General features: G+C 31.4%; 68 protein-coding genes, 1 tRNA gene and 1 riboswitch (1 of these 70 cut by a window edge). Of the genes, 44 read left to right on the top strand and 25 right to left on the bottom strand.

Annotation, left to right across the window (positions count from 1 at the left end):
• The 16 genes from Q0684_RS00345 to Q0684_RS00270 all read right to left on the bottom strand — a co-directional run.
• A protein-coding gene (locus tag Q0684_RS00345; RefSeq protein ID WP_299012054.1) for a four helix bundle protein crosses the window boundary here: on the bottom strand, positions 1-193 show its 5' portion. Its footprint begins 161 nt before the window's first position; the window shows 193 of its 354 coding nt (coding positions 1-193); the start codon lies at positions 191-193; its stop codon lies off the left edge, out of view.
• 63 nt (positions 194-256) lie between these two features.
• Complete coding sequence (locus tag Q0684_RS00340) at positions 257-1,252, bottom strand: homocysteine S-methyltransferase family protein (RefSeq protein WP_299012053.1); 996 nt, start codon at positions 1,250-1,252, stop codon at positions 257-259.
• Between the two features lie 47 nt (positions 1,253-1,299).
• Positions 1,300-1,484, bottom strand: a riboswitch (SAM riboswitch).
• 62 nt (positions 1,485-1,546) lie between these two features.
• Positions 1,547-2,434, bottom strand: coding sequence for a cysteine synthase CysM (gene cysM, locus Q0684_RS00335; protein WP_299012052.1), 888 nt, complete (start codon positions 2,432-2,434; stop codon positions 1,547-1,549).
• Positions 2,431-3,210 (bottom strand): serine O-acetyltransferase EpsC, encoded by a 780-nt coding sequence (gene epsC / locus Q0684_RS00330; RefSeq protein WP_299012051.1) that lies wholly within the window; start codon positions 3,208-3,210, stop codon positions 2,431-2,433. Before epsC ends, cysM begins: the two co-directional genes overlap by 4 nt.
• A 7-nt stretch (positions 3,211-3,217) precedes the next feature.
• A complete protein-coding gene (locus tag Q0684_RS00325; RefSeq protein WP_299012050.1) occupies positions 3,218-3,547 on the bottom strand; it encodes a 2Fe-2S iron-sulfur cluster-binding protein in 330 nt (109 codons plus the stop codon).
• A 206-nt stretch (positions 3,548-3,753) separates the two neighbouring features.
• Positions 3,754-4,809, bottom strand: coding sequence for an NAD(P)/FAD-dependent oxidoreductase (locus tag Q0684_RS00320; protein WP_299012049.1), 1,056 nt, complete (start codon positions 4,807-4,809; stop codon positions 3,754-3,756).
• A 38-nt stretch (positions 4,810-4,847) separates the two neighbouring features.
• Positions 4,848-5,423: a bifunctional precorrin-2 dehydrogenase/sirohydrochlorin ferrochelatase gene (locus Q0684_RS00315; RefSeq protein ID WP_299012048.1), complete on the bottom strand. Its 576-nt coding sequence runs from the start codon at positions 5,421-5,423 to the stop codon at positions 4,848-4,850.
• Positions 5,423-6,202 carry a uroporphyrinogen-III C-methyltransferase gene (gene cobA / locus Q0684_RS00310; RefSeq protein WP_299012047.1) on the bottom strand — a complete coding sequence of 260 codons (780 nt, stop codon included), beginning with the start codon at positions 6,200-6,202 and terminating at the stop codon, positions 5,423-5,425. Before cobA ends, Q0684_RS00315 begins: the two co-directional genes overlap by 1 nt.
• Before the next feature lie 5 nt (positions 6,203-6,207).
• Complete coding sequence (locus tag Q0684_RS00305; protein ID WP_299012046.1) at positions 6,208-8,310, bottom strand: HEPN domain-containing protein; 2,103 nt, start codon at positions 8,308-8,310, stop codon at positions 6,208-6,210.
• A gap of 82 nt (positions 8,311-8,392) precedes the next feature.
• Positions 8,393-9,640: a GTP-binding protein gene (locus tag Q0684_RS00300; protein ID WP_299012045.1), complete on the bottom strand. Its 1,248-nt coding sequence runs from the start codon at positions 9,638-9,640 to the stop codon at positions 8,393-8,395.
• A 114-nt stretch (positions 9,641-9,754) separates the two neighbouring features.
• Entirely contained in the window at positions 9,755-10,660 is a 906-nt protein-coding gene (gene cysD / locus Q0684_RS00295) for a sulfate adenylyltransferase subunit CysD (protein ID WP_299012044.1), read from the bottom strand.
• A 52-nt stretch (positions 10,661-10,712) separates the two neighbouring features.
• Entirely contained in the window at positions 10,713-11,327 is a 615-nt protein-coding gene (locus Q0684_RS00290) for a phosphoadenosine phosphosulfate reductase family protein (RefSeq protein ID WP_299012043.1), read from the bottom strand.
• Entirely contained in the window at positions 11,327-11,590 is a 264-nt protein-coding gene (locus Q0684_RS00285; RefSeq protein ID WP_299012042.1) for a DUF2061 domain-containing protein, read from the bottom strand. Before Q0684_RS00285 ends, Q0684_RS00290 begins: the two co-directional genes overlap by 1 nt.
• 207 nt (positions 11,591-11,797) lie before the next feature.
• Complete coding sequence (locus Q0684_RS00280) at positions 11,798-12,214, bottom strand: Rrf2 family transcriptional regulator (protein WP_299012041.1); 417 nt, start codon at positions 12,212-12,214, stop codon at positions 11,798-11,800.
• Between the two features lie 100 nt (positions 12,215-12,314).
• Positions 12,315-12,830 (bottom strand): nuclear transport factor 2 family protein, encoded by a 516-nt coding sequence (locus tag Q0684_RS00275; RefSeq protein WP_299012040.1) that lies wholly within the window; start codon positions 12,828-12,830, stop codon positions 12,315-12,317.
• Positions 12,831-12,840: 10 nt separating this feature from the next.
• Positions 12,841-13,365, bottom strand: a complete 525-nt coding sequence (locus tag Q0684_RS00270; protein ID WP_299012039.1) for a hypothetical protein — start codon at positions 13,363-13,365, stop codon at positions 12,841-12,843.
• Between the two features lie 275 nt (positions 13,366-13,640).
• Between Q0684_RS00270 and Q0684_RS00265 the strand changes: the two genes are divergently transcribed.
• Together Q0684_RS00265 and Q0684_RS00260 are read left to right on the top strand one after the other, a co-directional pair.
• On the top strand, positions 13,641-14,252 hold the full coding sequence (locus tag Q0684_RS00265) for a thioredoxin family protein (protein WP_299012038.1): 612 nt from the start codon (positions 13,641-13,643) through the stop codon (positions 14,250-14,252).
• Between the two features lie 86 nt (positions 14,253-14,338).
• On the top strand, positions 14,339-14,827 hold the full coding sequence (locus Q0684_RS00260; RefSeq protein ID WP_299012037.1) for an ABC transporter ATPase: 489 nt from the start codon (positions 14,339-14,341) through the stop codon (positions 14,825-14,827).
• Between the two features lie 279 nt (positions 14,828-15,106).
• Here the strand turns inward: Q0684_RS00260 and Q0684_RS00255 are convergent, their stop codons facing one another.
• From Q0684_RS00255 to Q0684_RS00240, 4 genes are read right to left on the bottom strand one after another with little or no spacing between them, the layout of a single operon-like run.
• Positions 15,107-15,259 carry a hypothetical protein gene (locus tag Q0684_RS00255; RefSeq protein ID WP_299012036.1) on the bottom strand — a complete coding sequence of 51 codons (153 nt, stop codon included), beginning with the start codon at positions 15,257-15,259 and terminating at the stop codon, positions 15,107-15,109.
• Positions 15,260-15,263: 4 nt separating this feature from the next.
• The gene (locus tag Q0684_RS00250; protein ID WP_299012035.1) at positions 15,264-15,431 is read right to left on the bottom strand and encodes a hypothetical protein; all 168 of its coding nucleotides are present in this window, start codon (positions 15,429-15,431) and stop codon (positions 15,264-15,266) included.
• Positions 15,432-15,439: 8 nt separating this feature from the next.
• Positions 15,440-15,832 carry a hypothetical protein gene (locus Q0684_RS00245; RefSeq protein WP_299012034.1) on the bottom strand — a complete coding sequence of 131 codons (393 nt, stop codon included), beginning with the start codon at positions 15,830-15,832 and terminating at the stop codon, positions 15,440-15,442.
• Positions 15,833-15,874: 42 nt separating this feature from the next.
• Positions 15,875-16,231, bottom strand: coding sequence for a hypothetical protein (locus tag Q0684_RS00240; protein WP_299012033.1), 357 nt, complete (start codon positions 16,229-16,231; stop codon positions 15,875-15,877).
• Between the two features lie 98 nt (positions 16,232-16,329).
• On the opposite strand from Q0684_RS00240, the gene Q0684_RS00235 reads away from it, so the two are divergent.
• The 42 genes from Q0684_RS00235 to Q0684_RS00030 all read left to right on the top strand — a co-directional run bounded on the left by Q0684_RS00235 (position 16,330) and on the right by Q0684_RS00030 (position 50,814).
• Positions 16,330-16,575 carry a hypothetical protein gene (locus Q0684_RS00235; protein WP_299012032.1) on the top strand — a complete coding sequence of 82 codons (246 nt, stop codon included), beginning with the start codon at positions 16,330-16,332 and terminating at the stop codon, positions 16,573-16,575.
• A 1-nt stretch (position 16,576) separates the two neighbouring features.
• Positions 16,577-16,756 carry a hypothetical protein gene (locus tag Q0684_RS00230; RefSeq protein ID WP_299012031.1) on the top strand — a complete coding sequence of 60 codons (180 nt, stop codon included), beginning with the start codon at positions 16,577-16,579 and terminating at the stop codon, positions 16,754-16,756.
• A gap of 30 nt (positions 16,757-16,786) precedes the next feature.
• Complete coding sequence (locus Q0684_RS00225) at positions 16,787-17,377, top strand: LuxR C-terminal-related transcriptional regulator (RefSeq protein WP_299012030.1); 591 nt, start codon at positions 16,787-16,789, stop codon at positions 17,375-17,377.
• Positions 17,377-17,604 (top strand): hypothetical protein, encoded by a 228-nt coding sequence (locus Q0684_RS00220; RefSeq protein ID WP_299012029.1) that lies wholly within the window; start codon positions 17,377-17,379, stop codon positions 17,602-17,604. The genes Q0684_RS00225 and Q0684_RS00220 overlap by 1 nt, the downstream gene beginning before the upstream one ends.
• Positions 17,604-17,972, top strand: a complete 369-nt coding sequence (locus tag Q0684_RS00215) for a hypothetical protein (protein ID WP_299012028.1) — start codon at positions 17,604-17,606, stop codon at positions 17,970-17,972. Before Q0684_RS00220 ends, Q0684_RS00215 begins: the two co-directional genes overlap by 1 nt.
• Positions 17,973-18,082: 110 nt before the next feature.
• Entirely contained in the window at positions 18,083-18,403 is a 321-nt protein-coding gene (locus tag Q0684_RS00210; protein ID WP_299012027.1) for a hypothetical protein, read from the top strand.
• A 3-nt stretch (positions 18,404-18,406) separates the two neighbouring features.
• On the top strand, positions 18,407-21,853 hold the full coding sequence (gene dnaG / locus Q0684_RS00205) for a DNA primase (protein ID WP_299012026.1): 3,447 nt from the start codon (positions 18,407-18,409) through the stop codon (positions 21,851-21,853).
• An 11-nt stretch (positions 21,854-21,864) separates the two neighbouring features.
• Entirely contained in the window at positions 21,865-22,155 is a 291-nt protein-coding gene (locus Q0684_RS00200; protein WP_299012025.1) for a hypothetical protein, read from the top strand.
• A gap of 138 nt (positions 22,156-22,293) precedes the next feature.
• Positions 22,294-22,548 carry a hypothetical protein gene (locus Q0684_RS00195; protein WP_299012024.1) on the top strand — a complete coding sequence of 85 codons (255 nt, stop codon included), beginning with the start codon at positions 22,294-22,296 and terminating at the stop codon, positions 22,546-22,548.
• Positions 22,549-22,672: 124 nt separating this feature from the next.
• Positions 22,673-22,969: a hypothetical protein gene (locus tag Q0684_RS00190; protein ID WP_299012023.1), complete on the top strand. Its 297-nt coding sequence runs from the start codon at positions 22,673-22,675 to the stop codon at positions 22,967-22,969.
• 200 nt (positions 22,970-23,169) lie between these two features.
• Positions 23,170-23,976: a tyrosine-type recombinase/integrase gene (locus tag Q0684_RS00185; protein ID WP_299012022.1), complete on the top strand. Its 807-nt coding sequence runs from the start codon at positions 23,170-23,172 to the stop codon at positions 23,974-23,976.
• Positions 23,977-24,563: 587 nt separating this feature from the next.
• Complete coding sequence (locus Q0684_RS00180; RefSeq protein WP_299012021.1) at positions 24,564-24,809, top strand: hypothetical protein; 246 nt, start codon at positions 24,564-24,566, stop codon at positions 24,807-24,809.
• A 39-nt stretch (positions 24,810-24,848) separates the two neighbouring features.
• On the top strand, positions 24,849-25,316 hold the full coding sequence (locus Q0684_RS00175; protein WP_299012020.1) for a hypothetical protein: 468 nt from the start codon (positions 24,849-24,851) through the stop codon (positions 25,314-25,316).
• Between the two features lie 103 nt (positions 25,317-25,419).
• Positions 25,420-25,893, top strand: a complete 474-nt coding sequence (locus Q0684_RS00170; protein WP_299012019.1) for a hypothetical protein — start codon at positions 25,420-25,422, stop codon at positions 25,891-25,893.
• Positions 25,894-25,969: 76 nt separating this feature from the next.
• Positions 25,970-27,292 (top strand): S49 family peptidase, encoded by a 1,323-nt coding sequence (locus Q0684_RS00165; RefSeq protein ID WP_299012018.1) that lies wholly within the window; start codon positions 25,970-25,972, stop codon positions 27,290-27,292.
• A gap of 18 nt (positions 27,293-27,310) precedes the next feature.
• Positions 27,311-28,258, top strand: coding sequence for a hypothetical protein (locus tag Q0684_RS00160; RefSeq protein ID WP_299012017.1), 948 nt, complete (start codon positions 27,311-27,313; stop codon positions 28,256-28,258).
• Positions 28,259-28,275: 17 nt separating this feature from the next.
• Positions 28,276-28,659 (top strand): hypothetical protein, encoded by a 384-nt coding sequence (locus Q0684_RS00155; RefSeq protein ID WP_299012016.1) that lies wholly within the window; start codon positions 28,276-28,278, stop codon positions 28,657-28,659.
• 3 nt (positions 28,660-28,662) lie between these two features.
• Positions 28,663-29,232, top strand: coding sequence for a hypothetical protein (locus Q0684_RS00150; RefSeq protein WP_299012015.1), 570 nt, complete (start codon positions 28,663-28,665; stop codon positions 29,230-29,232).
• Between the two features lie 197 nt (positions 29,233-29,429).
• Positions 29,430-30,071 (top strand): hypothetical protein, encoded by a 642-nt coding sequence (locus tag Q0684_RS00145; RefSeq protein WP_299012014.1) that lies wholly within the window; start codon positions 29,430-29,432, stop codon positions 30,069-30,071.
• 90 nt (positions 30,072-30,161) lie between these two features.
• A complete protein-coding gene (locus tag Q0684_RS00140; RefSeq protein ID WP_299012013.1) occupies positions 30,162-30,923 on the top strand; it encodes a hypothetical protein in 762 nt (253 codons plus the stop codon).
• Positions 30,916-31,536: a hypothetical protein gene (locus Q0684_RS00135; protein ID WP_299012012.1), complete on the top strand. Its 621-nt coding sequence runs from the start codon at positions 30,916-30,918 to the stop codon at positions 31,534-31,536. Before Q0684_RS00140 ends, Q0684_RS00135 begins: the two co-directional genes overlap by 8 nt.
• Positions 31,537-31,541: 5 nt before the next feature.
• Positions 31,542-32,822: a DNA modification methylase gene (locus Q0684_RS00130; RefSeq protein WP_299012011.1), complete on the top strand. Its 1,281-nt coding sequence runs from the start codon at positions 31,542-31,544 to the stop codon at positions 32,820-32,822.
• Positions 32,823-32,960: 138 nt separating this feature from the next.
• Positions 32,961-33,203 carry a hypothetical protein gene (locus tag Q0684_RS00125; RefSeq protein WP_299012010.1) on the top strand — a complete coding sequence of 81 codons (243 nt, stop codon included), beginning with the start codon at positions 32,961-32,963 and terminating at the stop codon, positions 33,201-33,203.
• 119 nt (positions 33,204-33,322) lie between these two features.
• Positions 33,323-33,898: a hypothetical protein gene (locus tag Q0684_RS00120; RefSeq protein WP_299012009.1), complete on the top strand. Its 576-nt coding sequence runs from the start codon at positions 33,323-33,325 to the stop codon at positions 33,896-33,898.
• Positions 33,885-35,405 (top strand): terminase family protein, encoded by a 1,521-nt coding sequence (locus tag Q0684_RS00115; RefSeq protein WP_299012008.1) that lies wholly within the window; start codon positions 33,885-33,887, stop codon positions 35,403-35,405. The genes Q0684_RS00120 and Q0684_RS00115 overlap by 14 nt, the downstream gene beginning before the upstream one ends.
• Positions 35,406-35,720: 315 nt before the next feature.
• Positions 35,721-36,062, top strand: coding sequence for a hypothetical protein (locus tag Q0684_RS00110; RefSeq protein ID WP_299012007.1), 342 nt, complete (start codon positions 35,721-35,723; stop codon positions 36,060-36,062).
• Entirely contained in the window at positions 36,062-37,408 is a 1,347-nt protein-coding gene (locus Q0684_RS00105; RefSeq protein ID WP_299012006.1) for a hypothetical protein, read from the top strand. Before Q0684_RS00110 ends, Q0684_RS00105 begins: the two co-directional genes overlap by 1 nt.
• Positions 37,405-38,349, top strand: coding sequence for a DUF6712 family protein (locus Q0684_RS00100; RefSeq protein ID WP_299012005.1), 945 nt, complete (start codon positions 37,405-37,407; stop codon positions 38,347-38,349). The genes Q0684_RS00105 and Q0684_RS00100 overlap by 4 nt, the downstream gene beginning before the upstream one ends.
• A gap of 163 nt (positions 38,350-38,512) precedes the next feature.
• Positions 38,513-39,394 (top strand): tail fiber domain-containing protein, encoded by an 882-nt coding sequence (locus Q0684_RS00095; protein WP_299012004.1) that lies wholly within the window; start codon positions 38,513-38,515, stop codon positions 39,392-39,394.
• Positions 39,391-39,852, top strand: coding sequence for a hypothetical protein (locus Q0684_RS00090; RefSeq protein WP_299012003.1), 462 nt, complete (start codon positions 39,391-39,393; stop codon positions 39,850-39,852). The genes Q0684_RS00095 and Q0684_RS00090 overlap by 4 nt, the downstream gene beginning before the upstream one ends.
• Positions 39,852-40,283: a DUF1353 domain-containing protein gene (locus tag Q0684_RS00085; RefSeq protein ID WP_299012002.1), complete on the top strand. Its 432-nt coding sequence runs from the start codon at positions 39,852-39,854 to the stop codon at positions 40,281-40,283. Before Q0684_RS00090 ends, Q0684_RS00085 begins: the two co-directional genes overlap by 1 nt.
• 1 nt (position 40,284) lies before the next feature.
• The gene (locus Q0684_RS00080) at positions 40,285-40,551 is read left to right on the top strand and encodes a hypothetical protein (RefSeq protein WP_299012001.1); all 267 of its coding nucleotides are present in this window, start codon (positions 40,285-40,287) and stop codon (positions 40,549-40,551) included.
• Positions 40,548-40,835, top strand: a complete 288-nt coding sequence (locus tag Q0684_RS00075; protein ID WP_299012000.1) for a hypothetical protein — start codon at positions 40,548-40,550, stop codon at positions 40,833-40,835. The genes Q0684_RS00080 and Q0684_RS00075 overlap by 4 nt, the downstream gene beginning before the upstream one ends.
• Complete coding sequence (locus tag Q0684_RS00070) at positions 40,835-41,260, top strand: DUF5675 family protein (RefSeq protein WP_299011999.1); 426 nt, start codon at positions 40,835-40,837, stop codon at positions 41,258-41,260. Before Q0684_RS00075 ends, Q0684_RS00070 begins: the two co-directional genes overlap by 1 nt.
• A complete protein-coding gene (locus Q0684_RS00065) occupies positions 41,257-41,613 on the top strand; it encodes a hypothetical protein (RefSeq protein WP_299011998.1) in 357 nt (118 codons plus the stop codon). Before Q0684_RS00070 ends, Q0684_RS00065 begins: the two co-directional genes overlap by 4 nt.
• Positions 41,537-41,905 carry a hypothetical protein gene (locus Q0684_RS00060; RefSeq protein WP_299011997.1) on the top strand — a complete coding sequence of 123 codons (369 nt, stop codon included), beginning with the start codon at positions 41,537-41,539 and terminating at the stop codon, positions 41,903-41,905. The genes Q0684_RS00065 and Q0684_RS00060 overlap by 77 nt, the downstream gene beginning before the upstream one ends.
• Positions 41,906-41,916: 11 nt before the next feature.
• Positions 41,917-42,657 carry a hypothetical protein gene (locus Q0684_RS00055; protein ID WP_299011996.1) on the top strand — a complete coding sequence of 247 codons (741 nt, stop codon included), beginning with the start codon at positions 41,917-41,919 and terminating at the stop codon, positions 42,655-42,657.
• Entirely contained in the window at positions 42,650-43,168 is a 519-nt protein-coding gene (locus Q0684_RS00050) for a hypothetical protein (RefSeq protein ID WP_299011995.1), read from the top strand. The genes Q0684_RS00055 and Q0684_RS00050 overlap by 8 nt, the downstream gene beginning before the upstream one ends.
• Before the next feature lie 206 nt (positions 43,169-43,374).
• The gene (locus Q0684_RS00045; protein ID WP_299011994.1) at positions 43,375-43,749 is read left to right on the top strand and encodes a hypothetical protein; all 375 of its coding nucleotides are present in this window, start codon (positions 43,375-43,377) and stop codon (positions 43,747-43,749) included.
• A gap of 2 nt (positions 43,750-43,751) precedes the next feature.
• Entirely contained in the window at positions 43,752-47,603 is a 3,852-nt protein-coding gene (locus Q0684_RS00040) for a phage tail tape measure protein (RefSeq protein WP_299011993.1), read from the top strand.
• A 3-nt stretch (positions 47,604-47,606) separates the two neighbouring features.
• Entirely contained in the window at positions 47,607-48,671 is a 1,065-nt protein-coding gene (locus Q0684_RS00035) for a hypothetical protein (RefSeq protein WP_299011992.1), read from the top strand.
• Positions 48,643-50,814 (top strand): hypothetical protein, encoded by a 2,172-nt coding sequence (locus Q0684_RS00030; RefSeq protein ID WP_299011991.1) that lies wholly within the window; start codon positions 48,643-48,645, stop codon positions 50,812-50,814. The genes Q0684_RS00035 and Q0684_RS00030 overlap by 29 nt, the downstream gene beginning before the upstream one ends.
• Here Q0684_RS00030 and Q0684_RS00025 read toward each other — a convergent pair.
• From Q0684_RS00025 to Q0684_RS00005, 5 genes are all read right to left on the bottom strand, one after another.
• Entirely contained in the window at positions 50,811-51,968 is a 1,158-nt protein-coding gene (locus Q0684_RS00025) for a site-specific integrase (protein WP_299011990.1), read from the bottom strand. The two genes, Q0684_RS00030 and Q0684_RS00025, sit on opposite strands and share 4 nt — an antisense overlap.
• Before the next feature lie 127 nt (positions 51,969-52,095).
• A tRNA-Met gene (locus Q0684_RS00020) sits at positions 52,096-52,168 on the bottom strand.
• Between the two features lie 304 nt (positions 52,169-52,472).
• Positions 52,473-54,386: an OmpA family protein gene (locus tag Q0684_RS00015; protein WP_299011989.1), complete on the bottom strand. Its 1,914-nt coding sequence runs from the start codon at positions 54,384-54,386 to the stop codon at positions 52,473-52,475.
• Between the two features lie 18 nt (positions 54,387-54,404).
• Positions 54,405-55,358, bottom strand: coding sequence for a type IX secretion system membrane protein PorP/SprF (locus tag Q0684_RS00010; RefSeq protein ID WP_299011988.1), 954 nt, complete (start codon positions 55,356-55,358; stop codon positions 54,405-54,407).
• A gap of 11 nt (positions 55,359-55,369) precedes the next feature.
• A partial coding sequence (locus Q0684_RS00005; RefSeq protein ID WP_299011987.1) for a gliding motility-associated C-terminal domain-containing protein occupies positions 55,370-57,223 on the bottom strand: 1,854 nt, incomplete at its 5' end.

Raw genomic sequence — 57,223 nt, 5'->3', positions numbered from 1 at the left:
AAAAATGTATTGTCTCTTTATTTGATTGTCTACCAATTCCTTCTGCAATATTAGATGGAACAGAAACTGCACATCTTCTTATTTGATTTGTTAATCCATAAATTTCCTCTTTTGGAAAAGACTGGGTTAACAGATAAACTATCTTAACCAATGCCCTTGAATATTTCCAAACATCTAATTCAGTATAATTCATTTTTTTATTTTTTGTTGATGGTTTTTGGTTGGTGGTTTTCGCCCGACCATAAACTAAAAACCATTAACCAGCAACCACTCTAGGTTTATAATTCTTTGCAATATTTGCAATTACCTTAATATGTTCTGGACTTGTACCACAACAACCACCAATAATATTGATTAAATTTTTCTTTAGATATTCTTCAATTTGCTCTCCCATTTCTTCTGGCGTTTCATCATACTCGCCAAAAGCATTTGGTAAACCTGCATTTGGATGTGCAGAAACTGCAAACTCTGTTTTATTAGCAATAGCCTCTAAATGCGGTTGCAATAAATTGGCACCTAAAGCACAATTAAACCCAACAGAAAGTAAAGGAATATGAGAAACCGAAATTAAAAAAGCTTCTGCTGTTTGCCCAGATAATGTTCTACCAGAAGCATCTGTTATGGTACCAGAAAGCATCACTGGAACTTCAATTTTTCTTTCATCTTTTACTTCTTCTATGGCAAATAAAGCCGCTTTTGCATTTAGCGTATCAAAAACTGTTTCTACCAATAGTATATCTGCACCACCATCTAACAAGGCTTCTATTTGTTGTTTGTATGCAATTCTTAATTCATCAAAAGTTACTGCTCTGTAACCAGGATCATTTACATCTGGAGACATGCTTGCAGTTCTGTTTGTTGGACCAATAGCGCCAGCTACAAAACGTGGTTTGTGTGGTTCTTTTGCTGTAAATTCGTTGGCTACTTCTTTGGCTATTTTTGCAGATTGATAATTTAGTTCATACACCAAATCTTCCATTTGATAATCTGCCATTGCAATGGTAGTTCCAGAAAATGTATTGGTTTCTATAATATCTGCACCAGCTTCAAAATACTTACCATGAATGGTTTTTATAGCTTCTGGCTGTGTAAGCGTTAGTAAATCGTTATTGCCTTGTAAAGGTGATGGATAGTCTTTAAAGCGTTCTCCTCTAAAATCTTCTTCTGTGAATTTATAGGCTTGTAGCATAGTACCCATTGCACCATCTAAAACCAAAATTCTTTCTTGTAAAGCTTTGTAAATATTTGACATATTTTATTTTTCTATTATATGTCATCAGGAAAAGTGAAATACTTTTGCTGTTATCTTTCGAATATAAAATCTATTTAGAAATTTCTAAAAGATACTGAAACAAATTCAGTATATATTCGTAGAATGTAGCACCTTCTTTTTCTTTAAAAATAATTTAAAGACTCTAAAACAATTAGAGCAAGGGTTGCCAAGGTTTCAACGGGTCTAATCCCTCTACCTTTCGTGATAACGTATTAATAAGTTTATGAACTAAATTCGAAACAAAGTAACGAACTTTTTTTTTGTTTTAATAATTTAATCAAAAATATCTGATGACAGATATCTATCTCCTCTATCGCAAATAATGGCTACTACTACACCTTTCTCTATTGAGTTTGCAATTTTAATTGCTGTAGTTACAGAACCACCACTACTCATTCCAGAAAAAATGCCTTCTTCTTGTGCCAAACGAATGGTCATTGCTTTTGCTTCCTCTTCACCAACCTCTAAAATCTGATCAATTTTATTGGCTCTAAATATTGCTGGTAAATACTCTTTTTTCCATTTTCTTATTCCAGGAATTCTTGCGCCATCTTTAGGTTGTGCACCAATAATTTGAATGTCTTTATTTTTACCTTTTAAGTAATCTGAAACTCCCGTAATAGTACCTGTTGTACCCATTGCAGATACAAAATGAGTAACTGTACCTTCTGTATCTCTCCAAATTTCTGGCCCTGTTGTATTAAAATGTGCTTTAGGATTGTCTAAATTATCAAACTGATTTAAACGAAAATATCCTTTTTTATATTTTAAATCTAATGCATGGTCTATAGCGCCTTCCATACCTTTATCTGCAGGTGTTAATATTACCTCTGCACCATAAGCACGCATTGTTTTTACCCTTTCTATAGTAGAGTTTTCTGGCATTGTAATTACCATATTTACTCCTAAAACTTTTGCCATTAAAGCCAAAGCAATACCAGTGTTACCACTTGTTGCTTCTACTAAAGTATCTCCTTTTTTTATATTTTTCTTTTTAATTGCTTCAGAAATCATATAATAAGCAGCTCTGTCTTTAACACTTCCACCAGGATTATTACCTTCTAATTTTAACAACAAGGTAACACCATCTTTCTTAAAGATATGTTGCGCTTCTACCAAAGGTGTATTTCCTACAAAATCTATGATACTTTTGGTTTTCATTTTTTCTTTCTTTTTGTAATAAAATTATTTGACTCTACAGTAGCTATAGAGTTTTCTGGTATCGATTCTGTAATGCATACATTGGCTCCAATTATAGAATTTGCTCCAATTACTACATCTCCTCCTAAAATGGTTGCGTTTGCATAAATTACCACTCCACTTTCTATTGTTGGGTGCCTTTTGGTTGATGCTAAACTCTTTTTAACCTGAATACCGCCTAAAGTAACTCCTTGAAAAATTTGCACATTATCTTTAATAGTAGTGGTTTCTCCTATTACGATTCCTGTGGCGTGGTCTATAAAAAAAGATTCTCCAATATTTGCTCCTGGATGAATATCTGTGCCTGTAACACCATGTGCAAACTCACTCATAACTCTTGGTAAAACAGGAATTTCTAATTGCAATAATTGATGACTTAATCTATAAACGGCTGTTGCGTAAAAACCAGGGTAAGCCAAATAAACCTCTTCTAAGCTTTTAGCTGCAGGATCATTTTTATAGGCAGCTTCTGCGTCTAAATCTAACTTTTTTCTTATTGTAGTAAAACAAGCTTCAAAATTGTTCCAAAGATTTTCACTATTTTCTACACCTAACCTTTCTAATATTTCTTTAAATTTTACTTTGGTTTCTTCACCACTATTTGTACAATGTTCTGCATCAAACAAATTATGAATCAATTGCTTTGTAAAAACGCCAACTGTGTCTTTTAAACACATTTTGTAATTTTTTACAGCCAATGATTTTTCTGCTTCCTTTACTTGTTCTCCTTGTTCCATTAAAGTTCTAACTTTCTGGTGCCAACTCTACTTCTAAACCATTTAGTTCTGGTGTCATTTGTATTTGACAACCTAGTCTACTATTATCTTCTACATCAAATGCTTCTGCTAACATGGCATCTTCATCATCACTCATTTCTGGTAATTGGTGATTTGATTTTACATAACATTGGCAAGAGGCACACATTGCCATACCACCACAAACGCCAATTGTACCTTCTGGAGCAAGTTCGTAAGAACGTACTACTTCCATTAAATTCATAGCCATGTCTGTTGGGGCAACAATATCATGTGTTACGCCATCTCTATCTGTTATTTTTATATTGATGTCTTGCATCTATTTTTCTTTTATTGATATTGTATGCAAATTTACATAAACCTTACACAGTAAATAAGCTATTTGCTAAAGAAATCAATTAATTTCAAACAAGTTTAGCCCAGATTGAAGCTTTGTTTGAGCTCTTTTTTGCCTTTTTAGGCAAAAAAAGCGAGTGCGTAAAGCTGGAACCTGCCTGCCGGCAGGCAGGATAGCTTCTAAAAAAACTATTGAATTGCTTTAACTACTGCTTTTGGTGCTTCTTTTTTAGTTCCATCAAAACCTTCTACACCGCCAACTGTGGTATATTTCATTACGTATTTTTTGTCTGGAAAAATTCTTTGAAATGCACTTTGACACATTAAGGTTGCCTCATGAAAACCACATAAAATCAGCTTTAATTTACCTGGGTATGTGTTTACATCTCCAATAGCGTAAACGCCTGGTATATTGGTTTGGTAGTCTAAAGCGTTGTTTACTTTTATGGCATTTTTTTCTATTTCTAAGCCCCAGTTTCCTAAAGGACCTAATTTTGGTGATAGCCCAAATAGAGGAATAAAATGATCTGTATCTATGGTAAATGCTTCTTGACCTTTCTTTTGAATAGTAAGACCTGTTACTTTGTCTTCGCCTAAAATACCTGTAATTTCTGCTGGTGTAATTAATGCTATTTTGTTGGCATCTTTTAATTCTTGCACTTTTTCTACAGAATCTAATGCGCCTCTAAACTCGTTACGTCTGTGCACTAATGTTACAGATTTCGCAACGTCTGATAGGAAAATTGACCAATCTAAGGCAGAATCTCCTCCACCAGCAATTACCACATTTTTATTTCTATAGAATTCTGGTTCTTTAATAATGTATTCTACACCCTTATCTTCAAACTTGGCAATATTATCTAGCTTTGGTTTTCTTGGTTCAAAAGAGCCTAAACCACCTGCTATTGCTACAACTTTTGCGTGGTGCTTTGTACCTTTGTTTGTGGTTACAATAAATGTACCATCGTCTTGTTTTTCTAAAGTATCTGCACGTTCACCTAAGGTAAAACCTGGTTCAAATTGTTTAATTTGTTCCATTAATTTATCGGTTAAATCTCCGGCTAAAATTTCTGGATATGCAGGAATATCATAAATTGGTTTTTTTGGATAAATTTCTGAACACTGCCCACCTGCTTGTGGCAAAGCATCTATTAAATGACACTTTAATTTTAATAAACCCGCTTCAAAAACTGTAAATAATCCTGTTGGTCCTGCTCCGATAATTAGAATGTCTGTTGTAATCATTTTTATTAATTTGCTTTAGCTATTTGCTTTTAGCCATTTTATTTTTCCACTAAACTTTTTGTGAATTCGTTTAACTTTTCCACTTTTTCTTCAAAGTTTCCTTTGATGGTTTTTCTATATTCGTTTAAGTTTTTAACTAAGTCGTCTACATTTTCTGGAATTACATCTTCAAAAAATTGTCTTAATCTTTTTGCTGTTGTTGGCGATTTTCCATTGGTAGAAATAGCTACTTTTACGTTTCCTTTGGTTACAATACCACCCATATAAAAATCGCAATATGGTGGATTATCTGCCACATTTACCAATTTTGCTTGTGCTCTGCAATCTGCCCAAACTTGTACATTTACCTCTGGAATATCTGTTGTTGCTACAACTATATGCCTGCCATCTAAATATCTTTTATGGTAAACATCTTTTACCAAAGTTACGCATCCTTTTTTTGCTAAAGCTACAGTACCTTCTCTAAACATAGGAGAAACCATAGTTACTTTTGCATCTGGACTTGACTTTAAAAGAAATGTTAATTTTTCTTCTGCCACAAAACCACCTCCTATAATTAGAAAATTTAGGTTTTTAGATTTTAAAAAAATTGGATATAAATTATTTCTTTCCATTATGAACTCAAATTTTCTACACTACTTGCATAAAGTGCTTGTAATTCTTTTAAGCTTTGACGATGTTCTACCACTTTACCTAACAAAATAATTGCGGGATTTTTCAATTCCTTTTCTGCAACAATAGTTTCTATTGTATCTACTGTTCCAACGCCTATTTTCTCATCAAATCTTGTACCATTTTGTATGATAGCAACTGGTAAATTATTTTTGCCTTCTGCTTGAAATAGTTTTACAATCTGAGGCAATTTACTCATTCCCATTAAAACTACAACTGTAGCATTTGATTTTGCTGCTAATTGAATGTCTTCTGAGATTTTATGTTCTTTTGTTGTACCTGTAATTACCCAAAAACTCTCTGCACTACCTCTTTTAGTTACAGGTATATTTTGACTGGCAGCTACTGCCATTGATGACGATATGCCAGGTACCATTGCAACTGCTACTCCAAAATTTGCAGCGTATGCCATTTCTTCTGCACCTCTGCCAAAAATAAAAGGATCGCCACCTTTTAAACGAACAACATGACCGTCCGTTTTTGCTCTGGCAACAATTAACTCGTTAATTTGCTCTTGTTGATATTTATAACAACCTCTGCGTTTACCTACAAAAATTTGTTCGGCCTTTGGGTTTATATATGCTAACAATTCTTCATTTACCAAAGCATCATACAAAACTACATTTGCAGTTTTTAATACTTTTATTGCTTTTACTGTGATAAGATCTACATCTCCAGGTCCTGCACCTACAACTGTTAATTTGGGAGTTTTTAAATTCATAATTTTTAAACTACGCTTTCTGCAGCTACATTAGACGATTCTCTAAAATTTTTAACTTTAATTAATAGCGCTTTAGAATCGTTAATATACTGTAAACAAAACTCTTTAGTTGGCGCGTTCTTGTTAATTTGATAAATTAACTCGCTAAAAGAAGTGCTTAACTCAATTTTACCAGAGGCAATAAACAACTCATCAAACTGTGCAATAATGCTTGCATGTGTATTTGTTTTCTTATTTTCTGCTAGTAACATTGCTTTAGCTGTATTTACTAAAGATTGGTATGCATAATATATAGCACCAGAATAAATTTTACTGTTGTATGCTTCTTCTGCATTGTCAATTTTTTCTTGACTTTCTAAAAACAAAGTCGCAATTAAATCGATTACAACACCTGCACATTCACCTACTCCAATTGCTTTTACGTATTTTTCTTCTTCTCCCCAATCGATAAAATCTTCTTGGGTTAAGTTGGTAACATCTTGTAAATCTTGTAAGAAATTGTAGAAATACTTTTCTCCTTTTTCTTTGTAATAATGTACAAATAATTGGCCGTTTGCATTTGCTTCGTAGTCATTAAAAATTCTACGCAATGCTTCTGGTCCTCTTCTACTTGGTACTTTTACTACTTTATCTGCAAAAACTGCATTACCATCACCTAAATTACCACCACCTAATAATACTTGTAAAGCTGGTGCTACTAATTTATCTTTGGTTCTTACAGTCATTCCTTGAAAACCAATGTTTGCCATGTTGTGTTGCCCACAAGCATTCATACAACCACTAATTTTAATAACTAAATCTTGGTTTTTTAAATACTGAGGATATTCTTTTGCAATAACGCGCTCTAATTCTTCTGCAATACCTGTACTACTTGCTATACCTAAGTTACAAGTGTCTGTACCTGGGCAAGCTGTAATATCTACTGCTTTATTATAACCTGCTTCTACAAAACCTAATTTTTCTAATTCTTGATAGAAAAAAGGTACTAATTCTGTTTTAACAAAAGGAATAACAATATTTTGACGTAAAGTTAAACGTACTTCTCCTGCAGCATACTTGTCTACCAAATCTGCTAATAAACGCGCTTTATCTGTGTAAAAATCTCCTAATAATACTTTTACCCCAATTGCAACATAGCCTTCTTGTTTTTGCGGAATTAAGTTTGTTGATTTCCACAAATCAAAAGCAGCTTGATTTTTAATACTAACTTCTGGTGCTGTTATTGAAACAGGCACTGATGCTACATAGCTTTCTGCATCAATTGGCACAGTTTTTAAATCAATTGCTTTTTGCTCTTGAGCAATTAAATCTTTAAAAGCCTCTAAACCAATATCTTTTAATAAGAATTTCATTCTTGCTTTGGCTCTACTTTTGCGCTCACCATATCTATCAAAAACTCTTAAAACACCTTCCATTACAGGAATAATTTGATCTGTTGGCAAAAAGTCATACAAAACATCTGCATGTCTTGGTTGTGAACCTAAACCACCTGCAACCATAACTTTAAAACCTCTTACACCATCTTGTATTTTAGCAATAAAACCTAAATCATGTAAGTAAGACAAACCTGTATCTTCATCTGTAGAAGAAAAAGAAACTTTAAACTTACGCCCCATTTCTTGACAAATAGGATTACGTAAAAAGAATTTATATAAAGCGTCTGCATAAGGAGAAACATCAAAAGGCTCATCTACATCTATACCTGCTGTTTCACTTGCTGTTACGTTTCTAACTACATTACCACAAGCTTCTCTTAACGTAACATCATCACGCTCTAACTCTGCCCATAATTCTGGAGTTCTATTTAAATCTACATAATGAATTTGAATATCTTGACGTGTTGTAATGTGCAATCTACCTCTAGAATATTCGTCTGAAACCTTAGAAATTCTGCGTAATTGGTTGCTTTTTAATTTACCATAAGGTATTTTAATACGAATCATTTGTACGCCTTCTTGACGCTGACCATAAACACCTCTTGCTAAACGTAAACTTCTAAATTTTTCTTCATCTAATTGCAAATTATTAAATGCTGCAATTTTATCTGCCAATTCAATAATATCTCTTTCTACTACTGGATTTTCTATTTCTGTCTCAAAACTTCTCATTTCCTCTTGTTTAAATGTTGAAAGTTTTTAAAGTTGTAAAAGCAGCACTTTTTAACTTTAAACTAACTGTCTTTTTACTTTATTATTTTATAAAACCTACGCCTACAGTATTGTTTGTTTTTGGATCGATTAAAATAAATGAGCCATTAGATTTATTTTTGCTGTATGCATCAAAAGCCAAAGGTTTACTTAATTTTAATTGAATATCTCCTATCTGATTTAAAACTAATGCTGATGGATTTTCTTCTACACCAGAAAAATCTGTTTTAATAATACTTTTTAATTGTGTAATTTTTGCTTGAGCATCATTTACACCATGTTTAATGTAATATTTTTGTGATGCTTGTAATGGCTCTTTATCCATCCAACAAATAGTTGCTTCTAATTGTTTTGCTATAGTTGGTTTTTCTGCTACTTTTACCAACATATCTCCTCTACTTACATTTACATTGTCTTCTAAAGTAATGCTTACAGAGCTACCTCTTTTTGCTACTTGATATTCTTTATCGAAAAAATTAATGCTTTTTATTTTAGATTTTGTTTCTGATGGCAACACTGCTACCTCATCTCCTACTGCAAAATCTCCTCCATAAATTTTACCTGCATAACCTCTATAATCATGATACTCTTCTGTTTTTGGTCTTATAACTGTTTGCACAGGAAAACGTGTTTGAGAAACATCATTAATATCTTCTGGCTCTAATCTTTCTAAATGGTGCATTAAGGTTTCCCCTTTATACCATTCCATATTATCAGACTTATCAACAACATTATCTCCTTTTAACGCAGATAATGGAATAAAGGTTAAATTCTGCCCCTTATATTCGCTTTTGCTTGCTAAATATTCAATTTCTCCTTTAATTGCGTTGAATTTTTCTTCAGAAAAATCTACTAAATCCATTTTATTAACAGCAATTACCACATCTTTAATACGCAATAAATTATTGATAAAAAAGTGTCTGTAAGTTTGTTCTACAACGCCATTTCTAGCATCAATTAAAACAATAGATGCTTGTGCTGTAGAAGCACCTGTAACCATGTTTCTGGTATATTCTATATGACCAGGAGTATCTGCAATAATGAAACTTTTAGATGGTGTAGAAAAATAGATATGTGCAACATCTATTGTAATTCCTTGTTCACGTTCTGCTACTAATCCATCTGTTGCCAAAGAAAAGTCTAAATAATCAAAACCTCTCTGACGGCTTTTTTCTTCTATTGCTTCTAATTTATCATCAGTTAGTGATTTTGTATCGTATAATATACGACCAATTAAGGTACTTTTACCATCATCTACACTTCCTGCTGTTGCTATTTTTAATACTTTCATTCTTTATTAGCTGTTTGCTATTAGCTTTTGCCCTTTAGCATTTTTGTGTTGCTTTCTTTATTTTCTAATGGCTAATAGCCAGAAGCTAATAGCAAAAATTTGTTTTACAAATTTTTAAAAATATCCTTGTTGTTTTCTTTTTTCCATTGCTGCTTCAGAACGTTTGTCATCTATTCTTGCACCTCTTTCTGAAATTGAAGAATCTCTAATTTCTTCTACCACTTTTACAATATCTACAGCGTCTGACAATACTGCTGCTGTACAACTCATATCTCCTACCGTTCTAAAACGCACCATTCTTTCTACAACTTCTTCCTCTTCATCTCTAAAAACAACATCGTCATCTGCAGACCAAATCATGCCATCTCTTACAAATATTTTTCTTTTATGCGCAAAATAGATTGATGGTATTTCAATATTTTCTTGCTCTATATAAGACCAAACGTCTAATTCTGTCCAATTAGAAATTGGAAAAACACGTACATTTTGCCCTAAATCTATTTTTCCGTTTAACATATCAAATACTTCTGGACGTTGATTTTTCTCATCCCATTGTCCAAAATCGTCTCTTACAGAAAAAATTCTTTCTTTAGCTCTTGCTTTTTCTTCATCTCTTCTTGCGCCTCCTATACATGCATCAAATCCAAATTCTTCTATGGCATCTAACAAAGTTTCGGTTTGCAACATATTTCTACTTGCATACCTACCTGTTTCTTCTTTTACTCTACCAGAATCTATATTGTCTTGTACATTTCTTACAATTAATTCAACGCCCAATTCTTTTGCTAATCTATCTCTAAATTCTATAGTTTCTGGAAAGTTATGTCCAGTATCTATATGCAATAAAGGAAAAGGAATTTTGGCCGGATAAAATGCTTTTTGCGCTAAACGCACTAAAGTTATACTGTCTTTTCCTCCAGAAAATAATAACACTGGCTTTTCAAACTGTGCTACTACTTCTCTAAAAATAAAAATTGCTTCACTTTCTAAAGCATCTACTTGTATTGTATTTTGACTCATTTTTTTTTGCTTTTGGCTTTACGCCTTTGGCTAATAGCAAACAGCTAATAGCTTACGAATGTAAACCACACTCGCGGTTACTTTCTACTTTTGTTGGATCGAAATATGTAAACTCGTTTGGCAATTCTTTCTCTGCTAAATAAGCATCTAATTGTGTATCTGACCAATTGTAAAACGGACTTACTTTAATAACACCATCTTTACTTTGCGAAACTATATTTATACTATTTCTAAATGCAGTTTGCCCTTTTCTTAAGTTTGTAAACCAAACATCTGGTTGATGTTCTGCCATTGCTCTAGAAAATGGTTCTAACTTTACTTGTTCTGTAAAAATTGCATGTTTTGGATCTTCTATTGATGGAACTCCCAACACTACATTTCTATGCGAAACCGTTTGTTTTGGAACATACAAATGAATATTCAAGTTTAATTTTTGAATAATTTCTTCTGCATGCTTATAGGTTTGTACTGTATTATAACCTGTATCACACCAAATTACTTTAATATCTTTTTTAACTTCTGTAACTGCGTTTAAAATAGCAACTTCATAAGGTCTAAAATTGGTTGTAATTACAGGGTTTTCTGACAAAGAAATAGCCCACGCAATAATTTCTGCCGGACTTTTATCTTGTAACTCTTTATTTACTGCTTCTAAATTTAGGTTCATTATTTTCCCCATTTTATTTTATTCCAAATTCTTTCATGAAAAAAATACAACAACAATTTAGTTAAAAAATCTACAGACGCTATTGAAGTTGCCAAAACTAACTCTCCTGTTAATAAATAAGAGACTACTAAAGTATCTAACGTTCCTATAACTCGCCAGCTTAATGCTTTTAATACACTTCGTAAAGGTTTTTCTGAGTTCTTGTCCTCATCAAAACCCTTACTCTGTGCTTTTTTACTAAAAATGACTTGGTTTAAAATCATAAAAAATTAATTCAAATATTACCCTAGTTAATTAATAGGGTATGCAAACATACACTAAATATATTACTCTAGTCGCATAAAAATCTAGAAAATTACTAAAACCCTATAGAATTAGTAGATTAATAAAAAAAAGGGTTCTTTATTAAAAAATTAAAGAAAATAAAAAGTATTGTTTACTAATAATGAAGCGCAAATAAAAGACACAATTTACTTATATCTGCATAAGTCTGCTAACGTAGTATTTTTAAAAATCTGTAAAGAACTGTCTCTTATCTGAATCATTAGATTGCGCACGGCACATACATTCTCATCAGGACAATCTGCACACTTTTCATAAAAATTCAAACTTACACAAGGCACCATAGAAATTGGCCCTTCTAAAACCCTATAAATGCTGGCCATTTTAATTTCACTAGGTTCTTTTAACAAGTAATAACCACCACCTTTGCCTTTTTTGGAACTTAAAAAACCATTTTTACGTAACGTTAATAAAATACTTTCTAAAAATTTTAGAGATATATTTTCGCTTTTAGATATGGTGGCAATTGACACAGGAGCATTATCTTCTTGCCTAGCCAAAAAGGTAAGTGCTTTAATGCCGTATTTTGTTTTTTTAGAAAGCATTTTGCTAAATTAAGAAATTAAAAAACAACTAATAATTTTTGATAAAAATGTTTCTTGAGAGTGCTTTTCATCTATCTTCATCACTAAAAATAAAAAACATTTAGTATTTGTAGTTCTTTAAAAATATGGAATCGTTTTTTTGTTTGGCTTTAATTACTGCTTGTATATCATTATTAGGAATAGTAACAGACAGTACATATTGCTTAATTACCCAATTATTGTTTACTTTTTCTAACACTCCAGAACCTCTGCAAGTACCCATCCAAGTATGCAGCAGTTCATTAAACCATACAAAATTCCCGATATTATTTACTTGAATATTTCTCTCTAACGTTTTAAAGTCCCATGCTTTTCCTTTATCAAAATACGGTTTACTAAACGCTGAAAAATCTTTCTTAGTCCATATTTCTTCGGCAGCTGTACCTATATAAAAAGAACTACTATCTAATGCATTAAAATAAGCATCAAAATTTGCATCAGATGCTGCTTTATGCCAATTTACTAAAAAAGTATCTACTTCTTTTTTAATTGCAACACTATCTGTTTGCCTATTTATAAGCATTTTCCCACAATTTGTAAACGTAAATAAAGCGATTAAAATTAGTGTAATCTTCATAATTATAACTTTACTGTACAGCATCCTTTTTATTTTCAAGCTTACCTTTTAACTTTTCGTTTTGTAATAAATCTATAGAATTTTTAGACACACTGTCTATTCTAGTAGAATCTAAACCAATATACTCTGAAGTAATATACAATTCATCTTCATATTTCTTTTTTAGCAACATCGTATTTATCTTAAGCTTTACAGAAGAAAAAGCATCAATAGTTTTAGCTACTTGCTCGTTAACTTCGGTTGCTTTTATAGCTTTAATATCAATTAAATCTGCCAAACGTAACGTTTCATTATACAAGATATTCACCCTAGTATTAAAAGAAGGCACCTCAAAAATTATTGGTTTTATAGTATCCTTTAGCTTTTTCACCAAATCCTTTAACTCTAATGCATTGCTTAAAGCTTCATTAGGAGATATTTTTTGATATTTTACAAAAAAGGAATCTACTAATTTTAAAGATTTCCAACCTTCTACCTCCTTTGCAAATTCTGTTTTTACACCAACCGTTTTTTTATGAGTTGTTATTACACTCATTTTTGGTTTTATTTGCGAGGCTATTTCCGTTTGTTGCTTTTTATCGCCGCAAGCGGAAAAAAAAACGATACTAATTAAAAAATATATGTATTTCACAGTTTTGTTTAAAACGTAAAAATAAGCAAAATAATAAATAGCATAATTCTCATTTTTAAGAAGTAATAAAAATTAAATGTTTTATGCTTATTGTAAGTTATTAATTTAAAAATCGTCTTATCTTGTATCTTAAATAAAAAAATTAACAACCAAATACCAGTACTTTAAGTACTTCTAATATGAAAGAAATTATAAAAAAAGGTTTAGAAAACGCAATTACCTACGTAGAATACAGAAATTTAGTAAGCAATTTACTAAAAGAAGATAAATCTACAGGCCCAAATCAGTCTGCTGATTTAACAAATTACAGCATGTTAAATGACAGAAGAATGAAAAGATTAGACAAAACCATAAAAATTACAGAAGAAACTGCTGCCGCTTTTGCCAAAATTACAAAACCACAAACATGGTTGGCAATTTCTGAAGGTTGGTGTGGAGATGCAGCTCAAAACTTACCTGTAATAAACAAAATAGCAGCATTAACAGATAAAATAGATTTTAAAGTAGTTTTAAGAGACGAGAATTTAGAATTAATGGATTTATTTTTAACTAACGGTGGTAGATCTATTCCTAAACTAGTTGCTTTAGATGAGCACAATAACGTTTTATATACCTGGGGACCAAGACCAAAAGTTGCTACTAAAATGGTTGCAGATTATAAAGAAAAGCATGGTGCAATAGATGCCGCTTTTAAACAAGATTTACAAGTTTGGTATAATAAAGACAAAGGGCAAAGTGTACAAGCAGATTTTATTGAACTTACGGAAAAAGCAGAATTTATAGAGGCTTAAATTTTAAAAAATATAATATAAAACCGCAAATAACAGTGTTATTTGCGGTTTTCTTTTTAGCTATATTTGTCAACTAAATATAAATTATGTTTGTTAATTTTGATACCATTTCAGACGATGCTAAAGTTTGGATTTACCCTTCTAGTAGAAAATTTTATAATTCAGAGATTGATGAAATTACGGAAAAAGTAAAGTCTTTTGTAGAGAATTGGAAAGCAGAAAACCCTGATTTTAAAGCATCTTATAAAATCTTACACAACAGGTTTATAATTTTAACTGCAGATGATGTTGCTACTCCTCTAAATAATAAAGATATAGATGCATCTGTTAGTTTTATTTTAGAACTGCAAGAGACTTATAAAATTGAACTGTTAGACAAAATGAATGTTTGCTTTAAACAAGGTGAATATGTACAATACAAAGATTTAAAAGATTTTAAAAAGCTTTTAAAAAACAAAGCATTAACCGGTAAAACTATAATTTTTGATAATCTACTTACTACAAAACAAGATTTCGAGAATTTTTGGGAAATACCAATTGAAGAAAGTTGGTATAGCCGATTTTTAAAGAAATAAACAAAAATCTATTTTAAAAATTAAAAAGCTTCACAAAAATTGTGAAGCTTTTTTTAGCAGCGGGAACTGAATTTACTTCGCCTACGCTCAGCATAAACTTCTCGTCCGTTGATTTTTAAACAAAAAAAAGGTTAAAACAATTAAGTTTTAACCTTTATCTAAGTAGCGGGAACTGGACTTTATATCCTACCCTGTAATCTCTTACATCGTTGTTTTTCAATTAATTGCAATTGGGTGATTTTATTATTTTTAGGTTATTTGAGCCGAATATGAGACGGTTTAAAAACCACTTTCTCCTTTATTATTAGGAGTTTGTGGCTTATCTATTTTTTTTGAAACCTCATTTTTTAGCACTTTTTCAATATCTTTTGATAATCTTCCATCTGTATCAGAAAGAATAAAACTTAATTGTTCTTTATTTTGATTATCCATAACCTTATGCCATTACTACAGCTGCAAAAACAGCAGCGACAACACCTAAAATTGAAATCCAAGCCAAAACTTGTAAGTTCTTTTTCATTGACTCAAACTTTTTATTGTTTGCTTTAGCTATTTTAACTAATTCTTCAAGGTTCTGATTAATTGTTGTTTTATTTTCTTCCATAATTCTATTTATTTGCTTTTTATTTCAATAGTAAACTTACCTGGTCCTTTAGTTTTTTTTGGAGTATTTTGTTTATATCCTTGATACCTTAATAAATCGATTATTGCCATTTCTTTAAAATAGTTTAACAATTCTATTTCTTTTTTAAATCGATATTTAATAAATAAATACATTCCAATCGTTGTTATTTGATACTCTTCCTGATTCTTTATAAAATTGATATTAAATGATTTTTTATAACCAAAATCAGAACATCTATTTCCAGTTTGTTTTATATGGTTTTTAAAGCTTTCAATATTAATTTTTAATATTTTACAAACTTCTTCTGAATCCCAAACTGTTATATCAAAACTTTTCTCAAACTCAATTATATAGCAACTATCTTCAAATTTTTCTTCCATTTACTCAATTTTTATTAATTAGAAAAGCATTTATAAATGCTTTTAGTTTTCTGTTTTTTTTAATTGAGCAATTAACTCTTTGCTTAATTGCCTATTTTCTTCTAAAACTTCTAAATATTTATCTTTATAATTATTCTCATAATTATCAGGTTCTTCCATTACTAAATTTTCTTTTTCTTTTTCAATTTTACGCTTTCCAGTGATTAACCAATTCAAATCAATATCTGGATATTCCTGTGAAAAATCCCCTAAAACTTTCGAACGTAGTGAAGATTTCAAACTTTTCCCTTTGAAATTTTCATAAGTAGTACCAAAATCTTTAAAAAATTTTTCATAGCTAATTCCTTTATTTTTAGCAACTTGAAGCAATCTTATTTTTATTTCGTCAGATTTTTCCACTAACAATTTGTTTATTAGGTTATTTTTCCCCTATCTTTGTGATAGTATTGTTTTACTAATGTAATAGTTTTTTTTAAGTAAACAAATAGGGTTTTTCTATGATAACTAAAGAGGATAAAGAAATAATTAAAGACATCATTGGGCATAGATATGCGCCAATTATTCAAGATGAATTAAATGAATCTAAAGAATTTAATAAAGATGGAGAACCTTACTCTACAGGTCAAATAACTAATGTTATGAATGGAGTAAAACACGCAGTAATTGAAGCTGCAATATACAGAGTTGTAGAATTTAAGTTGGCAGAAGAGAAGAAAAGACAACTCCTTTTAAATAAAATGTAAAATGAATAATAACAAGGAATTAATCGATAGTCATAATGAATTACTAACCGTAGTTATAGCTTATCATCATGTAAACTTAACCAAAGTTGCAAAAGATAATCCTGCTAGAAAAGCTATAGAAAAAGTAATTGATAATGCTATTAAAATAAAAAAATCCGTAGCAGCAACTACGGACTCTTAAATTTTTAATTAATCACAAAATCTTAAACCTATGATTAACAACAGCGAAATTACAAATTTTAGTCCAAACCCAAAAATAGCAGGGTTAATGCCTTATGATTCGAATATAGAATTTGTAGGTATCAGAAAAACAAAGCAAGTTTTATGGTTACAAAACGGCAGCAATCATTATTTTTCAGACCTACCTGTTGAACATTACAACCTTTTAAAAACTTCATATTTAAAGGATCATAAAGCTAGAAGGTTTTTAGAAGCCGTTTCTGATCACTTACCACGTCAAGTAGAATTATACACATACTATATGTATGGAGAAGTAGATTCTACGCCCGATATCTCTAATGGCAAGTTAGCTCCTTCAGAGAACTTTAGAGATACCCGAAACTGCCCTAGCCTTTTATGGAATAGCAAAAATATAAACATTGGTAATCATATTCTTACGCCTCGCCAATTAGTTATTGTAGACCTTATTGGTAACAATCTGCCAGATAAAGCAATCGCATCAGTTTTAGGTGTGTCTCACAAAACGCTTGACTTTCACAAATCCAATCTTTTTAAAGCGGTTGGTGTGTCTACAAAAATGGAGCTTCTAAAATTATCTATTCAACATAAAATCATAGCGTAATGAAAACAGTAACACTAAAACCTAAAAAAATGGCAATACGTATTGAACCAACAGAGCAAAACACCTTTACAGTAAACGGAAAGGAAGTATATCAAGATATGGCAGGCAATTGGGTAGCAAAAGACATTAAAATGTTTACTGCACCAGAGTTAAGAGCTTGGAGTAATTATAAAAAGGTTGCTATTGACGGTAATAGAAAAAATCTAACAATGACTATTCGTTGCTAATGCCTTTTACTATTCATACGATAGCAATTGAAAGTAAAACATTCTCTAGTCATGAAAAGGCTAGACTTTTTGAAGCCTTTTGTATAGGAATGCGTATAGATTATTCACTGATATATCCAAATGGGAATATTAAAGATGTTGAATTTAAAGAAAAACACATGACAACAATTACTGAATTAGACGAGAAAATAGATAAGCTAAAAAAGCAAATGAAATTTTTATCTGAAGACAAGAATGTTAGCGATAAAGATCGTAACGAATTAAGGCAGTACTATGAAAGCAAACTCAATTCCTACACAACCAGAAGAAAAACGCTTATTGAAAATATCGATGTTACGGCAGAAGTTCTCAACCCCAAAGGAAAATAAGATTGAGAAACGCTTAAGACTAGAAGAATTTTATATAACAGACCAATTAGCACACATTCCAAACATGAATGTTGCAGAATATTACAAGAAAATAGTAAAGAAGAAAAATTATGCCAAACAACATCATCAACTTTAGCGCAAACTGGAACAACAAGCTAGACTGTATGGCCTTTACAACTATTAGATTAAGAAATAGTAATAAATATCAAATTGGTAAAGAGTATAAAATAATTCTTAAAAAGAACTTTAAAAAGAATGCTCGTATTGAAGCTATCAAAACTATTTATTTCAATCAAATCAATGAGTTTATAGCACATCTTGACACCGGGTATTCTGCGCACGAAACTAAAAATATTATTAAGAAAATGTACTCAAAGGTTAACCTTGAAACACAACCATTTTCATTCATCCTTTTAAAAACACTTAACTAACCAATGAGGTACACCAAGTCATCAGTAGATAGAGTTAGAGAAGCAGATATTGTTAAAACTATTGGAGAGTTTACAGAACTAAAAAAAGTAGCTAGTAATTATAAGTGTTGCTCTCCTTTTTCTGAAGAAAAAACACCATCCTTTACTGTATCGCCTGTAAAACAAATATTTAAATGCTTTTCTACTGGTTTAGGAGGCGATGGAATAAAATTTGTTATGCAGCATAAATCTGTAGAGTTTGTTGAAGCAGTTGAAATAATTGCAAAAATCCATAACATCTATTTAGAAAAAGAAGAAGTAACTCCAGAGGTACAAAGAAAGCTAGACCAGAAAGCCGAAATGTACAATCTAACCGATAAGGCTGCAAGAAGTTTTGTAAACGCTTATAAAAAATTGGATGCTGATCATTGGGCAAAAAAACTAATTGCCGAACGTGAGTTTAATGATGAAAGTGTTCTAAATTTTCAAATAGGATTTAATGGAGATGAAAACAAATTAACCAAATGGACCATTGCAAACGGCACACTAGCTGTTAGTAAAGAGTTAGGCTTATCTAAAACTAAAAACAGCAGTAGTTACGATATTTTTAAAAACCGTATTATGTTCCCTATTCATAATGAAAAAGGAACAGTAGTTGGTTTTGGTGGCCGACAATCTAACGACCCAAAATTAGATAAAGGTTTTAAATACATTAACTCAAAAGAGAGTTTAATATATGATAAATCTGCTGTGTTATATGGTTTATTTCAAGCGAAGCACATCATTAATAAATTAGGCTCTGTAATTCTAACAGAAGGTTATACTGATGTTATTGCAATGCATCAAAACAGATGCGAAAATACGGTAGCTTCCTGCGGAACAGCTTTAACAGAAAGGCACGCTCAATTGCTTAAAAAATACGCTGAAGAAGTTGTTTTATTACGTGATGGAGATGCAGCAGGATTAAAAACTATGCTTAAAAAAGATGGCGACATAGATATTTGCTTGTCTTTTGGTTTAAATGTTTCTATTTGTTTGCTTCCAGATGGAGAAGATCCAGACACTTTTTCAAGAACACAATTAGATATGCATACTTGGGTGCATGACAATAAACTAGACGCTATTCTTTACAAAGTCAATCAATATGATGTTATACGAGATAGATATCAGTTTGATGTTGATGAATTAAACAAATCAATAAAGCTTCAGGTAAAAACTTTAGAAGCGGATATTATAGACCTAAAAGATTTACAAGACGAAGAACTGTCTAATGCAAAAGCATCTAACAAGGCTATTTTATCTGAAATAAAAACGGTAAAAAATCAAGGTGCCCAGGAACTAAAGGAAATTCAAAAAATAGATCCAGACAAAAAGTCAAGAGCTGTTACAGACATTGCCGAAACATTATTTAAAATAAAACACGAAGTAAAGCGCAACGAATACATTAAACAAGTTGCCAAAATTTTAAAAATAAGTGTTTCTGCATTAAAAACTGAAATTGGAAAATTTGAGATTAAAGAAACTGAAGCTAAAGAAAAAGAAGACGGTAAAGTTTCAATGCGTGGTGTTCAATTACCAGATGGAGCTGATAAAGAAGAATATTTAGAAGGTCATGGATTTGTAACTGTTGGTAACTCTTATTTTTTCCATCGCATAAATTCAAACACCTTTTTTCAAGGCACTACCTTCAAGCTTGAACCACTTTTTCATATTCAAGGAGACAAAGAAAACAAACGCCTTTGTGAGATAACCAATTTAAGAGGTAAAAAGAAACTGATTGATTTTGATAGTGATATGCTAGCCAATTTTAATGAGTTTAGAAAGTATCTTTTTAGAATAGGAGGTTTTATGTTCTTAACACATAACGGTTTACGAACGGAGCATTTTGACAAATTTGTATATCGATTTGAAGAGCAATTTGAACCAGCTTTAGAGCTTTTAACTATGGGTTGGAATAGAAAAGGATTTTATGCCTTTGCAAATGGTGTGTATTGGGAAGGAAAATTTAGAGCCGTTAACAAATACGGTATTATGAATTTAGAAGGCATTGATAAAACCGAAAGTGATTATAACCAAAAAATAGATAACTATTACTCGCCTGCTTTTTCGGTAATGCATCAAGACAATCAAGAAGGCGATGATTTATATGAGAATGATCGATACTTTGTTTATAAAGAGGCTACCATTTCTTTAGAGGATTGGATGAAGCAAATGATTTTAGTATTTCAAGAAAAGGGAATAACCGGCATTCTATTTAATTTCGGTGCGCTTTTTAGAGATTTGTTTCTTACACACTACGATTCATTTCCATTATTAGGTGGTTTTGGAGAAAAAGACTCTGGAAAGTCTGGTTTTGGAAAAATATTGCAGAATTTCTTTTATTACAGATTACCGCCTGTAGATTTAACTCAAACAACACACGTTGGTTTATCTAGACGTTTAAGCCGAAATACTAACACCGTTCAATTTGGCGATGAATATCAAGATAGAACCGTAAAAGAAGAAGTTGGTAACTTATTAATGGGTGCTTGGAATGGCATTGGTAGAGAAAAAGGAAAAGGAGTTGGCACCACCAGAACCAGTTTAGATAAAATAAATTCTGCTGTGTATTACGCTGGTCAGTTTATGCCAACCTTTAAAGAAAATGCACTAGCTACTAGAACGATATCACAATTCTTTTTAACGAAAAAATATACTCCAGAAGAAAAAACAAACTTCAATAAGCTTTTAAATTGGACAAACTCTGGAATTAGCAGTTTAGCAGTAGAAATAGTACAACATAGAGCGTATTTCGAAAAAAGGTTGCCTCTGGTCCACGCTGAAACGGAGCGAAATCTGAAAGAACTCCTTAAAAAAGAGCAGTACCAAGAACGAATTTTTGGTAACGTATCTATGTTGTTTACTACCTACGCCATTCTAAAAGATAAGATCGAGTTTCCTTTTACTGAAGAAGAAGTAAAAAAACTATGCCTTCACTTAATAATTAATAATTCAGAGCAAATTGCTGATAGTAACGGATTAACAGAGTTCTGGAGCATCATTACTTTCTTATTCGAAACTAAACGTATTAAAGATCATCAAGATTTTGTAATAGGTAGAGACCTTTCTTTTAAAATTGTTGGAGAAAAACGAAGCGAATCAGTATATGATAACCAAGAGCGAAACCAAATACTGTACTTGCGTTTAAAATCGGTGTACCAATTCTATAATAAAGAAGCTTCTACACGAGAAGGTGTAGATGTTATTGGACAAACCACCATTCGCCACTACTTTAAATCACGTCCATATTTTATTGGCCTTATAAAAGGTAAGCGTTTTGGAACGGCAGGAACACAAAGCTGTTACGCTTTTAATTACACGATGATGGTTGAAAAAGGACTGGTAACCCTAGAAGAAGATAACTCTTTGTTTAAGAAACCAGATAATGAAAACCCAAATGATAATAAAGAAGAAGACGATTTACCATTTTAAAAAATAATACCATGGCAACACTAACAGCAATGCAACCACGACCTTATGTTTTTCCAAGAGCAGTAGCCGAAGTAGAATTAGTACAGGCACTTCCAGAAGATTTAAAAACCTTTACTGGTTATGATGAATCTAGCAAACCAATTTACAAATTAAGAGCTGGACTAATCTATTGGCTACAATCTTCTATTACAGGAAAAGTAGAAACAACACCAAGAGTGTTAACGGATGATTGTAACCCAAATGATATAAAAGAATGGTTGGACTTCAAAATGATTTGGATTGCTAACGTGCCGAGTATATGATTTGTAGGCACTTAAAAGGAACTTATTTCCAATTTGGAAACAACTTAAATAAATAGAAATAAACATTGAATATTAACCGGACTGCCTATAAATTATATACTTTGTTATAGGCAGTTATTTAACTAAAACACAGCAAGAATGGAACAAACAAAAATGGAAGTAGGAAAAATTTATTTTTTGGATTATGACGGAACTCAAATAGTAGGTAGGTTTTTAAGTGATGAAACTACGCAGTATATTTTTTTTGATTTACTACACTATTGGAATGGTTTTGAGTCTTTTAGAATGAATAAGCCCTATTGTGTACACACAGGGATAAAAAATATACGTCCTGCAAGCGATGCTGAAAAAATGAATTTGATAAGATTTGAGATTGAGCATAATTGCATATAACGGTCTTGCATATGTGCTGTTGCTGAATTAAGCACCCAAATTATTAAATAAACCAAAAAACAAAAAAAGCGTTGGCGAATGGCTGACGATAGGAAGACAAATATTAATAACTAAAATTAAAACTATGAGTAATTATGTAATTAGCCTTAAACACACAGGCAAATCTGAACCAGTAGTAACTTTATGGCGTGCAAATAACGCTGGATATTGTTGCGACATAGATAGAGCTGGAATCTATGAAAACCCAGAAGAAGGTTATCATATAGATGAATTAAATATTGCACGACCAAAATATATGGTTGAGCCACTTCTCGAAAAAATGTCTTACGGTGATTTTAAAGACCGATTAATGCTACCTAACACTAAAAAAGTATGGAAAGCATTAGGCCACGCAGAAATGGCGAAATGGGTTACTAATTAAAGAGCGTTGGCTTTTTGTTTTTCTTCGATTAAGCAATAACCTTAATTAACAAGAAACGACCTAAAGCAATGGCATATATGCGGTGTTGTGGTGGCGAAGCGGACGTTTTTATAACTGAATTTTAGAGTTATAGAACTATGTTTCTTATAAAAATGCACCACAACACCTATATATAAAAACCTTTAATTAACTAATTGATTATGAGAAATAAACAAGATAAAATTTTAAAGATGTATTCTGAAAAGCTAAAATATTTTAGATACTCAAAAAACACGGTTAAGTGCTATCATCATTATGTAGCGGAATTTTTGGAGTTTACAAAAAAGAACTACCAACATTTAACCAGTAATGATTTTACTTTTTATTTAAATCATTATAAGTTTAGTTCTACATCACAACAGAATCAAGTTATATCTGCTATTAAGTTTTTGTTTGAAAAGGTTTTAAATAAAAAATACGCCAAAATTAATTTCTCTAGACCTAGAAAAGAGCGAAAACTTCCTCAAATAATTGATAAGACTATTTTACGAGAAAAAATATTATCGATAAAAAACTTAAAACACAAAGCTGTTTTAAGTTTAGCATATAGCTTTGGACTAAGAGTTTCTGAAATTATAAACTTAAAAATTGTAAATATAGATTCCGATGGAAACTTAATTCATGTTGAATTAGCAAAAGGCAAAAAAGACAGGGTAGTTCCGTTATCAGAAAATCTATTAAAAATTTTGAGAGATTATTATACGGAATTCAAACCAAAATTTTACTTATTTAACGGTCAGTTTCATTTGCAATATTCAGCAACTTCTTGTAATAAAATGATAAAAAAATACATTGCTGAAGATGCACACATGCATCAGCTACGCCATAGTTGTTTTACGCATTTATTAGAAACTGGTACAGATTTAAGAACCATACAATCTATTGCTGGGCATAAATCTTCTAAAACAACTGAAATCTATACACACGTTTCAAATAATCATTTACAAACTGTAGAAATGCCTATTTAACAAAACCCACCACCCAAATTACATACACCTTTAAAAACCGCTTTTTCTGCGGTTTTTTACATTTCTCTTAGTTCAACTAGTTCAACTCACATTCTTTTCACACACAAAGAGTTACGCTAATGTTGAACCGTTGACACTTGCAACCTAAACACCCTTATTATTTATCTTATTTCACACACTCCAAATTCATTAATACAAAAGAAACAAAACCCCCAACCCAATAATAAAAAACATTTAGGGAGAAAAGTGCGGATATTTAGCGTTCAACTGTTCAACTTTTCCAACACTATAGATTTTATTTATAATAACTATTTAATTAACAAAGAGTTATCCTTTATTTTATTGATTAAAAACGTTTTTATTTTGTTGGAAAATGTTGAACGGTGTTTTTAACGTTCCAACATTTTTAAAGTGCGTTCAACATAGTCCAACAGCCCTTAAAATAATAAGTATTTGATTTTTAGCTATTTAGTTGATTTGTTGGAAAAGTTGAACGGGAATCCAACAAAATTAAATAGGATTGGAAATCAGTCCTATTTTAATATTTGGAATGCAATTATGTTTGTATCAACGTAAAAATTTAAAATATGGCATCTAAAAAAAATATTACTGTTTTTAAAAGAGTAACTAAAACTGTAAAAGGAAAACCAGAAAACCAATTAGTAGCAGTAAAAACTGATGGAACAGAAAAAGCATCTAAAGAAGCTGTTGAAAAATTGGCAAACGAAGGTGTAATTTACTTTGAAGTAGTAGATTCAATAAAAGGGATTAAAAGCAAATACAGCAAGCTATTATCAGGCAAAAATTATGAAATAAAACTGGAGAAAATTTAAAGAAATATAGTATATTAATCCTTTAAATTACTGTAAAAAATGATTACTCTAGAAATACCAATTAAGCCTTATTTAAAGAAATACCTAACCAAAAAATATGGCGAAGTCCATCACGTTAAAAAAAACTCTTTACTTGGCGGAATTATTATTGATATTCTAGATAAACAATACAGAAAACAAAGTATTGATGTAGATAGAAAATCTTGTTATAAAGTTTCTGTTCCTGCAACTATAGTTAAAGAAGTTGGTTTTGATATTTCTTTTTTGAAATTAAAAAAGTTAGCCGAAAAAATTTACACCATTTTTTACAATGATCTTGAGACCTATATAAAACTATCGATTGAAAATGATTTAAAGTTTCATAATGAAAAACACGACTCAATCAATAAACAAAACCGTTTAAAAGCAATCGCTCAATTTTTAGATTTTTATGATATTACTGAAGAAGAATTGAAATTAGATAGCGTGTATAGAACCATTGATAGACGTTTAAAATCGGACAAATAGTGTATTTTGAAATTTAAGAACCTGCCTAAAACACTTATAAATACTGCATTTATTTAGTAGGACAGTTTTTAGAAATCTTTTTTTTGTCCTAAAATGATATAAAATGAATACCATAAAAACAGAGAATTTAGAGCAAACAGGAGGTTTTTTTAATGCTCAAATTGTAGCTATTGATGAACTAACTTCTTGTCCATCTATTTTAACCAATAACAATGCAAAAGATATTGTTATCACTCCTTCCACTACTTATTTAGATATTTTACCTGTAGCAGAAAACATAAAAATTACTGAAAAATCTACGAAAACAAAATCTGGAACTCTTTACACTATTAATGGCGAATTTGAAATACCTGTACAATCATCTGAATTAGATGCTTACTTTAATAATTACTTGTATAAAAAAGTAGTTTTAATTGGTATCAAACATTATGGCCAACAAAAAATATATGGCTCTAAAAAATTTCCTTTAAAATTTTCTTACCAGTTTATTAATGGAAAAAAACTAGAAGACGGGAGTAAAATAATGATTAAAGTTTTTGGGAAAATACCGCAAAAGCCAGTATTTATAAACGATTAAGCGTTTTCTAATTTTCTGTCCTATTTTAAATTTATGGATGAAGGTATGTTTGTAATGTGCAAAAAGCATATTACAGATGAATTTAAACAATTTACATTCTTTAATTACCGGGCGTTGGTTTATTGATAAAGCTTACAGTCAGTCTTTACTGCCTTCTTTGTATTCCATTTTAAATGGAAAACTTACTTTTTCAGCACCAGACAAACCAACTCCAGAAGCATTTATTTTTAGTGTCAATAAATCTTTAGTTTCTGCATCAAGTTTTGATAATGAAACCAATAAAGACAATTACGTTCTAGTAGTTTCTTTAAAAAACCCTATTTACAAATACAATCAAGAATGTGGTCCAAGAGGAACAAAATCTAAACAACAGATAATGTCTCGCTATGAATCTGATCCTAATTGTAAAGGAATTGTTTTAGATATAGATAGTGGTGGTGGTCAAGTTTCTGGTACACCAGAATTTCACGATTTCATTAAAAACTATTCTAAACCAGTTGTATCATATACAGATGGAATGATGTGTAGTGCTGCTTATTATATTGGTAGTGCTGCAAAACATATTGTTGCCAACAAACGTGCTGATGCTATTGGTAGTATTGGTACAATGATACATTTTGTAGATATGACTGGCTACTATGAGAAAAAAGGAGCTAAAGTAATTACAGAATATGCAACAAAATCTACAGACAAAAACAAAGATTTTGAAGATTTACTAAAAGGTAAGCCAGAAGGTTACATTAAAAACGAGTTAGATCCTATAACAGAAACATTTCATGCTGATATGAATTCTGCTAGACCTAATTTAAATAGTGAAGTTTTATCTGGAGGAACTTACAACGCTGAAGTTTCATTAAACAACGGTTTAATTGATGAAATAGGAACTTTACAAACTGCAATTGATAAGGTTTTTTCTTTAGCGAAATCAAACAAAAATAATACTCAATTAAATAATTCTAAAAAAAATCCAATGAGCAAATTAAATGTGCCTTTGATTGAAGCTGTTATAGGTGCTTCTTTTTCAGAAGGCGAAACCGAAAATGGTATCATCTTAACAGATGAACAAGCAACTGCACTTGAAAATAGATTATCAGAAAATGATACTACTATTGCAACTGCGGAAACAGAAGCTACTACTTCTTCTGAAAGAATAACTGAATTAGAAGCTACAAATACAACTGTAACTACTGCTATTCAAAATGCATTAGCAACTGCTGAAGTAGAAGGAGCTGCTACAATGAGTAATGAAGAAGGTATTACTGCTTTAAGCAATTTAGTAGCAGAATATGGTGCAGCAGATGGAGCAGGAGTAACAAATAACTTGAAAAATAACGGTATAGCAGAAGATAACGCCAATGTAATTGGTGGTATTGATGTTAGTGCTGCAATGAATAATTAATCTTTTAAAATTAAAAAAATGTCAATAGTAAAAACTGATTTAGTTACTCAATTTGGTGGTCACTACATCCCAGAAGGACAAAATGAAAAGCGTTTGCTTTCAGCATTACGTCAAAAATCTGTAACTACTAGTTACGCAAAACCATTAATTTACGATGGCGATACTTATCGTTTTTCAAATGTGGTTTTAGGAGAAATTGTACAACAGTTTCAAAAGAAATTTACTCCAAAAGGAGATGTTGAGTTTAAACCAAATAAAATTGTTTTAAGAAACCTTAAAATAGATTTGGCTTTATATCCAGATGATGTTAAAGCTTCTTGGTTAGGATTTTTAGAAAATGTAAATGAACAAGAACGTGCTAAATGGCCTATTGTTCGTTTTATGTTAGAAAACGAGGTATTACCTCAATTAAAGCAAGATTTAGAACTTAAAGGTTACTTTAAAGGAGCTTATGTTGCACCAACTTCTGGAACAGCAGGTTCTACAGTACAAGCAATTGATGGTGTGAAAACATTATTAGATGCTGGTATTGCTGATAGCTCTATGCAAAATGTAGCTTTAAGTGCAGCTATTACACCAGCCAACGCTTTTGATATTGTAGAAGAATTTGTAGATAATATAGATTCTCTTTTAGATGGTGTTAAAAAACGTGTTTATATGAACGAAAAAGTGTTGCGTTGGTATCATAGAGACAAACGTAATACGCATGGTGTGGATGTAAATTACGATCCAAACAAACCTACTGTAGATTTTACAAATGTAGAATTAGTTGGTTTACCATCTATGGCAAATGAAAACTACATTTGGGCTACTCCAGTAGACAACTTCTTATATATTAGAAGAGTTAATGGAATGAAAAAACCTAGAATTGAAGAAAGTCAAAGAGAAGTTTTCTTAATGGCTGACTGGTGGGAAGGTTTAGGTTTTGGACATAATGAATTAGTTTATGTAGCTAAATGGGTTTAATCTTTAAAACGTAAACAATGGCAAAACAAGAAAAAAATACAGAAAATAATCAGAAGTCTACACAGACTTCTGATGTTGTTACTTTAGAATCTTTAAAAGATCAGTTAGTAGCACAAAAAGAACTTACTGAAGCAGCAATTCAAGAACGTGATGCTGAAACTGAAAAATTAGCAACTGCTAATCAAGAAATTTCGGATTTAAAAGAAAAGTTAGCAGAAGCAACAGCAACTCCAGAAGTAAAAAAAGGAGAAACTTATAAGAACGAAGAAGGAACTTATGAGTTTACTGTTTCAAATTTCCGATTTAAAGGAAATAAGCATACATCTGAAGAAGCGGTTGCAGATAAAGATTTAATGGAATCTTTAATCAAAGCAAAATTTATTCACTTAAAAAAACACTAAACCATGAGTATTAAAGTAGAAAATATTGGAGAACCAGGTTATGAAGTATCAGGTGGTTTTTCTCACACAGAAGTGTATGTAGCACTTTTATCAACTTTTGCAGCTCTTACAGAGCCTAAAGATTTATGTGGCACAGGTGCTGCAACAACTTTAGAAGAGTTGGTTACCATTACAACTGCACACACATTTAATACTGGTTATGGCTTTACGAAAATGAGAGCTATACAAGAAAGTGTTGGATTAGAAACAACTCAAATTGGTGATCCTAATAAATCGCCAATGCAAGAGAATAAATTAACTGTACAACTTTTAGGTTCTAAACCAGAATTATTAGGATTTAAAAGACAGTTTAAAGGTCAAGATATTGTGGTGTTAGCTCCAGAATTTGGCAGTGGTAATTTAAGACAGATTGGATCTGCTAAATTTGCTGGTAAAATTTCTGAATCTAGCAGTAAAATAGAAGCTACTGTAGATGGCGAAAATACAACTACATTAGTTTTTATGGATAAACAAAAATATGATGCACCAATTTATAGTGTAACTGGAGGTGGTATAACACTACAGCCAGCATAATTTTTCATTAGTTGATTAGTTTGTTTTAATTAGGAAAACCACTCTTTTAAACAGAGTGGTTTTTTTTGTCCTATTTTAAAGGTTTGACAATTGCCATCTTTGAAACTCAATAGAAATAATTCTATAAATATTAATCTAAAACCATTTTAAAAATGAAAAAAGTAATTTTATTATTGTTGATGTTCTCCTTTATTGGAGTGAGCGCAAGGCCCAAAGAATTGGATGTTAAAAAAGATAATCCAATCAGTATTGTTAAAAGTCTAGATACTGATGTATCTGTAGATTTTGTAGTAAATGATTTCACTGATAATTTATTATCTTTGAGTATGAGTAAATCTAAATACAACAATGGAAGTAGTATTTCTTTTCATGGAACTAATGAAGTTTTTGGAAATAATTTTATTGATGAAGTTACATTTATAGATGAAAATATGATTAATAAACTATCTACTACAAGAAAATCTCCATTATCAATTCAAATGCCCAAATTTACAGATGAATATAAGAGAGACATTGAAGACTCTTGGATAAAACATTTTGAAAAAGACGATCCATTAAGTTTGATTAGTTCCGTCTTTATAGATGCTTCCAGAAGTTTAGAAAATCAAAAAAAAGAAATCATACAGAATAGATTAAAAGATTTAGGGTTAAATGTTGATTTAGAAGCCGAAATAAAACAAGGTTTAAAACGGTTTTCTAAAGATATAAATGGAAATGAAACCACCATTTATTTTGATTCTGGAAATGGCGATTTAAAAAGAATTGTCACATTTAAAATAAAACCTATTCCCTTTGATCCTGATAATTTTTCTATCGGATTTGAAGAAACCTATTATTAAAAGTTAATTTCAATAAATATTAAAAGACACTCAATTGAGTGTCTTTTTTTTGTCCTATTCTAAAAAGCTGACAATTGCCACTTTTACACTATGAAAGTAAACGAGTGGTTCTCTAATGGTTCTGATTATAATGCAGGTGTTTTACTATACGCTTCATTAAAAGGGCATAGCCCTAATTTAGTACGCTTATTCTTAAGAAAAGAAAGTCCTTCTAATTTTGAAAAGTTAAAATATGAGCTTGGTAAGTTTAGAGAAAAAGGCACAATATCAAAACCTCTTATTGTGAAAAATGAAAAAAAATCACAATACAATATTGATATTAAAATTGATGGTAGCGAACGAAAACCATTAACCAATAATAAAAAGACATCATTCTACTTCTATCGATTAAATGAATTACATACAGATTTACATGCAATATCTATTAAGCAAAGAAATGATTTTCAGAAAGCAATTTCTTTAAAATTAAAACTAAACGAGTTGCATCCATCAGAAGAAGGTGCAGCACTTTCTTTATGTATCGAAATAGAAGACTTGTTTGATGCTATAGAAACTACTCAAAAAGTTTTAAAGCATTATGTAGATCATAAAGTAGTGTTGAATATTGCTCCAAGAAACTACAGTTCTTTAACTGCTGCACAATTAATTCAATCAAGAAATAATAAGCGAATTTCTGTATCTAAATGCAAAAAAAAGGTTGAAAGTTTTGAAAAAGATTTAGGGCAAAATTTGTCCAAATCTGAAACCACTAAACAAGCAATTGCTTTAGAAAAAGCAAAAAGTAAATTACTAGAACACGAACTTGATTTACAACAATTAAATGAATTGATAAATACACCAAAAAATGATTAAGATAGAAAATTTAGGAACTGAATTTGACGAAGTTACAGCCGGTTTCCATCACGAAGAAATATATGTTGGTTTGGTAGATGAAATGCTAAACATTACAGAGCCAATAGAAATTAAAAAGCTAAAACCAGATAGTGTAATTGATGATTTAATTGTGATTAAAAACAATCATACTTTTATAGATGGCGTAAATTTTACCAAAGTAAAAGCAATACAAGAAAGTGTTTCTTTAGAAACAACTCAAATTGGTACTGCTACTAAATCTCCATTACAAGAAAATAAATTAACTGTACAGCTTTTAGGTTCTAAAGCAGATTTATTAGGTTTTAAACGTTGGCTTAAAGGAAAAGATTTAATTGTATTAGCACCAGAGTTTGGGAGCAATTTTAAAAGACAATTTGGTTCTAAAAAGCAACCTTGTAAGTTAATAGAATCTAGCAGTAAAATAGAAGCTACCAAAGATGGAGAAACTGTAACTACATTAGTTTTTGGAGATTCTCAAAAATATGATGCGCCTTATTATTTAGGAGATTTAAGCGGTGTTGTATCATACTTTACAACAGATTATGAAACCATAACTTCAGATCGTGATGATGTGAGCTGTGATATAGATTAAAAAAGATGAATGATATTTTAGCTCCTTTAGAATGGCATACCGAAAAACTAAAAGTAAAAGATTTAGTTCCTTGCAATTATAATCCTCGTAAAATTACTCCAGAGCGATTAGAAAAATTAAAAAATAGTCTTGAGAAATACAATCTTGCTGAAATTCCTGCTGTAAATACAGATAAAGTAATTATTGCAGGTCATCAACGTGTTAAAGTTTTAATGGATTTAGGACGTGGAGATGATTTAATAGATGTAAGACTGCCAAATAGAACATTAACGGACCAGGAGTTTAAAGAATACAATGTTGTTTCTAATATTTCTGTAGGATTTTGGAATGTAGATATTTTAGAAGAATGTTTTGCTGATGTAGATTTACTTGAATTAGGATTAGATATTAATGACATAGAACTCCCTTCAGATATTTTGCCAGATGACCTAAAGCAAGAAGAAGAGAAAGAAACGGATTTAACACCACCCAAAGAACCTATTACTATTTTAGGAGATGTATATGAGTTGATAAGTAAACAGAAAGAATTGCATCACCGGGTAGTTTGTGGAGATAGCACGAATTCTAAAGATTATAAAAAACTTCTTGAGTCTAAACTATTTAATCTGGTAGTTACTGACCCACCTTATAACGTAAATTATGAAGGTGGTACAAAAGAAAAATTGAAAATCAAAAATGATAAAATGGATAATGATTCGTTTTATACATTTCTTTATTTATTCTATCAAGAAACATTTTTAAACGCTGAAGCAGGTTCTCCTATTTATGTTTTTCATGCAGATAGTGAAGGTGCTAATTTTAGAAACGCCTTAAAAGATGCAGGATATAAATTAACTCAATGTCTAATTTGGGTTAAGAACAGCCTTGTAATGGGAAGGCAGGATTATCATTGGAAACACGAACCTATTTTATACGGTTGGAAAGAAGGTGCTGCACATCCATGGTATTCTGACAGAAAACAAACTACTGTATTAGAATTTGATAGACCAGTACGCAATGCAGATCATCCAACAATGAAACCAATTGAAATTATTATTTATCTGATAAAAAATAGTTCTAAACAAAAGGATATCGTTGGCGATTTGTTTTTAGGTGGTGGGTCCACATTAATAGCTTGCGAACAAACTTGGCGCAATTGTTATGGAATGGAATTAGATCCAGTTTATGTAGATGTTGATATTCGTAGATGGTTACAATATATGATTGATAATGATTTAGATTTTGAAATTAAAAAGAATGGTCAAACATTGGATAAAGTTGAATGGAATAAATATGTAGAAATATAGTATATTTACTTTGCGAAACATTTTTTTAAACTCAAAAGCAAGGAAAGTACAATCCCACGTAAGTACAGGCTTTGCCTGTATTTTGCTTTTGAGTAAGATGTTTCGCAACCTTGCGTGGGTATTTAATACTTTCTAATTATGATAGATAAAACATTAGAAATAACTGCATTTTTAAAAAAGCATTATTTACCTACTACTATTCAAGATGCAAAAGATGAACTTCAATTATCAACTTCTGAGGTTTTAAATTTACTTTTTCAAATATTTCCAACGGGTTGTATAGATGATTACGACTTACATCAATTACTTACTACATTAGGTTATGAGCCACAAAAAAGAGGTGTTACTGATTTTGTTTGGTGCTTAAAAGAAGTAGAATAATTTGTTTATATTTATGGTGTGCTAAAAGCACATTCTTTTTCATAGCAATTTTTACCACTCGTAAATGAGTGGTTTTTTTTGTCCTATTCTAAAAAGCTGACAATTGCCACTTTTACACTATGGCAATACAACATTTACCTACTATAAAAACAGGAGATTCTTCATTTGATAAGATTTATGCTTATTACAAAGATTCTACAAAATATCCGCTCACTCAAAAGCAAATCGAATTAAAGGATCGTTGGTTAGCAGCTTTTACTCTTCGTCAAAATTTCCATTCCAGAGAACAGGCCGCTAATGTTCTAATGGAAAAATATGAGATAAGTAGAGCGCAAGCTTATCGAGATTTAAAAAATGCCGAACGCCTATTTGGAAATGTAATGAAAGCTGATCGAGACGGTTCGTTAGCAATCTTACTGGAATATTCACACAAATTTTTATTAATGGCTGTAAAAGCTAAAGATTTAAAAGCAATCGGAAAGGCTCTAGAATTAATGGGTAAATATGCAGAAGTAGACAAAGAAAACGCTATAAACTTTAATCCAGAAAAGTTAGAGAATAAGCCTGTAAAAATGTCTATAAATAAAGAAGTAGGTAATGCAATATTAAGCCATCTTTTAACAGGTTCTTTAGATTTTAATAACCTAACAGTGGACACTGATTTTGAAGAAGTAGAAGACAATGGGGAAGATTAGCAAATATTTAGAGGTCATACTAAATGCAGCGCAATTGGCAGCTGTTTTGGCTGTTACAGTTTTAAAAAAAACAAAAATATACCTTGAGTGGGGTCGTGGTACTGGGAAATCATTTATTCTAGCATTTTTTATGAAAGAAATGGTAAAGCAAATGCCCGGAGCTTCATTTGCACTGGTTGGTTCTACATACCAACAAATATTAGCACGTACATTACCATCTACTAAAAAAGGATTAGCTGTTTTAGGTATTTATGAAGGGTATGATTATGTAGTTGGTAAAAATGGTGCAAAGTTTGGTTTTGCTGAACCTATTTATGCTCCAGACAAATGGGACAATATTATTCACTTCTCTAATGGTGCGGTTTTTCAATTAGTTTCTTTAGATAATCCAAATAGTGGACGTGGTTTGAATTCTTTTGGTATTCTTGGAGATGAAGCAGCTTTATTTGATTCCGAAAAATTATTTGCTAATGTAAAAACAACGAATAGAGCTAAAGAAGCACGATTTGAAAAAGCAACATTATTAGGAGCCGAAATTTATGCTTCTTCTACTCCAATGACAAAAAAGGGGCGTTGGTTTACTGATATGGAAGAAGTAGCAAAACGTAAACCTAAAAAGTATGCATTTATTAAAGCATCAGCTCTAATTAACAAATTAAACTTACGTGAGGAATGGTTTGAAGAGATGAAGGATGAAGCTCCATCTGAATTATACTATAATGCTGAAATTCTAAACATACGACCAAAAGAAATATTGAACGGATTCTATCCACAATTAAAAGCTGAAAAACATTATTATACTGACTATGACAATGATTATCTAGAGAGTATTACATCCGACTACACTAAAGCTTCTTTTAATAGCAAACAAGACAATGATATAGATAAAGGTCGGCCGCTAATTCTATCTATTGATTGGGGTACATTTATATCTGCTGTAATTAGCCAGAAATTACCGAATAAATACCGTGTTCTAAAATCTATGTGGGCTAGCCAATCTAGTGAGTCAAGAGATTTAGAAGATTTGATTAACGACTTTGTAGAATACTATGCACCTTTACCAAACAAGGTAGTACACTTATATTATGGTCACGATGGTAACGCCAAGGTTAGGAAAGGTACTAACGAAACTTATGGAGATGTATTGGTGCGATTACTCCAATCTAAAGGATGGACTGTATATGATAAGAGTAAGCGTAAGCCAGTAGCACCACATAATGACAAGTATATCCTTATCAATATGATGTTCAAGGGAAGTAGTTCTCGTTACCCTGGCATTGAGATTAACGAACAAAATAATCCAGATCTTATCATTGGATTAGAACGTACTGAAGCTTCTGAAGGTAAGAACGGAATACAAAAGGTAAAGAAGGATGAACGCAATGCAAAGAAAAAGCAACAGCACACCACCCACCTACCTGATGCCTTTGACATACCCATCTACTCGATCTATAAAGACTTATTGAAACCCGAAAAAGAATACTGGGATCTACCAACTACGATGTAGCTATTTTACAACTCAATTTTCATATATCCTCTTTTTTTGACCATGGCAATTGTCATTCGTCAAAGGACGAGGCGTGAAGAGAATGTATAAAAGAGATTCTACAAGAATATTTTAATATTTAAGTGTCTGAAAACAAAATACTTACTAATTAAAAAATGAGATTATCAGTAGAAAAACAATGTAAATAGTTTGTTTTTTAATCTTATCCTAATAAAAAAACGTGCTTTTATTAGAAATAATCTTCTTTTCTACTACAAAAATGATTAAAAATATTCTGTCCTATTTTAAAATGACTAGTCGCACGAAATTAGCATTATGGAAGAAACTATTTCTTTAAAAGATGCACTTGCGATAATCGATAAAAAAGATAAAGAAGGTAACGCTTATCCTTTTGATATCACATTTCGTTCGCTTCAAAGAAACTCTAAAACTGGAGGTAAACTTTATGAGTATAAGCAAGTAAAAAAATTACGCTCTAAAAAAGGTATACCATCCAAAACTTCTTTAATAAAAGCGGTGCAATCTGGCACAACCTCAAAAAGAAATCCGAACCATTTTGAAAATAGAACTAGAAATTTAGAACTACAAAATGGACAAAAGAAAAAAATTCATATTCGATTAATTATTTCAATTAACGGTAAAAAAGTTATTTATTAATGAGTACAACATTTATAGGCGATGTAGCCATTACAGGAGGAAATACCAAAGCTATAGTTACGTTCGCTTCAACTAAAAAAGCAGATGCAAATGTAACTAGTGTAATTCTGCATACCGAAAACGCTTCTGGTAAAATTGCAGCTTGGGGTGCTAATAATGATTATCCTCAAAAAATAACAAAGAAAATAAAACCCACAGGAACGTTAAGAAGGGGTTTAAGAGTTAATATAAATGCACACTATGGTTCTGGTTTTATTTTAGCAGAAGAAACTTACGAAAATGAAAAACGAATTATAAAACAAATTCCTTTACACAAGCATGCAGAGATTAATGCTTTTTTTAAACGCAACAGAATGAAGCGTTTTTTTAAAGAAATTATTTCTGATGAAGAATACTGGCATTTTGCGTGTCCAGAATATGTTTTGTCTAAAGATTTCAAAAAAATAAATCGAGTAAAACGACAATTCGCAGCAGATAGTCGTTTTGAAATTATGGACGAAAACACACGTACAATAAATAATTTGTACGTTTCTTCTAAATGGGAAGAAGGCGTTGATGTTGCATCTAAATATGTAGATAAAATTCCTTTAATCAACTCTTTTTTATCAGCTGAAGAAGTAAAGGAATACTGCAAAAAACATAAAATTCACAACTTTGTTCGTCCTGTTTGTTTTCCAATGCTTACTAGCGGTTATTATCCAGATCCAGAATGGCAATCTATAGAAAGTAGTGGTTGGTTAGATATTATTAATTCCATACCAAAATTTAAGAAAGCCTTTTTAGAAGAAAAAATGAACGTGAATCTACACGTTGAAGTCTTTGAAGAATACTTTGAAAGAAAGTATAATAATAAGTGGGAAGGTTTTACTCCAGAAAAGCAAGATGAAATTAGAAAAGAATTTATTGAACAATTAGATCAATCATTACGTGGTGTAGAAAATGGAGGTAAAAGCATTATGTCAATTATTTATAAAGATGATAATGGCACTCCACAGCCTGGACTAAAAATTACTGAAATCGAAAAAGGCAAAAAAGACGGTGCGTATCTAGATGATACAGCAGCAGGGATACAAGCAGCTTTAACAGCAGCAGGAGTTTCTCCTTCTTTAATTGGTGCAGGAGTACCTGGTACTAAAGACGGTGGTGGTTCTGGAAGTGATAAAAGATTAGATTGGTTCATTCTATCCGCTTTAAAAAAACCAGACAGAGAAACCACTTTAGAAATTTTTGAATTCATCCAAGATTACAACGGTTGGGATGAAAAACTAGTTGGTGGTTTTGAAGAAACAACGTTTACAACTTTAGACCAAAATCCTACAGGAACACAAAAAGCAGCTCAATTATGATTATAAAAGATACAGCAACACTTCGAGAATATATTTCTGTAAATGGCTCAGTAGATATAGATAATGTAAAACCATATTTAAGAAAAGCTGAACGTAATTTTTTGAAACCTTTAATTGGTTCAGATCAATTATTAGTATTTGAATCAGAACAAACGGATTCGATTATAAAAGCAGCTCAAGAATTAGCTCAAGAAGCAGTAGCTAATTTTGGATATTACTTGTATTTACCTATTGGAGCTGTTCAAGTAACAGATAATGGTATTCATGTAACCGCTAATGAAAACACAAAAACTGCATCCGATAAACAATTTAAAGAATTGCAACGCTCTTTTAAAAAGTCTGGCCACGAGGCATTGGATGAATTATTAGAAGTAATGGAAAAATCCGCAGATAAATTTTCAGCGTGGTTTAGTTCAGATTGCTACACAGTTTACAAAGAATTATTAGTAAACAAAACGTCAATTCTTAATAAATACTATCACATCTTTAACAGTAGGCAAACTTTTGTTGCTATGAAACCTACGCTTAAAGTTGTCGAAGATCAATTTATAAATCCAGTCATAGGATCAAGTTTGTTAGTGGCTTTAAAAATTAATCAAACAGATACTGTAAGAAAACAAGTAAAAGATTTATTACAACAATCCATTGTTGCTTTTACAATAATGAAAACAGTAGATAACGGAATGTTTGTTTTAGATGCTAAAGGAATGCACATGCGATTTGATGTATTACCTTATGAAAAAACAGTTACCAATATTAACTTAAAAGTGAACGACTTTCTGGTCCACACAAAAAAAAGTAAGAAAGTAGAGGGTGAAGAATATTTAAAACTGGCAATTAAGCTAATAGTTTCGAATACTGAAAAGTTTCCAGAATATCAGATTCAAGAAGCACAAAAGCATATAACATTAACTAATACCAAGTCTTTAGTTGGCTTGTAAAAAGTTGTCCTATTTTAAAAATGGGATTAGCTAGATATTTGAATTATGATACGAATTTTTAGTGTTTTAAAACAAGGAGTTAATCGTGTCGCCTCCTTTTTTAAGAGCGATTCAGAAAGTATTACTAGCGACAACGAAAAAATAACTTGTGATATAGATTAACATGGCATTTAACTCTACAATTAATACAGGAACTACTCCAAATGATGGTCAAGGCGATGGCTTAAGAACCAATTTACGTAAGCTTATTGAAAATGACAATCATCTTAAAGACCAGAATACGCAATTTCAACAAATAGTTGATAATGTTTTAAGATCGACTAAAGGAGTAGTTACTGTTAATAATAACACGTATACAACTGCTTTAAAAGTTACAGGAGATAGATTATCATCTGCTATACGATTATCTATTAACGGAACATCAACAGGTGTAGTTGTTAATGTGTTAATGGATGTTTTAGTTAACCATAGTAAAACTGTTGTTATAAGTTCACAAAGTGGAGCTTTTACACAGATTGGGGTGAAAATTGTAACAAATGGAAATGAACAATTTGCAATTGAGCTAAAAACGATAACCAGTATTAATGGTAATACAGATTTATCTGTAGAAGCATTTGTTTTAAATAATGAGAGTGTAATATTTACCAACCCCCATCCTTTCACAAATTTCACTTATGTTTTTGAAACGAAACCAGGATTTTGTGTTGATGGGATTAACAATACAACTAATATTGGAAATATTACAGCATCAGGTAATATGACTTGTGTCTCATTAATTCAAACGTCAGATAAAAAATTTAAATCAAATATTGAATTAATAGATGGTGTTTGGGCTTTAGATGTGTTTAAGAAATTAAACTTTTCATTCTATGACTTCTCAAAAACCAACAGTAAGCAAGCAGGTTTAATTGCACAAGAAGTTGAGAAAATATTACCACAAGCAGTACATACTTCAGAAAATGGAGAAAAAGGACTAAATCATACTTATATAGATATGATATGTAAAGCAGCTATTCAACACTTTATAAAAACTCAAATACAATGATAAAAATAGTTAGAAAATTATCGGCTCCTCAATACCAAGATGTAAACGATTTAGGTTTGCACCCAAACACCATAATTTTATGTAATGGATTTGGAGTAAATCCAATTACTAAAGCATTACACATGAAATTTGTTCAAGTTCATGACGAACAAAACCCTCAAGCTGTTATTGCTGTTTTACCAGAACTTCGTTTTACAGATAATTCTCTAGATGAAGAGTTAAACGAAAACGGTCAAATAGTTAGTGTTGGTTATCCTACAAAAGATAGTGTAAAAGATTATTTGAACTTTGCCTTTGACAGTTCTGATGTAACTCTTCCAGAAGATACTGCTTTAGCAACTAAAGCTGCTGTTTGGTTATTGCTAAATGATAACTGGAAACATCTGAATTTAAAAGATGAATGGGCGGTTGAATATAATGGAAGTCTTATTGAAGTAACTGATAATATGTTAGCATAATGAAGTTGCAATTCCTCCAGACACCAACCTATATACCTATAAGGTACGTTCCTCATTTCGATGGAGAACGCACCTTTGAAGTTACTGAAGATATAGAAGTTACTTTATCTGATGGTTATGTATTAACTATCGAAAAAGGATTTATAACAGATTTAGCTTCTGTACCAAAATGGGCTTGGTCTATTTTTTCTCCAATCGATAAAGGTTTTTTAGGAGATTTAATTCACGATAAGTTATGGGTTGATAAAGTTGGACAAATACAGCACTTTAATAATAGCTTTTATGAAGCTCGCTTATTCGCTGATAAAGAGCGTACTCTTTGGCGTAAAAAATTAGCTCCTAAAAAGAAATTTAAAAACTGGTTAACTCACGCTGTAATCAGATTAATTGGCGGTTTTTTCTATTCAAAACAAATATCAATACCTAATTAGTATGAAAAACTTATATAAACTCATTCAAAAATTTACACCTAAAGCAGATAAGTTAGGTCACTTTTATTGGGGCTTCCTATACTCTATTGCAGGAGTAATTGGCTTCTTCATTTTTGATGCACTTTGGTTAATTCTATTACCAAGTGTTGTATTAGCAGCTTCAAAAGAATTTTTTGACAAACAAGGTCATGGTAATGCAGAATGGTTAGATTTTATCTTTACCATCATACCCGGATTAGTAATCACTCTGATAATTTATTTACAATGAAACAATACATTTTAGACAACCTACCAATGATTTTAGGCTTCTTGTTTGGTGCAGGAGGTTTGTATGATTCTTATTTACAACGTAAGAGAAGAAAAACGGATGCACTATCTGGAATGCAAGAATTGTATGACAAATTTGTTGAAGATACAAATCAAAAGATTACAGAATTTCAAGCAGAAATATCATCTTTAAAATCAGAGATTGAACGAGTTGAGAACTCTTGGCAGAAAAAATACAATGCCCTTAAAAAAGCATTTGACAACTATAAAAAACAACACCCATAATGAAAAGAGTTCGATTACAACGTTTATGGGAAGATAGAAACCAAAGCACAGGAGTGCTAACTGTTATTGATCGTAATGGACAGCCTATTTATGCTTCTTTATGTATAGAACGAGGTGATCGTAATAACCAGAGGAATGTAAGTAATGTTCCTCCGGGTATTTATCCATTAGTTTTAGAACGTTCTCCAAGATTTAATAAAGATTTATACGAATTGAAAGATGTACCAAATAGAAGCGAATGTAAAATTCACGCTTCTAATTATTGGAAACAGTTAAATGGTTGTATTGCTCCTGGTATTAAATTGAAAGATTTAAATAGAGATGGTTACTATGATGTAACTGATAGTAGAAATGCTTTAGAATCTTTTCATAGAGCCTTAAGAGGAATTAGAAAAACGACTATTGAAATCATTGATCCAAAATGATTTTAGCTGTTTGGAATATCATAAGATCGCAATCTGTTAAAGTAAAAGCACTTTTAATAATTGTTGCTTTGGGTTCTCTTCTTTTAATGAGTTATACTGTTAAGTATGCTTTAATTAAAAGACAGTTGGTAAAAGAGTACAAAAATCAGATTGAAAATTTAGAACTAGATCTTGTTGCTTCAAACAAAAGAGAACAGGCATCTATAGATAAAAACAAACGACTCACAAAGGCTGTTAGAAATGCAGAATTAAATATTGACAAAAAGCTAAAACAAGATGAAAAAATTATTGACAACGATACTATTACTGATGATGACATCCGTGGTTTTATCTCAAAGTATCAAAAAAGATAGTGTAACTGTCGGAAAACAAACGTTTAAATCTATAATGAAGGAAAGCCGAAAATGTGATTCGGTAAAAATTGCATTTAATAAAAAGAGCATTCTTCTTCAAAGCTTGATCAAAAATAATTTACAAATGTTTAATGATTTAGAATTAGAAAGAATTAAACGAGAACAACTCCAAATACAATTACAAAAGACTAATCAAAGTTTGCTTAAAAATTCAAAAAAAAGAAACAATGGTTGGTTGTATGGAGTAGGTGGTGTTGCTATCGGTATAATTACTTATTCATTAGTTAACTAGCATCGTGTAAAATGACAATAAACATTAACATACCTACTAATTGGAATGATTTAACTGAACGTCAACTAAAGAAGTTGGCTAGTGTTTTTCACTCTCAAAAAAATAAGATACAAGATATATTAGTGCTTTTTATTTTGTTAAATATACGTTGGTGGCAATTCAAAAAAATCTTTAACATAAGTAAGATTTTAAGAAATGTCGGGATTTCAGAATTAAAAAAGCATTATGTTTTTCTTTACGAAAAACAAGAACGCACAAAATTCATCAGTATTATTAAAATCAAAAACAAACAATTGTTTGCTCCAAATGAAAGAATTACAAATTTAAATGTAGATGAATTTGCACACGCAGAAGATTTGTATTTAGGCTGGCACAAAACAAAAGATATTGAATATTTACAGTATTTAGCTGCTGTTTTATACAGAGAAAAAGACAAAAAAGGAAAACGTTTATTATTTGATAAAACCGAACTAGAAGAGCGTGCAAAAGCACTCTCTAAAATTAATAAGCCAATTTTGTTAGCAACTGCGATAACATATCAAGGTTGTAGAGAATATTTGTACACTCAATTTCCAGTTGTATTTCCTAAAACCACTAAAAAACAAAAAACACCAAATAGTAGCGGTTTTGGTAAATTGATATTGCATTTATCTGGTGCAAAATTTGGTTCTCATAACGAAACTAAAACTACCAATGTATATACTTTTTTAAGTGAATTTGAAGAGCAATTAAAAAAAGAACCAAATGCCTAGAGTATCATTATTAACAGTTGTCAATTATCTAGAAGCATTAGCAGATGCTCATAAAGATATTAAAGGAAAATATCGTTGGAATGTTTCTGAAGTTACAGGAGCATTGCGTAAAGGTGTAGAATTACCTGTAAAATTAATTGATGCTGTAGAAACGCAAACCTCTGGCGATAATACCAAAACCAAACACACAAATACAACTGCATTTACTGTTGTGGGAAAGCCAAATACTAAAACTGGTAATTTAGATGAATACGATGCGCAAAATGAAGTATTAGATTTCTGTCAACAAATCTGTTTTGATATTGAAACCAGAATTTTACACGATGCTAGTTTACCCAAAATTAATGGAGTTAAGAATTGGTTGTATGGTATGGTCGATAAAAATTCATTCCATCATTTTAAAGTAGGTCCATTATTTTCTGATGGATTGTATGGTTATAGATGTGAAGTCTCTTTAAAAAACCAAGTATGTACTACTCCAGATGTTTCTAAATGGGATGATTTGGATTAGATACTATTACCTCCTTTAGAATTCGAAATAAATAATAGCAATAAGCATTTCACTTGATAGCGTAAAAATCGATACAAATACCATTTCTTCTTTTTCTTTGGTTTAGATTTTTCCATTTTCCAAAATACTAAAAATTTAACCGAATTTTTTCTGTCCTATTTTAAAAACACCAACACACCTAAATTGCCATATAAATTAGGTGTAAAATGTCTCGAGAAAACTTCCAACAATTAGAAAAACAAGCAGGTCAAAAAGCTTCTCTAGTTTTAAGAAAATCTCTTAAAAGTGAAATCCGTAATCTATTTGAAACTACACAAGGTAATAGCGAAATGCTACGCTCTACAATAGTAAGTAAAATGAAAGGAGGCGAATTACAACGATTAGTAATTAAAATGCCTCATTACGGTTTTAAACAACATTTTGGATTTGATGGTGTCAAAAACAATGGCGTAAAACTTCGATTATTAAGCAACACTAATTTTATAAACGATTCTTTGAAGTCTAAAAACGCTTTGGAAACATTAATCACTGAAATAAGTGATATACGTGCAGATGAAGTAATGTCTAAAATCAACTTTTAAAAATGGCTAATAAAAAAATTACCAGACAATTATCCATTTATATTAATGGAAAGCAGGTTAAAAATAATTTGTTTTCTATAGGCAAAGAGATGGGTAAGTTAAGAGGTCAAATCAAACACCTTACTCGTGGCACAAAAGAATATGAAGAAAAATCTGCTGAATTAAGAAAGGTTACTAAAGTTTGGAATGATATACAAAAGGAAATCAAAGGAGTTCCTTCGCTATTATCAAAAGTTAGAAAAGAATTAGGTTTAGTTGGTTTAACAATAGCTTCTGTTTTCTCTATTAATGGAATGATAAATTACTTTAAAGTTCTCCATCAAAAAGTAGATTTATTAAGAGAGTTAAAACATACAATTCTTCAAATAACAGAATTAGAAGGGCGTGAGTTAGAAATAGTTACTGCAAAAGTAAAAGCGTTAGCAGATACGTTTGATACAGATGCTAAAAAAATGACAGAATCTGCAAATGCCTTATCTAAACAAATGGGCATTGATTTTACAAAAGCATTAGATTTAATAGAACAAGGTTTTTTAAATGGAGCTAATGCTAATGGAGATTTTTTAGATAAAGTTCGAGAATATCCTGCATTATTAAAAGAGGCAGGGTTATCAGCAAAACAATCTATTGCTTTAATGTCTCAAGAAGTAAAAAAAGGTATTTATAGCGATAAAGGTGTAGATGCAATAAAGGAGGCTAATTTAAGATTGAGAGAAATGACACCTGCTGCTGCTCAAGCAATAAAAGCAATCGGGTTAAGCTCTGTTTCAATTGAAAAAGATTTATCGTCTGGTAAAAAAACTATTTTTCAAGTAATACAAGATATCTCGCAAAGATTATCATTGATTCCTCCTAAAAGTAAATTGGCTGGTCAAGCTGTTGCAGATATTTTTGGCGGACCAGGAGAAGATGCAGGTTTTGAATATCTAGCTACACTTCATGAGATCGATTTATCTCTAGCAGATGTAACAAAATCAACAGATAAATATGCCGAAGCTAAAGAGTTAGAAGTAAAAGCAAATGAAGCTTTAAATAATGTTTGGGTACAATTAACAGATACTGCAAGTATATTGCATTTAGCTTGGAATAAATTAAAGCTTCAAGGTGCTTTGGTTATTGGTTTTTTTGCAAAATTAGTTGGTTTAAGTGATGATGCAGATGGCTCAATGCAACAATTAAGAGATAGAATTACTACAGTTATTAAAGTTGTAGTTGTTGCTGCTACTGCTTTCTTTTCTTATAAGGCAGCCTTAAAAATAATGACCTTATGGACAAAGATTGCTACTGGCGATACTATTCTTCATACGTTAGCTATAAAAGCAAATGCTATTGGACTTGTTTTTGCAAAAGGAGCTGTATTTGCATATAAAGCTGTTATTGCACTATTATCTGGTAATTTAAAGAAAGCTACCATAGCTATGCGTGCTTTTTCTATTGCAACAAAATTAAGTCCTATTGGTTTGTTAGTTGGACTTATTACTGCAGCAACAGTAGCCTACGCTTTATTTTCTAAAAAGGTAGATGAAGCATCTGTAAAACAGCAAGCTTTAAATGATTTAAAAAAGAGAACCGCTTCTATTTATGGTCAAGAAGAAGGAGCCTTAAAAAAATTATTAATTGTAGCACAAGATGAAACTTTAAATAAGGACCAACGTGAAAAAGCTATAAAACAGATAAATAAATCATACCCAGAATATTTAGGAAATCTTACGTTAGAAAATATTAATACATCACAAGTTGCTGAAGCTATCGACTTACAAATAGTTGCTATGAAAAAACGTGCTGAACAAAAAGCACTAGAGCAACTTATTGATGAAACAATTAAAAAACGTAGAGAAGAAGAAGCAAAAGGTTTAGAAGATCACACTATATGGTATGATTATTTAACTTCTTCAGTAAAAAGTTTTGGAAACCAAGCAATGTTTTCTACGAATATGGCTATTACTGCATCTAAAAGAAAAGCAGAATCTCTTAAAGTCTTATCTGATAAAGAAAATATTTATACGGAAGAATATAAAAAACGATTGCAAGAGCAATCTCAAGCAGATGCAAAAAGGCTTGAGTCTGACAAAAAATTTAAACGTATCAGATCTGTTTTAGAAAAAACTGCTAGAGAACTACGAATAAAGAATATAGAGAAGTTGACTAACGAACAATTGCGTATAGAAATAGGTAAAGCAATTGAGCGTAACAATAAAATTGCAGGTATAAATAAAAAGGCAGCTGAAAAACAAGCAGCTGAATTGAAAAAACAAAAGGAAGCTGAATTATCATATAGAGAAAAGGTGCTATTAAGTTCAAAATCATTAATTGAACAAGAAATTATTGCGCATAAAAAAAGACTTCAAAAAGCAGGTTTATTTGGTAAAGAAAGAAACAAACTGACAAAATTAGAATTGTTAGTTCAAGAAAAGTTAGAAGCACAACATCAAGCAAAAATTGCTAAAATAGAGTTAGATGCTACTAATAAATTTTTGGCTAAAAAAACCAAAGATTACAATTCTGCTAAAACCAAAAGAACTATAGCTTATAATGATGAGCTGGCGAACTTAAAAAGTTTAAATGATGCTAAAAAATTATTAAGCAAAACATTATCAGAAAGCGAATTAAATAAAATCAAAACCTTTGAGCAGGCAAAATCTGTTTTACAAAGACAATATGATGCTAAAGAACTTTCTGAAAAAGCAAAACACCTCCAAGAACTTGTAAAACTTTATACTACAGCTCTACAAACAGGAGAAATTGAAGGAGTTGATTTTGCGGATAAAATATTAACCGAAGAGCAAAAAGAAGTTCTTAAAGAGCAATTAGAGCAAATTCGATTAAAACTCTCTGAAATAAAAAAAGAGAAAAATGCTATTTCTGGTATTTCGGAAGAGGAAGAAGGTGCTGATTTATCTAGTTTAAATAATGTTGACATTTTTGGATTTACTCCAGAGCAATGGGAAAACTCTTTTAAGCAATTAGATGAAGGTGCATCTAAAATGGATCAGTTTAAGCAAAAGATTGGTCAGGTAGAAATGGTGCTACAATCAATGCAACAGGCTTGGGGTATGTATTCAAAGTTTGTAGCTCAAAATGAAGAAAAACAATTACGTGCATTAGAAAAATCTAATAATAAAAAGAAAGATTCTTTAAAGAAACAATTAGATGATGGTGTTATCAGTCAAGATAAGTACAATGAAGAAATTGAAAAACTTGATACTGAATTAGCTAAAAAACAAGCCGAAATTGAATATAAACAAGCTAAAAGAGAAAGAACAGCAGCTTTGTTTAGTATTGGTGCAAATACAGCTTTAGGTATAATGAAAGCTGTTGCTTCTTCTCCTTGGACAGGAGGTATGCCTTGGGCTGCCATTATAGGTGCTATGGGGGCATTACAAGCAGGTTTAGTTTTAGCAGCTCCATTACCAGATAAAAGTGGTTTTTTTCAAGGAGGTTTTACAGGAGATAAACCAATTAGATACGATTATCAAGATGGTGTTGCAATGGATACTCCAAATGGTCCTTATCACATTAACGAGTGGGTTGCTCCTAAGTGGATGAATGAAAGTCCACGCTATGCGCCTACTATTCAATATTTAGAACGTGAACGTTTAAAAGGCCCTGGGTTTTTTGATGGTGGTTTCAATAGGAGTTCTTCTACACCTGCACCTACTTTTGAAGAAGAAAATAGCAATGAAACTTCTGCTATTAATGAAAGAGACGAAATGATGATGTCTTTACTTTTTCAATTAAAAGAACAATTAGACAGAGGAATTAAAGCGTACAATGTAAAAGATTACGAAGATTTTTTAAGGCAAAAAGAAATTGACCAGGAACACGAAGAAATTTATCAAAACACTAGAAGTTAAACAATGAACTATTTAGGAAATTACGAAGAGAATAAATTATATGGAACTTTAGAGAATAATAAAATTTTAGTTGCTACTGTAAATAATGCTAACTTTTTAAAAGTAGAACTATCTGTTGTTTTTGATGCATTTAATTGGAATCATAATTTTGAAATTCCTTTTTTTAACAATGAAGCAGAATTATATTTTGAAAACTATATACATTCGATTATAACTCAAAAATTAGAAGTATCTGAAATTGATGTTACCGATTTTAATTTTACTTCTTTTGATATCGCTGCTATTACTTGTGTTTTAAAAGAAATGGAAAACAACACTGAACTAGATACTAAAACTATAAACTTTTCTATGGTTTTAGGAGATGTAAATTTTGTTAATTTCAGCAATGTGGTTGATGCAGGTAAATACTTTTTACCAATAAAACAATCCACATCTACTACTTTAAAAAATCTACTATCTTTTTCTTTTTATGCGACATTATTTCCTGTTAAAGTTCGATTAGAAATCAACGGTGTAATATCTGAAATTAATCTACCTAGTTATACATCATCTAAAAAGCTACATACATTGTTTATTCCTGTAGAAAAAATAATAGGAACCAACATTGATTCTTTTACTTTATCATTAGTTTTTTCTGATAATTCAGTTTTTACTTTTGGTAAGTTTTACGTTTTACCTCCAGAAGTAGATCATTCTTTATTAGTATATCAAAATTCTTACGGAACATTAACTTCTATAGAATTTACCGGAGCAAAAAAATCTCCTATTTCTTTTAAATCAAAAGAGAACATTTTTATTAGAAATAATAAAACCAGTATTACAACTAATGTAATAGAAGAAAAGTCAGAAATCTATTTAGACACAGGTTATATTCGAGACGAATCCAAGTATGATATGATTATCAATCTTTTAAAATCTTTCAATATTTACGAGCTTCCAAGTCTTAAAAGGTTGATAACTAAAACTCCTCAAAAAATAACTCCTTTAGAAACCGATAATTTCACTCAAAGAGAAACACTAATATTTAAATATTCAGAAAATGACAATATTTATTACAGAGGATTTTAGATTAGACCTTTCTCATTTGGATATTAAGTTTTCTGATGAAAATTCTTTCTTTGAAAAAGATTTGATTAAACAGCAATCATTCCCTTTTAACATTCCAAACGAACGTGGCTTTATTCCTTTTTTTGAATTTGTTAGCTCACATAATAGTGTAGAAGGAAATCAAGTTGTTGCAGGTTTTTTATTTAGAAATGACAGGTATTACGATGCTGAACTAATGATTTTAAATATTGATAATAGTATAAAATCAATTTTTTACTACAGTCCAGACAAATTAACAATATTTGATATTCCTCTAAAAATGCTTCCATGGCCAGTTTTAAATATTGGCGATGATATTTACCAATATGCAAAAGATACTATTGCAAAAGATTATCCAGATACTTTAATTAATTTTTCAGAAGTATATCATCCAGAATTATATAAAGAAAATGATTGGGGTGGTTACTCTGGTTTTTTAAATAAAAATATAAATGGAGATTTTGAAAAAACGCTAGAGTATGCTTACAGCATTCCTTTTAAAAAGATGAATGAAATGCGACCTTTTATTTATGTTAAAGAAATAGTGAAATTTATATTTTCTCAAATAGATTATACTGTTTTTGGAGATTTTAACACGCACGCATCCATTAGCAAAGCATTGCAATATCATAATAATTCTATTTTTTACACTAATAAAGACTACTTATTAAATAACAATTTAACAGTAACGTTAAGTCAATCTAATATTTCTGGATATTCTCCATCTACTGTAACCTATAATAAATATGTAAGAATTTTTGCTTTATACTCAAAAGGATCATATTCTATGGAATTAAATGTAAAAGGTTCGTTTACTGTTGCAAACGAAGAGTTTTATATTCAAGTTTATTTTGACAATCAATTATTAGGAGCTGCCATAGCAAGAAACAATGATGATAACACTTTTGAAAGAACTATAAACACTGAAATTCATGTTGCTGCAGCTGACGTTGGTAAAGATTTAGAAATAAGAGTTATTTGTTCATCAAATACCGAAAATACTCTTGAAGGAGATTATGAAATAACAGGAACTGAAAGGCCTTTGTATAAAGATTTTATTGATTTGAAAGATTTACTTCCAGATAAAAGTGTTGGAGAATATATTTCAGATTTAAAAGAAAGTATGGCTTTAACATCTGTTTTTGATGAACCAACAAAGACTGTTAAGTTTAATTTTTTCAATTCATCACAAAGTTCGAATGAACAAATAGATTTATCAAAATATATGACAAAATCTATTGCTAGAAAATTAAATAAATCTTTAGGGTATAAGATTTCTTTTGATGATGGCGAAACACTTTATATGAATAAGAAAGGTGAGTTCATACCTTCTGCTATCGGTTATTCTTCCTTTTCTTTGCCTTTACAACCGTTGAAATCACTATTTATTGAAGGTCAACCAGCAGTTTGTAATCAAGAAAGTAATTCTATTTTGTTTTTTGAGAGCAATGCAAATGCTAAACCGTTAATAAATGATGGAGATAATTTATACTCTAGATTAGGTTTTATTCACTTGTTTTTAAGACGTTGGATGTTTCAACTTTTAAATTCAGAAGAGTATAATCAAACTTTAAAATTACCTATCTATGTATCTTCTAAATTGAATTCAGAAAGTATTATTTGGTTTTATAACAATTCATTTTTAGTACATAATCTGCAAAGAACAAATCTCAATTCATTATTTGAAAGCATTAAACTTCGCCTCTTTAAATTAAAAAGTTATCCAGATTTTAATTTAGTGATAGATGATGGATCTGGTAACACTACTTATTTACCTCCTGTTGCTTTTACTACTTCTACTTCGTGGGGAACAACTCTTGTTACACAATTCAATGCATCAATTTCCATAGGTCAATTTGGTTTTCCAAGTTCATTTTATATAGATATTTATGCAAACAATTCATCCGATCCTCAAAGTTTAGACTTATCCTTTGGATGGGAAGTATTAAGTAGTCCTGATGGAAATGCCTCTGGTATTTTTCAATCTCAAAATACAGTTCACTCTATAACTCGTTTTACAAATAGTGGTTATATAAATTTAGCAGGGGATTATGTTATTAGATTAACAGTAGTTAATTCTGTTGGTTTAACAAATACTATTGATATTACAGTTACAGCAAGTTAAATTTTTACTGTCTTGATATCTACATTTGCTTTTAAAATTTCTTTTGGAGTATAAGCTTCTGTTTGTGTAATGCTATGATGACGTGCTTGGTCTCTTACAGCTATTGGAGGAACTCCTGCCTTTAATAAGTTTGTAATACCTGTATCTTTTAGGCTATACCACTGATATTTTTTAGGCAAATTCAAGGCTGTTCTTACTTTTACCCATTCGTCAGATATTTTTTTAGGAGGTAGTTTATTTCGTCCGGGTAAATAATTATCAGAAAATAAATAATCGCCCATTTCTGCATTCTTTAAATGGTTTACCAAAAAAGGAATTAAAACATCTGGAATAGTAACCGGCATACTTTTTTTATTTTTAGACACATTCTTATTCACATAAATTACTCCATTTTTTAAAATAACATCGCTTACCTTAAGTTTAGTTATTTCGGTTCTTCTGACTAAACAATAGTAGCAAATCAAACAAACCATATAATAATTCTCTTTTTTCTCTTTTAAAAATTTGAAAATTTCTTTTAAAGTTCCGTCTGGAATAACCTCACGTTCTTTTGTTTTTTCTGGGATTAGTTCAATTCTTGTAGTAGGGTTTTGAGATATGTATTTATGACGAATTAACCAATCACTAAACGTTTTGATAAAGTTTAAATAATTGTTACGAGTTCTTGCAGAATTATCTCGATCGTAATAAACAACATCTAAAAAATCTCGTACCAATTCATCTTTGAATTTGATAACGAACATATTTTGTTCTTTAATTTCCTCAAGATAGTCTGAAATGTTTTTTATAAAGGACTTGTAGCTTCTTAAAGTATCAGCTCTTTTATCTTGATTTTTTACTTCCTTAACAGTTCTATCTAAAAATAAACGTGCAGCATCAGAAAATTTAACAAAACCTCTAATCTCATTATCGTTTAATAATGGATTCCAACCTCGTTCTAATTTTTTATTAAGCTCTAAAACCATTTTTCTGGCCAGCTTTCTTCTTTCTGTAATACTTTTTAATGGCTTGACTCTATTTTGCTTTCTCTTAAGCTTATTATCAATAGGGCATTTAACGTAGTAAACTATCTTCCAAGTTTTGTTTTCTCTTAATTCTGCTGGAACAAAATCTACAAGAACTAATACGTTTCTGATTTTTTGAGTAGTGGACATTTTTTTTTTACATCAGGTTTTTAAACCAGTTGCAAAAAGTTAAACATCAATGTGAGACAAATTTGAGACGGTAATTTGTCTAAAATCAACAAAGCCCTTATAAATAAAGGGCTTGTGCTATTTCTAGTAGCGGGAACTGGACTCGAACCAGTGACCTTCGGGTTATGAGCCCGACGAGCTACCTACTGCTCTATCCCGCGATTTGGATTGCAAATATACAATAGTTTCTTAGTTTTGCAAGGATTATATTAATATAATTTTAAAAAACATGGATGTTTTTAATTCAAACACAAAACCTAAATTTGATGATAATTCATAGTATGCTCTAGCACAAATATCTAGCACAGAATCGAGATCTATTTTGTAAGTTAAATTTAATCTATTACTGTTTATTTTTTTTAAAGGTTGCTACTTTAATTAAATATTCAATTTAAACTCACAAAAAAAAGACCCAAATAATTTGTTTGAGTCTTTTCTAAAGTATTATAAAAATAGGATCTATTGTTATTTGATTATAAACGCTGTTCTTCTATTTTGGTTGTGTTGTTGTTCTGTACACTTTCTTTTGGCAATACAATCATTCATTGGCGTACTTTCTCCTAAACCTTTGGTGGTCATTCTATCGGATGAAATCCCGTTTTCTACCAACCATTTTTTAGTTAAACTTGCTCTTCGCTCTGATAGAAGTTGATTGTAACTTGCAGGGCCTCTTCTATCTGTGTGACCAACAATTTCTATTGCTATGGACGGATATTGTTGCATTATTGCAACTACCTTTTGTAATTCTACAGCAGATGCTTTTGTGATTTTTGCCGTATCAAAATCAAAATAAATAACATCTAACTTTAAAACTTCTCTTAAATCTACTGGAGCTACAGGTGGTGCTTTCTCTGTAAGGGTTATGGTAATTGTGTCTTTACCCTGATACCCAATGGTAGTGCTTAATGGTTCGTAATTCGCATTGCTTACCGCTAAATTGTACTCCTTTGCGGTATCAACATCTAAAAGCGTTAGTTTGTTGTTTTTACCTACTACTGATTCCAATGAAGTAGCATTTCCTTCTTTTAAGGTGATGCTGGTAGTACCCAATATAGGTGTGCCTTTATTCGATTTAAAAACTAAGGTAACATCTTGTGTATTAGGTAATAATAATCCCTCAAATTGATAAATATCATCAGTGCCTAAACCTGACTCTTTTCGGTTTGAAGTTAAAAATCCGGTACCCTGTGCTGTTTTATAAATCAATCCAAAATCATCTGCAGGAGTATTTATAGGAGCAGAAAAACGATACACTCGTTGCGATTTACTCGTAAGATTTACATAATACAGGTCTAAACCGCCTAATCCTGCTCTATAATCAGATGCAAATACCAATACATTATCTGAACTAATAAATGGAAAAGTCTCTCTTCCTTTTGTATTGATACTTGAGCCTAAACTCTCTGGAGTACCATAACTAGTATTGTTGTCTTTAATTGCTACTCTGTATAAATCAGACTCTCCCAAAGTTCCAGGCATGTCTGATGAAAAGTATAGATAATCTTCGTTAGGGCTTAATGCTGGGTGTGCACAACTAAAATCATTGCTATTAAATGGTAATTCTTCTACATTGCTCCATTTCTTTCCATTAAATGTAGCTTTGTATATTTTTAACAATACATTGTTTAAGGAATCGGAAGCAACTCTAGAGGATTGGTAATTGTTTCTTGTAAAATACATCGTTGTACCGTCTTTGGTAAACACCGCAGAAGACTCATGGTAGTATTTATTAATATTGCCTTTTAACTTTTCTGCCTTACCTAGAGAGTCTTGGTCGATAAGTCTACTTTTGTATAGGTTGCTATAAGCTTCATTATTCCAAGTTGACTTCTTTGAAAATAAATTCCATGTGGCTCTACCGCTAGTAAACACAACTTCATCCGCTCCTAAATAAGAAGCTTTGTAATCTGAATAAGCACTATTAATCCCTGCATTTTTTAGTGTAACTGAAGTTGGGGTACTCTGTGAACTCACAAAAACCCCTTCAGAATTCGATTTCTCTTGTTTTTCATTAGGATACAAACCAAGCATTTTATCATACCATTTTTTTGCCTGATTATACTTACCCTGGCTTCTCAGTACTGCTATATACTTATAATAAGTATTTACTGAAACTGTTTCTGTTCGTTGAAATAAAGAATCGTAACTAGAGCCAGCCTGATCATATTTGGATTGATAATAATAGGCATTCCCTAAATTTTCATATAATGAAACAGAACCATAACCGTCTTTAATTAAACTGTTATAAAGAGCAATCGCTTCTGTGTAAGACAAACTGCTATATTTTTGATCTGCTCTTGCTATCTTTCCTTGCTGTGCTTGTAGCGAAAAACTAATAAATACTGAAAATATCGCGATATAAATAGATGGTAATCTCATAAGTGTATGTGTTGTAGGTTAAAAGAATCTTGGCGCTTTTACATTAGTATTTCTAAATACTTCGTAGCGTAAAAAAACTTCGTGGGAACCCGAATTATAAGTAGATAAATTGTTCGTATCAAAATCGTAACTATAACCTAGCATCCAATTTCTATTGATTTGAAAACCGGTTAAAAAACTAACGGCAGCATCTACCCTGTAAGAAGCACCTAATGTAAATCTATCGTACATCTGAAAATTTGCGGACACATCTACCTGTAAAGGTGCTCCCGATACAAACTTGGTTAATAATGCTGGCTTAAATACTATATCTTGACTCAAATCAAAAAGATACCCAGCGGTTAAATGATAGTGTAAACGCTCTTTTGAAACAGCACTAACTGAAGAATTTAAATCTCTATTGATATGACTTGTTTCGAAAAGGTTTGGTATCGAAAAACCAATATAATTATTCTCCGAATACCAAAACAAACCTACTCCAATATTAGGAGAAAATCTATTATTGATATTATTCTGAGCCAATGCATCTCCTGGATTAAAAATATTTAGCTTCGTAAAATCTACATTTAACATATGTGCACTCGCTCGTAAACCAAATGCTAACTTATAATTATAAGAGGTATTAATCGTATAAGAGAAATCTAAGGAAACCAAGTTCTCTTCCACTGGACCTATAGCATCATTTAAAAAACTTAAACCAACTCCTACTTTGGAGGAACCTATAGGACTATGGTAAGATAACGCATTTGTAGTTGGGGCGCCATCAATACCTACCCATTGGGAACGTTGGGACAGATAAAAACTACTGCTGCCTCGTGATCCTGCATAGGCCGGATTAAAACTCAACGTATTGTACATGTAGTTCGTAAACTGAGCATCTTGCTGTGCATAGCTAAAATGCATTAACAGCATCGTTAACAAAACAGTAAATACAACCTTATTTTTGCCAATATTAAAACTATTATTTTTCATCTTTTTCTTTATTATTTAGTTAAATATAAATAACCATTACGCTTCTTCATAGTACCTGCTGCTTTATACTTTAGTATGTAAAAGTAAGTTCCTGTTGGTAACTTCTCTGCACTTTGTATCGTTATGCGACCATCCGATTCTCCAACAAAATACCTTCCGTTTTGTCCGTAACCAGATACAGCATACACCTTAACTCCCCAGCGATTATAAATCTCTAATGTGTTCTCTGGGTACAACTCAATATTACGAATCACAAATACATCATTCTCACCATCTCCATTGGGAGTTAGTAAATTAAATACCTCTAAGTCATCTTCTATTGGTGTTGTGTGGTTATTAAATTCTAAATAATCGTAAACTCCATCTGCGTCACCATCTATCGGATTCTTTACATCGAAACCAATCTCAAAGCCATTACTCAAGCCATCCCCATCACAATCTGAATCTAAATAAACTTGACTCAACGGAAGGGTAATGCTTGATGGAATCGATGAACACCAATCTAAAGGATCTGTTCCATCTGTCTTCTCTGTGCCATCAATAACTCCATCGCCATCTGAATCTGAATTCAAGGGATCTGTACCATCTGATACTTCATCTGCATTAGTAACACCATCATTATCGATATCTGGGTCGTTATCATCATTAACTCCATCACCATCGGTATCTTCTCCATTTTCGTTGGTTCCATCACCATCAACATCGGCATCTTCATCGTTTGGAATACCATCGCCATCAATGTCATCATCGTTCTCATCGTTTACTCCATCGCCATCGGTATCTTCTCCATTGTCGTTGGTTCCATCACCATCAACATCGGCATCTTCATCGTTTGGAATACCATCACCATCAATGTCATCATCGTTGTCATCGTTTACTCCATCGCCATCGGTATCTTCTCCATTGTCATTAGTACCGTCACCATCAACATCGGCATCTTCGTCGTTTGGAATACCATCACCATCAATGTCATCATCGTTCTCATCGTTTACTCCATCGCCATCGGTATCTTCTCCATTGTCGTTGGTTCCATCACCATCAACATCGGCATCTTCGTCGTTTGGAATACCATCACCATCAATGTCATCATCGTTATCATCGTTCACTCCATCGCCATCGGTATCTTCTCCATTATCATTCACACCATCCCCATCAACATCGGCATCTTCGTCGTTTGGAATACCATCGCCATCAATGTCATCGTCGTTGTCATCGTTCACACCATCGCCATCGGTATCTTCTCCATTGTCATTCACACCATCCCCATCAACATCGGCATCTTCGTCGTTTGGAATGTCATCGCCATCAATGTCATCATCGTTGTCATCGTTCACGCCATCGCCATCGGTATCTTCTCCATTGTCATTCACACCATCCCCATCAACATCGGCATCTTCGTCGTTTGGAATACCATCGCCATCAATATCATCATCGTTGTCATCGTTCACACCATCGCCATCGGTATCTTCTCCATTATCATTCACACCATCGCCATCAACATCGGCATCTTCGTCGTTTGGAATACCATCACCATCAATGTCATCATCGTTATCATCATTAACTCCATCACCATCGGTATCTTCTCCATTTTCGTTGGTTCCATCACCATCAACATCGGCATCTTCATCGTTTGGAATACCATCACCATCAATGTCATTATCGTTGTCATCGTTCACTCCATCGCCATCAGTATCTTCTCCATTGTCATTAGTTCCATCACCATCAACATCGGCATCTTCGTCGTTTGGAATACCATCACCATCAATGTCATCATCGTTGTCATCGTTTACTCCATCGCCATCGGTATCTTCTCCATTGTCGTTGGTTCCATCACCATCAACATCGGCATCTTCATCGTTTGGAAT

Origin of the sequence: uncultured Polaribacter sp. (assembly GCF_947503875.1) — a bacterium.
In the GTDB taxonomy this organism is placed as follows: Bacteria; Bacteroidota; Bacteroidia; order Flavobacteriales; family Flavobacteriaceae; genus Polaribacter.
This window is presented reverse-complemented; position numbering and strand designations above follow the sequence as displayed.

Excerpts from the sequence above, each read along its gene's own strand:
- Q0684_RS00340 (WP_299012053.1), bottom strand. The coding sequence starts at position 1,252 with ATGTCAAATATTTACAAAGCTTTACAAGAAAGAATTTTGGTTTTAGAT.
- cysM (WP_299012052.1), bottom strand. The coding sequence starts at position 2,434 with ATGAAAACCAAAAGTATCATAGATTTTGTAGGAAATACACCTTTGGTA.
- epsC (WP_299012051.1), bottom strand. The coding sequence starts at position 3,210 with ATGGAACAAGGAGAACAAGTAAAGGAAGCAGAAAAATCATTGGCTGTA.
- Q0684_RS00325 (WP_299012050.1), bottom strand. The coding sequence starts at position 3,547 with ATGCAAGACATCAATATAAAAATAACAGATAGAGATGGCGTAACACAT.
- Q0684_RS00320 (WP_299012049.1), bottom strand. The coding sequence starts at position 4,809 with ATGATTACAACAGACATTCTAATTATCGGAGCAGGACCAACAGGATTA.
- Q0684_RS00315 (WP_299012048.1), bottom strand. The coding sequence starts at position 5,423 with ATGGAAAGAAATAATTTATATCCAATTTTTTTAAAATCTAAAAACCTA.
- cobA (WP_299012047.1), bottom strand. The coding sequence starts at position 6,202 with ATGAATTTAAAAACTCCCAAATTAACAGTTGTAGGTGCAGGACCTGGA.
- Q0684_RS00305 (WP_299012046.1), bottom strand. The coding sequence starts at position 8,310 with ATGAGAAGTTTTGAGACAGAAATAGAAAATCCAGTAGTAGAAAGAGAT.
- Q0684_RS00300 (WP_299012045.1), bottom strand. The coding sequence starts at position 9,640 with ATGAAAGTATTAAAAATAGCAACAGCAGGAAGTGTAGATGATGGTAAA.
- cysD (WP_299012044.1), bottom strand. The coding sequence starts at position 10,660 with ATGAGTCAAAATACAATACAAGTAGATGCTTTAGAAAGTGAAGCAATT.
- Q0684_RS00290 (WP_299012043.1), bottom strand. The coding sequence starts at position 11,327 with ATGAACCTAAATTTAGAAGCAGTAAATAAAGAGTTACAAGATAAAAGT.
- Q0684_RS00285 (WP_299012042.1), bottom strand. The coding sequence starts at position 11,590 with ATGATTTTAAACCAAGTCATTTTTAGTAAAAAAGCACAGAGTAAGGGT.
- Q0684_RS00280 (WP_299012041.1), bottom strand. The coding sequence starts at position 12,214 with ATGCTTTCTAAAAAAACAAAATACGGCATTAAAGCACTTACCTTTTTG.
- Q0684_RS00275 (WP_299012040.1), bottom strand. The coding sequence starts at position 12,830 with ATGAAGATTACACTAATTTTAATCGCTTTATTTACGTTTACAAATTGT.
- Q0684_RS00270 (WP_299012039.1), bottom strand. The coding sequence starts at position 13,365 with ATGAGTGTAATAACAACTCATAAAAAAACGGTTGGTGTAAAAACAGAA.
- Q0684_RS00265 (WP_299012038.1), top strand. The coding sequence starts at position 13,641 with ATGAAAGAAATTATAAAAAAAGGTTTAGAAAACGCAATTACCTACGTA.
- Q0684_RS00260 (WP_299012037.1), top strand. The coding sequence starts at position 14,339 with ATGTTTGTTAATTTTGATACCATTTCAGACGATGCTAAAGTTTGGATT.
- Q0684_RS00255 (WP_299012036.1), bottom strand. The coding sequence starts at position 15,259 with ATGGATAATCAAAATAAAGAACAATTAAGTTTTATTCTTTCTGATACA.
- Q0684_RS00250 (WP_299012035.1), bottom strand. The coding sequence starts at position 15,431 with ATGGAAGAAAATAAAACAACAATTAATCAGAACCTTGAAGAATTAGTT.
- Q0684_RS00245 (WP_299012034.1), bottom strand. The coding sequence starts at position 15,832 with ATGGAAGAAAAATTTGAAGATAGTTGCTATATAATTGAGTTTGAGAAA.
- Q0684_RS00235 (WP_299012032.1), top strand. The coding sequence starts at position 16,330 with ATGATAACTAAAGAGGATAAAGAAATAATTAAAGACATCATTGGGCAT.
- Q0684_RS00230 (WP_299012031.1), top strand. The coding sequence starts at position 16,577 with ATGAATAATAACAAGGAATTAATCGATAGTCATAATGAATTACTAACC.
- Q0684_RS00225 (WP_299012030.1), top strand. The coding sequence starts at position 16,787 with ATGATTAACAACAGCGAAATTACAAATTTTAGTCCAAACCCAAAAATA.
- Q0684_RS00220 (WP_299012029.1), top strand. The coding sequence starts at position 17,377 with ATGAAAACAGTAACACTAAAACCTAAAAAAATGGCAATACGTATTGAA.
- Q0684_RS00215 (WP_299012028.1), top strand. The coding sequence starts at position 17,604 with ATGCCTTTTACTATTCATACGATAGCAATTGAAAGTAAAACATTCTCT.
- Q0684_RS00210 (WP_299012027.1), top strand. The coding sequence starts at position 18,083 with ATGCCAAACAACATCATCAACTTTAGCGCAAACTGGAACAACAAGCTA.
- dnaG (WP_299012026.1), top strand. The coding sequence starts at position 18,407 with ATGAGGTACACCAAGTCATCAGTAGATAGAGTTAGAGAAGCAGATATT.
- Q0684_RS00200 (WP_299012025.1), top strand. The coding sequence starts at position 21,865 with ATGGCAACACTAACAGCAATGCAACCACGACCTTATGTTTTTCCAAGA.
- Q0684_RS00195 (WP_299012024.1), top strand. The coding sequence starts at position 22,294 with ATGGAACAAACAAAAATGGAAGTAGGAAAAATTTATTTTTTGGATTAT.
- Q0684_RS00190 (WP_299012023.1), top strand. The coding sequence starts at position 22,673 with ATGAGTAATTATGTAATTAGCCTTAAACACACAGGCAAATCTGAACCA.
- Q0684_RS00185 (WP_299012022.1), top strand. The coding sequence starts at position 23,170 with ATGAGAAATAAACAAGATAAAATTTTAAAGATGTATTCTGAAAAGCTA.
- Q0684_RS00180 (WP_299012021.1), top strand. The coding sequence starts at position 24,564 with ATGGCATCTAAAAAAAATATTACTGTTTTTAAAAGAGTAACTAAAACT.
- Q0684_RS00175 (WP_299012020.1), top strand. The coding sequence starts at position 24,849 with ATGATTACTCTAGAAATACCAATTAAGCCTTATTTAAAGAAATACCTA.
- Q0684_RS00170 (WP_299012019.1), top strand. The coding sequence starts at position 25,420 with ATGAATACCATAAAAACAGAGAATTTAGAGCAAACAGGAGGTTTTTTT.
- Q0684_RS00165 (WP_299012018.1), top strand. The coding sequence starts at position 25,970 with ATGAATTTAAACAATTTACATTCTTTAATTACCGGGCGTTGGTTTATT.
- Q0684_RS00160 (WP_299012017.1), top strand. The coding sequence starts at position 27,311 with ATGTCAATAGTAAAAACTGATTTAGTTACTCAATTTGGTGGTCACTAC.
- Q0684_RS00155 (WP_299012016.1), top strand. The coding sequence starts at position 28,276 with ATGGCAAAACAAGAAAAAAATACAGAAAATAATCAGAAGTCTACACAG.
- Q0684_RS00150 (WP_299012015.1), top strand. The coding sequence starts at position 28,663 with ATGAGTATTAAAGTAGAAAATATTGGAGAACCAGGTTATGAAGTATCA.
- Q0684_RS00140 (WP_299012013.1), top strand. The coding sequence starts at position 30,162 with ATGAAAGTAAACGAGTGGTTCTCTAATGGTTCTGATTATAATGCAGGT.
- Q0684_RS00135 (WP_299012012.1), top strand. The coding sequence starts at position 30,916 with ATGATTAAGATAGAAAATTTAGGAACTGAATTTGACGAAGTTACAGCC.
- Q0684_RS00130 (WP_299012011.1), top strand. The coding sequence starts at position 31,542 with ATGAATGATATTTTAGCTCCTTTAGAATGGCATACCGAAAAACTAAAA.
- Q0684_RS00125 (WP_299012010.1), top strand. The coding sequence starts at position 32,961 with ATGATAGATAAAACATTAGAAATAACTGCATTTTTAAAAAAGCATTAT.
- Q0684_RS00120 (WP_299012009.1), top strand. The coding sequence starts at position 33,323 with ATGGCAATACAACATTTACCTACTATAAAAACAGGAGATTCTTCATTT.
- Q0684_RS00115 (WP_299012008.1), top strand. The coding sequence starts at position 33,885 with ATGGGGAAGATTAGCAAATATTTAGAGGTCATACTAAATGCAGCGCAA.
- Q0684_RS00110 (WP_299012007.1), top strand. The coding sequence starts at position 35,721 with ATGGAAGAAACTATTTCTTTAAAAGATGCACTTGCGATAATCGATAAA.
- Q0684_RS00105 (WP_299012006.1), top strand. The coding sequence starts at position 36,062 with ATGAGTACAACATTTATAGGCGATGTAGCCATTACAGGAGGAAATACC.
- Q0684_RS00100 (WP_299012005.1), top strand. The coding sequence starts at position 37,405 with ATGATTATAAAAGATACAGCAACACTTCGAGAATATATTTCTGTAAAT.
- Q0684_RS00095 (WP_299012004.1), top strand. The coding sequence starts at position 38,513 with ATGGCATTTAACTCTACAATTAATACAGGAACTACTCCAAATGATGGT.
- Q0684_RS00090 (WP_299012003.1), top strand. The coding sequence starts at position 39,391 with ATGATAAAAATAGTTAGAAAATTATCGGCTCCTCAATACCAAGATGTA.
- Q0684_RS00085 (WP_299012002.1), top strand. The coding sequence starts at position 39,852 with ATGAAGTTGCAATTCCTCCAGACACCAACCTATATACCTATAAGGTAC.
- Q0684_RS00080 (WP_299012001.1), top strand. The coding sequence starts at position 40,285 with ATGAAAAACTTATATAAACTCATTCAAAAATTTACACCTAAAGCAGAT.
- Q0684_RS00075 (WP_299012000.1), top strand. The coding sequence starts at position 40,548 with ATGAAACAATACATTTTAGACAACCTACCAATGATTTTAGGCTTCTTG.
- Q0684_RS00070 (WP_299011999.1), top strand. The coding sequence starts at position 40,835 with ATGAAAAGAGTTCGATTACAACGTTTATGGGAAGATAGAAACCAAAGC.
- Q0684_RS00065 (WP_299011998.1), top strand. The coding sequence starts at position 41,257 with ATGATTTTAGCTGTTTGGAATATCATAAGATCGCAATCTGTTAAAGTA.
- Q0684_RS00060 (WP_299011997.1), top strand. The coding sequence starts at position 41,537 with ATGAAAAAATTATTGACAACGATACTATTACTGATGATGACATCCGTG.
- Q0684_RS00055 (WP_299011996.1), top strand. The coding sequence starts at position 41,917 with ATGACAATAAACATTAACATACCTACTAATTGGAATGATTTAACTGAA.
- Q0684_RS00050 (WP_299011995.1), top strand. The coding sequence starts at position 42,650 with ATGCCTAGAGTATCATTATTAACAGTTGTCAATTATCTAGAAGCATTA.
- Q0684_RS00045 (WP_299011994.1), top strand. The coding sequence starts at position 43,375 with ATGTCTCGAGAAAACTTCCAACAATTAGAAAAACAAGCAGGTCAAAAA.
- Q0684_RS00040 (WP_299011993.1), top strand. The coding sequence starts at position 43,752 with ATGGCTAATAAAAAAATTACCAGACAATTATCCATTTATATTAATGGA.
- Q0684_RS00035 (WP_299011992.1), top strand. The coding sequence starts at position 47,607 with ATGAACTATTTAGGAAATTACGAAGAGAATAAATTATATGGAACTTTA.
- Q0684_RS00030 (WP_299011991.1), top strand. The coding sequence starts at position 48,643 with ATGACAATATTTATTACAGAGGATTTTAGATTAGACCTTTCTCATTTG.
- Q0684_RS00025 (WP_299011990.1), bottom strand. The coding sequence starts at position 51,968 with ATGTCCACTACTCAAAAAATCAGAAACGTATTAGTTCTTGTAGATTTT.
- Q0684_RS00015 (WP_299011989.1), bottom strand. The coding sequence starts at position 54,386 with ATGAGATTACCATCTATTTATATCGCGATATTTTCAGTATTTATTAGT.
- Q0684_RS00010 (WP_299011988.1), bottom strand. The coding sequence starts at position 55,358 with ATGAAAAATAATAGTTTTAATATTGGCAAAAATAAGGTTGTATTTACT.